This is a genomic window from Chryseosolibacter histidinae (assembly GCF_018598225.1).
Taxonomy (GTDB): domain Bacteria; phylum Bacteroidota; class Bacteroidia; order Cytophagales; family Cyclobacteriaceae; genus Chryseosolibacter; species Chryseosolibacter histidini.
This window is the reverse complement of record NZ_JAHESF010000012.1, coordinates 57,672-115,342: the sequence shown is the minus strand read 5'-3', so window position 1 is coordinate 115,342 and position 57,671 is coordinate 57,672. Positions and strand designations below refer to the sequence as shown.

The 57,671-nt window shown below is 50.0% G+C and carries 48 protein-coding genes (2 of these 48 cut by a window edge); 28 read left to right on the top strand and 20 right to left on the bottom strand.

Going from position 1 to position 57,671, the window contains the following annotated elements:
* Both KK083_RS13850 and KK083_RS13845 read left to right on the top strand, forming a co-directional pair.
* Positions 1–1,300 carry the 3' portion of an NfeD family protein gene (locus KK083_RS13850; RefSeq protein WP_254163843.1) on the top strand. 32 nt of this gene lie to the left of the window's left edge, so only the last 1,300 of its 1,332 coding nucleotides appear in the window; its start codon lies beyond the left edge, outside the window; it ends in the stop codon at positions 1,298–1,300.
* A gap of 138 nt (positions 1,301–1,438) precedes the next feature.
* The gene (locus tag KK083_RS13845) at positions 1,439–1,909 is read left to right on the top strand and encodes an FKBP-type peptidyl-prolyl cis-trans isomerase (protein WP_254163842.1); all 471 of its coding nucleotides are present in this window, start codon (positions 1,439–1,441) and stop codon (positions 1,907–1,909) included.
* A gap of 153 nt (positions 1,910–2,062) precedes the next feature.
* Here the strand turns inward: KK083_RS13845 and porU2 are convergent, their stop codons facing one another.
* Positions 2,063–6,991, bottom strand: coding sequence for a putative type IX secretion system sortase PorU2 (porU2, locus tag KK083_RS13840; protein ID WP_254163841.1), 4,929 nt, complete (start codon positions 6,989–6,991; stop codon positions 2,063–2,065).
* 222 nt (positions 6,992–7,213) lie between these two features.
* Between porU2 and KK083_RS13835 the strand changes: the two genes are divergently transcribed.
* From KK083_RS13835 to KK083_RS13795, 9 genes are all read left to right on the top strand, one after another.
* Complete coding sequence (locus KK083_RS13835) at positions 7,214–8,134, top strand: sulfotransferase family 2 domain-containing protein (RefSeq protein ID WP_254163840.1); 921 nt, start codon at positions 7,214–7,216, stop codon at positions 8,132–8,134.
* A gap of 653 nt (positions 8,135–8,787) precedes the next feature.
* Positions 8,788–9,360, top strand: coding sequence for a porin family protein (locus tag KK083_RS13830; protein ID WP_254163839.1), 573 nt, complete (start codon positions 8,788–8,790; stop codon positions 9,358–9,360).
* 54 nt (positions 9,361–9,414) lie between these two features.
* Positions 9,415–10,542, top strand: a complete 1,128-nt coding sequence (locus tag KK083_RS13825) for a hypothetical protein (RefSeq protein ID WP_254163838.1) — start codon at positions 9,415–9,417, stop codon at positions 10,540–10,542.
* A 34-nt stretch (positions 10,543–10,576) separates the two neighbouring features.
* The gene (locus tag KK083_RS13820) at positions 10,577–11,947 is read left to right on the top strand and encodes a hypothetical protein (protein ID WP_254163837.1); all 1,371 of its coding nucleotides are present in this window, start codon (positions 10,577–10,579) and stop codon (positions 11,945–11,947) included.
* A 522-nt stretch (positions 11,948–12,469) separates the two neighbouring features.
* Complete coding sequence (locus tag KK083_RS13815; protein WP_254163836.1) at positions 12,470–12,805, top strand: PadR family transcriptional regulator; 336 nt, start codon at positions 12,470–12,472, stop codon at positions 12,803–12,805.
* 18 nt (positions 12,806–12,823) lie between these two features.
* Positions 12,824–15,214 carry a PspC domain-containing protein gene (locus KK083_RS13810; protein ID WP_254163835.1) on the top strand — a complete coding sequence of 797 codons (2,391 nt, stop codon included), beginning with the start codon at positions 12,824–12,826 and terminating at the stop codon, positions 15,212–15,214.
* Between the two features lie 319 nt (positions 15,215–15,533).
* Positions 15,534–16,154 (top strand): RNA polymerase sigma factor, encoded by a 621-nt coding sequence (locus KK083_RS13805; protein ID WP_254163834.1) that lies wholly within the window; start codon positions 15,534–15,536, stop codon positions 16,152–16,154.
* Positions 16,138–16,884 (top strand): hypothetical protein, encoded by a 747-nt coding sequence (locus KK083_RS13800; protein ID WP_254163833.1) that lies wholly within the window; start codon positions 16,138–16,140, stop codon positions 16,882–16,884. The genes KK083_RS13805 and KK083_RS13800 overlap by 17 nt, the downstream gene beginning before the upstream one ends.
* 3 nt (positions 16,885–16,887) lie before the next feature.
* A complete protein-coding gene (locus KK083_RS13795; RefSeq protein WP_254163832.1) occupies positions 16,888–17,919 on the top strand; it encodes a hypothetical protein in 1,032 nt (343 codons plus the stop codon).
* Positions 17,920–18,019: 100 nt separating this feature from the next.
* Here KK083_RS13795 and KK083_RS13790 read toward each other — a convergent pair whose 3' ends face one another.
* Positions 18,020–18,448: a hypothetical protein gene (locus tag KK083_RS13790; protein ID WP_254163831.1), complete on the bottom strand. Its 429-nt coding sequence runs from the start codon at positions 18,446–18,448 to the stop codon at positions 18,020–18,022.
* A 121-nt stretch (positions 18,449–18,569) separates the two neighbouring features.
* Here KK083_RS13790 and KK083_RS13785 point away from each other — a divergent pair, with 121 nt between their 5' ends.
* Entirely contained in the window at positions 18,570–19,169 is a 600-nt protein-coding gene (locus KK083_RS13785) for a TetR/AcrR family transcriptional regulator (RefSeq protein ID WP_254163830.1), read from the top strand.
* 100 nt (positions 19,170–19,269) lie between these two features.
* A complete protein-coding gene (paaA, locus tag KK083_RS13780; protein WP_254163829.1) occupies positions 19,270–20,256 on the top strand; it encodes a 1,2-phenylacetyl-CoA epoxidase subunit PaaA in 987 nt (328 codons plus the stop codon).
* On the opposite strand, the gene KK083_RS13775 is transcribed toward paaA, so the two are convergent.
* Positions 20,253–20,492 (bottom strand): hypothetical protein, encoded by a 240-nt coding sequence (locus KK083_RS13775; protein WP_254163828.1) that lies wholly within the window; start codon positions 20,490–20,492, stop codon positions 20,253–20,255. The genes paaA and KK083_RS13775 overlap by 4 nt on opposite strands.
* A 120-nt stretch (positions 20,493–20,612) precedes the next feature.
* On the opposite strand from KK083_RS13775, the gene KK083_RS13770 reads away from it, so the two are divergent.
* The 5 genes from KK083_RS13770 (at position 20,613) to KK083_RS13750 (ending at position 23,869) form a co-directional block, all read left to right on the top strand.
* Positions 20,613–21,227 (top strand): phenylacetic acid degradation b, encoded by a 615-nt coding sequence (locus tag KK083_RS13770; RefSeq protein ID WP_254163942.1) that lies wholly within the window; start codon positions 20,613–20,615, stop codon positions 21,225–21,227.
* A 9-nt stretch (positions 21,228–21,236) separates the two neighbouring features.
* A complete protein-coding gene (gene paaC / locus KK083_RS13765) occupies positions 21,237–21,992 on the top strand; it encodes a 1,2-phenylacetyl-CoA epoxidase subunit PaaC (protein WP_254163827.1) in 756 nt (251 codons plus the stop codon).
* A 190-nt stretch (positions 21,993–22,182) separates the two neighbouring features.
* On the top strand, positions 22,183–22,650 hold the full coding sequence (locus tag KK083_RS13760; RefSeq protein ID WP_254163826.1) for a DinB family protein: 468 nt from the start codon (positions 22,183–22,185) through the stop codon (positions 22,648–22,650).
* A 6-nt stretch (positions 22,651–22,656) separates the two neighbouring features.
* Entirely contained in the window at positions 22,657–23,142 is a 486-nt protein-coding gene (gene paaD / locus KK083_RS13755; protein ID WP_254163825.1) for a 1,2-phenylacetyl-CoA epoxidase subunit PaaD, read from the top strand.
* Between the two features lie 115 nt (positions 23,143–23,257).
* Entirely contained in the window at positions 23,258–23,869 is a 612-nt protein-coding gene (locus tag KK083_RS13750) for a hypothetical protein (RefSeq protein ID WP_254163824.1), read from the top strand.
* Positions 23,870–24,041: 172 nt separating this feature from the next.
* Here the strand turns inward: KK083_RS13750 and KK083_RS13745 are convergent, their stop codons facing one another.
* The 4 genes from KK083_RS13745 to KK083_RS13730 all read right to left on the bottom strand — a co-directional run bounded on the left by KK083_RS13745 (position 24,042) and on the right by KK083_RS13730 (position 29,342).
* Positions 24,042–25,727: a DEAD/DEAH box helicase gene (locus KK083_RS13745; RefSeq protein WP_262899519.1), complete on the bottom strand. Its 1,686-nt coding sequence runs from the start codon at positions 25,725–25,727 to the stop codon at positions 24,042–24,044.
* Positions 25,728–25,966: 239 nt separating this feature from the next.
* Positions 25,967–26,716 (bottom strand): succinate dehydrogenase/fumarate reductase iron-sulfur subunit, encoded by a 750-nt coding sequence (locus KK083_RS13740; protein WP_254163822.1) that lies wholly within the window; start codon positions 26,714–26,716, stop codon positions 25,967–25,969.
* A gap of 1 nt (position 26,717) precedes the next feature.
* Positions 26,718–28,640, bottom strand: a complete 1,923-nt coding sequence (locus KK083_RS13735; RefSeq protein ID WP_254163821.1) for a fumarate reductase/succinate dehydrogenase flavoprotein subunit — start codon at positions 28,638–28,640, stop codon at positions 26,718–26,720.
* Positions 28,641–28,655: 15 nt separating this feature from the next.
* A complete protein-coding gene (locus KK083_RS13730) occupies positions 28,656–29,342 on the bottom strand; it encodes a succinate dehydrogenase cytochrome b subunit (RefSeq protein WP_254163820.1) in 687 nt (228 codons plus the stop codon).
* A 597-nt stretch (positions 29,343–29,939) separates the two neighbouring features.
* Between KK083_RS13730 and dnaE the strand changes: the two genes are divergently transcribed.
* Together dnaE and trxA are read left to right on the top strand one after the other, a co-directional pair.
* Positions 29,940–34,133 carry a DNA polymerase III subunit alpha gene (dnaE, locus tag KK083_RS13725; protein WP_254163819.1) on the top strand — a complete coding sequence of 1,398 codons (4,194 nt, stop codon included), beginning with the start codon at positions 29,940–29,942 and terminating at the stop codon, positions 34,131–34,133.
* 148 nt (positions 34,134–34,281) lie between these two features.
* Positions 34,282–34,605: a thioredoxin gene (gene trxA, locus KK083_RS13720; protein WP_254163818.1), complete on the top strand. Its 324-nt coding sequence runs from the start codon at positions 34,282–34,284 to the stop codon at positions 34,603–34,605.
* Positions 34,606–34,740: 135 nt separating this feature from the next.
* Here trxA and KK083_RS13715 read toward each other — a convergent pair whose 3' ends face one another.
* Complete coding sequence (locus tag KK083_RS13715) at positions 34,741–35,223, bottom strand: YkgJ family cysteine cluster protein (protein ID WP_254163817.1); 483 nt, start codon at positions 35,221–35,223, stop codon at positions 34,741–34,743.
* Between the two features lie 61 nt (positions 35,224–35,284).
* On the opposite strand from KK083_RS13715, the gene KK083_RS13710 reads away from it, so the two are divergent.
* Positions 35,285–36,493: an acetyltransferase domain-containing protein gene (locus KK083_RS13710; protein WP_254163816.1), complete on the top strand. Its 1,209-nt coding sequence runs from the start codon at positions 35,285–35,287 to the stop codon at positions 36,491–36,493.
* 134 nt (positions 36,494–36,627) lie between these two features.
* On the opposite strand, the gene KK083_RS13705 is transcribed toward KK083_RS13710, so the two are convergent.
* The 3 genes from KK083_RS13705 to KK083_RS13695 all read right to left on the bottom strand — a co-directional run bounded on the left by KK083_RS13705 (position 36,628) and on the right by KK083_RS13695 (position 38,988).
* On the bottom strand, positions 36,628–37,119 hold the full coding sequence (locus KK083_RS13705) for a DUF6265 family protein (protein ID WP_254163815.1): 492 nt from the start codon (positions 37,117–37,119) through the stop codon (positions 36,628–36,630).
* A 193-nt stretch (positions 37,120–37,312) separates the two neighbouring features.
* Positions 37,313–38,440: a DmpA family aminopeptidase gene (locus KK083_RS13700; protein WP_254163814.1), complete on the bottom strand. Its 1,128-nt coding sequence runs from the start codon at positions 38,438–38,440 to the stop codon at positions 37,313–37,315.
* Between the two features lie 173 nt (positions 38,441–38,613).
* Positions 38,614–38,988 carry a hypothetical protein gene (locus KK083_RS13695; RefSeq protein WP_254163813.1) on the bottom strand — a complete coding sequence of 125 codons (375 nt, stop codon included), beginning with the start codon at positions 38,986–38,988 and terminating at the stop codon, positions 38,614–38,616.
* A 144-nt stretch (positions 38,989–39,132) separates the two neighbouring features.
* Here KK083_RS13695 and KK083_RS13690 point away from each other — a divergent pair, with 144 nt between their 5' ends.
* The 3 genes from KK083_RS13690 (at position 39,133) to KK083_RS13680 (ending at position 41,615) form a co-directional block, all read left to right on the top strand.
* The gene (locus tag KK083_RS13690) at positions 39,133–40,365 is read left to right on the top strand and encodes an alkaline phosphatase family protein (RefSeq protein WP_254163812.1); all 1,233 of its coding nucleotides are present in this window, start codon (positions 39,133–39,135) and stop codon (positions 40,363–40,365) included.
* 221 nt (positions 40,366–40,586) lie between these two features.
* Entirely contained in the window at positions 40,587–41,093 is a 507-nt protein-coding gene (gene msrB, locus KK083_RS13685) for a peptide-methionine (R)-S-oxide reductase MsrB (RefSeq protein ID WP_254163811.1), read from the top strand.
* Between the two features lie 267 nt (positions 41,094–41,360).
* The gene (locus KK083_RS13680) at positions 41,361–41,615 is read left to right on the top strand and encodes a hypothetical protein (protein WP_254163810.1); all 255 of its coding nucleotides are present in this window, start codon (positions 41,361–41,363) and stop codon (positions 41,613–41,615) included.
* Positions 41,616–41,757: 142 nt separating this feature from the next.
* Here KK083_RS13680 and KK083_RS13675 read toward each other — a convergent pair whose 3' ends face one another.
* Genes KK083_RS13675 through KK083_RS13665 form a run of 3 tightly spaced genes read right to left on the bottom strand, consistent with a single transcriptional unit; the run spans position 41,758 to position 44,095 of the window.
* Positions 41,758–42,441, bottom strand: a complete 684-nt coding sequence (locus KK083_RS13675; protein ID WP_254163809.1) for a LytR/AlgR family response regulator transcription factor — start codon at positions 42,439–42,441, stop codon at positions 41,758–41,760.
* On the bottom strand, positions 42,438–43,484 hold the full coding sequence (locus KK083_RS13670) for a sensor histidine kinase (protein ID WP_254163808.1): 1,047 nt from the start codon (positions 43,482–43,484) through the stop codon (positions 42,438–42,440). The genes KK083_RS13675 and KK083_RS13670 overlap by 4 nt, the downstream gene beginning before the upstream one ends.
* The gene (locus tag KK083_RS13665; protein ID WP_254163807.1) at positions 43,484–44,095 is read right to left on the bottom strand and encodes a hypothetical protein; all 612 of its coding nucleotides are present in this window, start codon (positions 44,093–44,095) and stop codon (positions 43,484–43,486) included. Before KK083_RS13665 ends, KK083_RS13670 begins: the two co-directional genes overlap by 1 nt.
* 245 nt (positions 44,096–44,340) lie before the next feature.
* Here KK083_RS13665 and treS point away from each other — a divergent pair, with 245 nt between their 5' ends.
* Entirely contained in the window at positions 44,341–47,715 is a 3,375-nt protein-coding gene (gene treS, locus KK083_RS13660; RefSeq protein WP_254163806.1) for a maltose alpha-D-glucosyltransferase, read from the top strand.
* Between the two features lie 94 nt (positions 47,716–47,809).
* Positions 47,810–48,247, top strand: a complete 438-nt coding sequence (locus KK083_RS13655; protein ID WP_254163805.1) for an SRPBCC domain-containing protein — start codon at positions 47,810–47,812, stop codon at positions 48,245–48,247.
* A gap of 57 nt (positions 48,248–48,304) precedes the next feature.
* On the opposite strand, the gene KK083_RS13650 is transcribed toward KK083_RS13655, so the two are convergent.
* Positions 48,305–48,745: a response regulator gene (locus KK083_RS13650; protein WP_254163804.1), complete on the bottom strand. Its 441-nt coding sequence runs from the start codon at positions 48,743–48,745 to the stop codon at positions 48,305–48,307.
* A 424-nt stretch (positions 48,746–49,169) separates the two neighbouring features.
* Between KK083_RS13650 and KK083_RS13645 the strand changes: the two genes are divergently transcribed.
* Together KK083_RS13645 and KK083_RS13640 are read left to right on the top strand one after the other, a co-directional pair.
* Entirely contained in the window at positions 49,170–49,643 is a 474-nt protein-coding gene (locus KK083_RS13645) for a MauE/DoxX family redox-associated membrane protein (protein WP_254163803.1), read from the top strand.
* Positions 49,644–50,370: 727 nt separating this feature from the next.
* A complete protein-coding gene (locus tag KK083_RS13640) occupies positions 50,371–51,405 on the top strand; it encodes a helix-turn-helix transcriptional regulator (RefSeq protein ID WP_254163802.1) in 1,035 nt (344 codons plus the stop codon).
* Between the two features lie 17 nt (positions 51,406–51,422).
* Here the strand turns inward: KK083_RS13640 and KK083_RS13635 are convergent, their stop codons facing one another.
* The 5 genes from KK083_RS13635 to KK083_RS13615 all read right to left on the bottom strand — a co-directional run.
* The gene (locus tag KK083_RS13635) at positions 51,423–52,772 is read right to left on the bottom strand and encodes a TPR end-of-group domain-containing protein (RefSeq protein WP_254163801.1); all 1,350 of its coding nucleotides are present in this window, start codon (positions 52,770–52,772) and stop codon (positions 51,423–51,425) included.
* A gap of 386 nt (positions 52,773–53,158) precedes the next feature.
* On the bottom strand, positions 53,159–54,220 hold the full coding sequence (locus KK083_RS13630) for a PLP-dependent cysteine synthase family protein (RefSeq protein ID WP_254163800.1): 1,062 nt from the start codon (positions 54,218–54,220) through the stop codon (positions 53,159–53,161).
* 934 nt (positions 54,221–55,154) lie between these two features.
* Entirely contained in the window at positions 55,155–56,159 is a 1,005-nt protein-coding gene (locus KK083_RS13625) for a FecR family protein (protein ID WP_254163799.1), read from the bottom strand.
* A gap of 186 nt (positions 56,160–56,345) precedes the next feature.
* Positions 56,346–57,359 carry a FecR family protein gene (locus KK083_RS13620; protein ID WP_254163798.1) on the bottom strand — a complete coding sequence of 338 codons (1,014 nt, stop codon included), beginning with the start codon at positions 57,357–57,359 and terminating at the stop codon, positions 56,346–56,348.
* 182 nt (positions 57,360–57,541) lie between these two features.
* Positions 57,542–57,671 carry the 3' end of an RNA polymerase sigma-70 factor gene (locus tag KK083_RS13615; RefSeq protein ID WP_254163797.1) on the bottom strand. The gene runs 437 nt beyond the window's last position, so 130 of the gene's 567 nt are visible here — the last part of the coding sequence; its start codon lies beyond the right edge, outside the window — the gene reads right to left on this strand; the stop codon is at positions 57,542–57,544.

Here is a 57,671-nt window from a genome sequence, read left to right as displayed (position 1 = left end):
TCTCTGGATGACGGTGGTCATCGCGCAGCAAAAGAACGTAATGGTGTTGGACATCAAAAGCGAGATCGATCCGCGCATGACACGTTACGTGGAGCTTGCCCTGAAAGAAGCGGAGAAAACCAATGCCGATCTGGTGCTGATCGAAATGGATACGTACGGCGGTATTCTCACTGATGCCAAAGAGATCGTAGACAAGATCATGGGTTTTAAAAAACCGGTGTGGGTGTTTATCAACTCCGATGCTGCATCGGCCGGCGCCCTGATCTCCATTGCCTGTGACAGCATCTACATGGCCCCCGGTGCAAGCATCGGCGCCGCCACGGTGGTGGATGGCTCAGGTGAAAAAGCGCCTGACAAATATCAATCGTACATGCGTTCCATCATGCGCTCCACTGCCGAAACCAACGGACGCGATCCCCGCATCGCCGAAGGTATGGTAGACGAGCAGATGGAGATCGACAGCATCAAAGCCGCTGGCAGGATCATCACATTTTCCACAACAGAGGCCATACGGTATGGCTATTGTGAAGCGAAGGTTGAGTCCATTGAAGAGATCCTGAAACGCAACAACATCAGCGATTATACGCTCACCCGTTTCGAGCTCGGCGCCCCGGAAAAGATCATCAGCTTTGTGCTGAACCCTTTCATCAGTGGCCTGCTCATCCTCATCATCATTGCCGGCATCTATTTCGAGATGCAGTCGCCGGGACTCGGCTTTGCAGGCCTTGCCGCGCTGGTAGCCCTGATCCTCTACCTTGTTCCTTACTATCTCAACGGCCTCGCCGAATATTGGGAGATCATCGCGTTCTTCATCGGCATTGTGCTCATCGCCTTTGAGATCTTCGTGATCCCCGGGTTCGGTATCGCCGGTGTGTCAGGCATTGTGCTCACGGTAGGATCGCTGGTACTGATCATGCTTAATAATGACTCGTTTGATTTCGAGTTCGTCAAGATGAACGACATTCTTGTTTCGCTGGCAGCGGTCATGGGAGGAATGCTCGGCGGTGGTATACTTTTGTTCGTGCTGGGCGCCAACCTCGACAAAACACGTTTTTATAAAAAAGTGGCCCTCACCGATACACAAGACAGCGGAAAAGGATACACATCAAACCCTGTGGAAATTCCTTTGGTCGGCAAAGCGGGTGTAGCGCAGACCGTTCTCCGGCCCAGTGGCAAGGTTATTATAGATGGGAAGATCTATGATGCTTACACGCAGGGAGATTTTATTGACAAGGGCCAACGTATTGAGGTTATAAACGACCGGGGCTCAACCCTGAAGGTAAAATTGCTTGAATCCTGAGCCGGAAGCTGTAACTTTGCCTGACCTGAACCGGCAAATTCATACCTTTACCGAACATAACAGAGGGACAGCCTTTTCTGCTCAGTAACTGCTCTGCACAATCCCTGCCTCTCGAAATTTTAACGTAAACCAATTCTTATGCAAATCACGAAAAACAAAGTGGCCTCTATTCATTATACGCTGCGCGATAACGAGGGTACTGTTATCGATTCCAGCGAAGGCCGCGATCCGCTTAATTACCTTCACGGTGCAGGCAACCTGATACTGGGTATGGAAGAAGGACTGGAAGGTAAATCGAAAGGAGATAAATTCGACCTGAAAATACAACCTGAAAAAGGCTACGGCGAAAAAGACGAGAACCTGGTGCAGAAAGTGCCCCGCTCTGCTTTTGGCGATCAGGAAGTAAAAACAGGCATGCGCTTCTCCACCAACCAGGGCGGCGTTGTCACTGTAACCCATGTTGGCCTCGATGCCATCACCGTAGATGGCAACCACCCACTCGCCGGCGTTGAGCTGAACTTTGCCGTAGAAGTGATGGACGTACGCAACGCTACCAGCGAAGAGATCGCCCACGGCCACGTACACGGCCCCGGTGGACACCATCATTAAACAATAGGCAGTAGGCAAATGGCAGTAGACAACGGTTGGTGAAGTTTTACCAGCTTGTGTTTCAATCAAAGATACTCAGTCGAGTTAATCACACATCACCATTGCCTACTGCCACAATCGCGAAGCGATTGTGATTTGTCTACTACCTACTGTCTATCTCACCAGCACGATCTTCCCCTGACTACTCACTTCCTGATCGTGTACACGCAGTGTTAGCTTGAAGACATAAACACCATTGGGTAGCGGATTGCCGGCGGGGTCCAGCGCGGGCCAGGCAATGGTATTGGTACCGATGTGAAAGGTACCGGCATCCGTTTCAGAGAACTGATGAACCACCTGCCCCGTGAGAGACAATATTTGTAAGCTAAATGCAGTGGGTATATCCTGTCCTGATACGGTGAATGAAAAATTCGCTTTGTGATTGAACGGGTTGGGATATGGCGGCAGGATCGAGACGGTTGTCTCCGTCTTTACCTGGAACATGATCTCGTAAGGTGTAGCACCGCTGGGATTTCCCTTGACATCGCGTCCCTCAACACGTAAAATATAGGTGCCGTTCTGAAGATCCGCAGGGCTAAAGTCCACCATAAAATCCGATGTATCGGTTTCTGCTTTCCAGCGCACATCCGGCCGCGAGAAGTGAACAGCCTTCAGCGCACAGTCTTCGCCCTGGCACGGTGAAGATAACAAGATAGCCATGCCTGTGGTATCTTTCTTCAGCATGAAGGGATTGCTGTCGCGGAGCCTGATGCGTATGTCAGGCGATGGCGACACAAATTCATTCCTGTAAATATGCCTGCCGTCAAAGGTAACGTCCAGCACCGGTGCCTGCGTATCGCCAGTGATGTTAAAATGCTTGCGAAGCACAATGAAGTTATTGTCGTAGCTCTGCTCAGCCACCACCCTGGGGTTTACAAATACCTCGGCATTGTTCAATCCCTGCTGCCCTGCCGTGTTAAAGGTTACTGTAAATCGTGTGGTGTCGCCGGGCGCCGGAGCACCGATCTTCATCACCTGGCGCCGGGCGTTGAAACTTTCGGGGTCCACTACATTGTAATTCACCGTAAGGGAGTCACGGAACGCATAGTTGCTGATGTTGATGAAGCTGTACTGGCCATCCCATTGCTGGCCTTCAAAAAGTAACTGCTGGGCTACTGATCCGCGGTATAACAAAAGGCCTTCCGCCACGGGCTCGTAGGTCACCAGCCAATGGTCGAGCTGCGCGGCGGTGAGAAAAGTGTTGTCTTCAAGCTTGAGCGCGATCCTGATGTACGGATATTCCTGCGCGTCGATCTGTGTCAGGTCGTGGTCGTCCGTGATATCTTCCATCAGCAACACTTCGTGGCCATCCAGTTTTATTCCTGTAACATCGAACAGCACTTTATCAGACGGGCCTGCTTCCGTGTAACGGACCATGAACTGACTCCACGCTTGTGCCGGACCGATCACCGCCGTGCGCAATGTTCCGGACGAAAGCCTGCCCGTGATGGTGCCGGTATGTTTCACACGCTGCTGATTGGGCGGGTTGGTCATATCGCGGTAAACTTTCGCTGAACCAGGAGCCGTTCCCTTGCGCGCAAAGATCACCACTGGCTCACCCGGTTGCAGTGCGTCGATCTGCGCTACCGCGATGCCCAATTCACCAAGCTTGTTCTTCGCCGCGGCAGGCCAGGATGCATAACCGGCATCACCTATATTAAAGAGCACTACGGAATCGCCGACAGGAATATTATCGACATATCTTATCAGGTCTGCGTTGTTGCCCACCGCCAGCTCTGCCGGCATGAAGCTGTTGATCACATACGGCTCGCGTCCGCAGATCAGCTTCCTTCCGCCATGGCTATTCTGGATCTCGTACCACGTCAGGAAAATTCCCGGGTAGGCCTGGGTGGTTTTTTTATCGAACGCCACCAGGTTGATGGTGTTGTTACGGCAGGCAAAATTTCCGATGCCTGCCTCCTGCTGCAAATTGTATTCAGCCCCGTTGATTTTAAGACTAACGGAGTCGATGGGTTTACCTGCCGCGGCGCTGAAAGTTTTGATCGCGATATCAGAAGCTGTCTCTTCAAACTGCAGGCGTCTTAACAGTGGATCTTTCACCAGGCCCTCAGACGGGTTGGCACCGTACTGGGGAAAATGAACCTGGGCCCAGCCTTCGGGTCCATCGGCAATGTACGTGAATGAGTTAACGTCCCATTCCTTGCTTTCATTGGGCAGCTCATTGACCAGCTTCGTTCGCCAGTAATAGGCCAGCGTATCGTTCGGCAGCAGGTTGATCTTTTGTGTGGCCAGCACGGTGCCCCTGAGGGTGTACTGTTGTTTGAATCCACTGTTAAAAGCATCAGTGGTATCCACTTCCAATAAAAATTCACGTTCGCCAGAGAGCATGTCTGTGTGCTGCAGCGAAAGGTTGACCTCCCTTGAATTCACGATGGCATAGTTGGAAGGATACAGGTTCTTGGTACCGTTGAGCGGAATAAAAAAGGTTGCCGAAGCCGTGTTGTTGTCTTCACGCAGCTCATCGATGGCGTGGTCTGCATCGATCTCGATGGTAAAGGTGTTGTTGCCAAAACCGCCTTCCACATTTCCGGGAATGGTAAAGCTGATGGTATCCTGGTAATAGATCGGGCGGAAAGTTGAATCGTAGGTAACAACGTTTCCATTGCCGAGGGTGCGTGACACCGTGACGCTGAAGTCTTCATTTTTAACGTTGCCGTAATTGCTGATCATAAAATTCAACACGAAAGAACCTGAAAGCGCGGTGACAGGCTCTCCATCGAGCGAGTTGATGGAAATATTCTCTGCGCCAATCTGATAATCGGGTTCCAGGGCGCCGAACAGTTTGATGGCAGGGTCGCCCAGCAGTATCATCTGTTGCGTCTGGGTAGTCGGTTCGGGCTCCGTGCCAAACATGCTATGGAATCGACGGGCCACTTCCTTCTGAATGTCGCCCACTCCCTTGTTCATGAACTGGAGGTCTGCATAACCTACCTGGTAAAAAAGCGACGAGTAGTTACGCAGCGATGAAGCAAATCCGAACGAGCTGTGCGCGATCATGCCAATAGCTCCCTTGTTGGAGCTGTTGACCCAGTTCTCTCCGAAATTGGTGACATTCAGAAAGAACGATCCGGCAGCGCACCCATTCATCAGCAACAGCGGATATTTTCCTTTGTTGTTATATCCCATCACAGGGTCGGTAACATACCCGATATCGAAGTCAGAGGTGTTGGCGGCAGAATGACCGAAAAAGGTGATGAGGTTCAGCCCGCTGTTCACTTCGTCTGCCACGTTGATCACTTCAATATCAGTAGACTGTTTGGCAATGGCTTTTACTTTTCCTCCCAGGTACAACGCGCTGGCCACGGTTCCGAACTGCTCCAGGAACGTGCGGAACTGCTGCGGCTCGCCCGGAAAAATACCTCCGCTCAGGTGAAGCACATTCTTTCTGCGGAGATTGTCATAGGGCAAAGCCTCTGTCTCCTTGACCTTGTTAAGGTAGGCGGCAACATCTTCAGGTCCCATGGCAGACAGCCTTCCCGTGGCAACGGCGGCAGCAGCCGTACCAGCAGAAAGACCGGCCGAGTATATCATATCTGAGCCAGGAAATCCTCCGGTTGGAACAAGATCCTTGTGCGCGGTAAACGGACCGGGGTTCCTGTAATAATTTGTGTTGATGTCTAACCCCTTGCCGACCAAAAACAGGTAGTCTGGAAGCTTTCCTGTTTTTAAAAATTTAAGGAAACGGTAAATGGCCAGCGGTGTGGTTTCGCCATAGCTGAACTGATCGTAAAGCTGGTTGATATTGACGATCAGGGTATCGTACTGCCCACCCTGGGGCAAAGCCCGGTACTCGGCATAAGCTTTCACAGGATCGGTATATCCCGAGGCGGGTTTTCGCAGCAACGGGTGGGTGATGATCACAAAATCCTGCTGTGACGGATTGATGTTACGGAAGATCACACGTTTTACAGGCGGCGTAAATGTTGCGCTCGTCGCCAGGATCTTTCGCGACACTGCCGCAGAATTGATGACGGCATTCAGCGTGGTACCAGGTTGTGTGGTGAAGATCCTCCTTACGTTCTGGGGATCGGTGATGTCATACAGCCGGGTGCCCGCCGCCGGATTTTTGATCTCGATATAGGCAGTACCGCCAGCGTTGGGGGCGAGCGTAAAGATCTTGTCAGCCGCCAGGGCCATATCTGTTTGCTGGGAGTAACGCAAACGGATGTAGCCCACGCTGATCCGGTCCGGCGATCCTGTAACCTTTGCCCTGATGGTCACCTTTCCATCGCCACTGATATCGCTCCACATCAGCTGCTGTGTATGCTTATAAGACTGATAGGCCGGAAAAGTCACGGTTGTGAGCAGCCTAGCCCCTGCGTATATCTCCACGTTGTGATTCATGGGGCCTCTACCTGTCAGCAGGATCTCGACCGACGGCTCGCCCGCTGCCGGCACTGTGTTCATAATTCCTTCCAGCTGGTAACTTCCTGTTTGCCCCTGGATGATCTGACCACCCATCCAGCCTTCTCCTATATCAAATGTGGAGGCCATGATATCGCCGTAGTCCATTCCTGGCGAGTACTGATCCTTTAAAACGAGCAGCTTCTCATCAATGTGATGGGCTTGCGGAGAGAGTCCGGGGTTTGACGGCGCTGAAAACGGCATTCGTTTTCCGTTGTTGAAGTCGAACGTAAGAAAGTAAGCCGAGGCGTCAGCGTAGAGGTTGTAGAGTGTATGGGGCTGCGACGAGGGATCGTTGTAAAGCTCTGTATCGAGGGTGCCGTCGTTATGCCGGCCGTAGAATTCAATGTAGTCGCCGGCATCGAACAGGCCATCTGTTTCACCCTCAACGTGAATGGCAACCTCCACACCCCGGTGAAAAAGCCGGAAAGTACGTGGATCTACTCCGGACGGGAAGCCGGCATTCTGCAAAGTGGCGGGAGTAAGCCGGTACAGACTATCGTGGGCGACCTGGATCTTGAAGTATGGCTGGCCGAAATGGATCCATTCATTACCTACCTGGGCAAACCCGGGTAAAGCGATAAAAAATCCTAGAATGGCAAGAACCCAAACTCTCATGGATATGCGCAGCAGCCCCTTCAGTTAATCGGTAAATATACAAAAACGGAACGTCTTGTTTAATACTGGAAGAAGCAGTAAAGTAAAGGTCTCGCTGCCAAATTTAATGCAGATAACCGCTGAGGACGCAGAGGGCCGCAGAGGTTTCTTTGCGGTCTTTGCGCCTTCTTTGCGGTCTTTGCGTTTTGCATTTGTTTTATATCTTTAACCAAGTATATCTAAGTGATCTCAAACCTGCTGAAATATTTCCGTTTGCTGTATCTGATCGCTCGTCACGGCAGCTTTATGCACAGCGGCCACGATTTCAGTCGCAAACGGCACGACAGCCTCCAGGCCCTGAGAAATTTTACTCCCGGCCGAACGACAAGCCGCTCCGCATTTGGGTTAAAAATACGATCGTTCTTCTGGCGGTATGCGCTCACAAGAACCGTGATGTCTGAAGCCGCCTTTGTAAAAACGAGTCTCTTCCGGCAAGGCGGGCACCTGCACAACCCCTTCCTTAATATTTCTTACGTACGCATCCCGAAATCGGCAAGCACGTCGCTGGCCTTTGTCATGCTGCGCACCATCTATAAGGATATCAGCGAAGGCAACCTTTCAACAGCCGAGATCAATTACCTGGCGGATGTCAACTTGAGAAAAACCATTCCCCTGCAAACCTCCGAGATCTTTTTCACGTCGGTGCGGAACCCTTTCGCGAGGATCGTTTCTGTTTACCGTGATTTTTTTGAAAACGCAACCGATGAGTTCCTTTACGAAGATTATCTCTTTGGAATCCTCGCAAAAGACCTGTCGTTCAAAATATTTGTGAGGCGTCTGCAGCAGATACCGGATCTGCTCAAAGACCAGCACCTGAAGCCGCAACACCTGTTCCTGGACTATTACAAAAAAAGACAACAGCAGATCGTGATCCTCAAAATGGATAAGCCTGGCGAGATCGCTTCTTTCCTTTCTATCTACGACCTGGAGATCCCCACGCTCAATCAAAGCACCGATCCCTACGATTACCGGTCATACTACGACCTGGAAACGTTCGACACCGTGGCGCGGATCTATGAGAAAGACATCAAAATGTTCCACTACGAACAGGAGGTGCAGGCGCTGAAAGTTTTTTTGTACCAATCTTTAGTCGGCGACCGGTAACCGGTATTCGGTGATCGGTATTCGGTAATCGGTTTTTGAGAAGTTGTGCTTGTGTGTTATTGATCATCCTTTATCCGTCACAGACTATTTCTTACTCATCTCTCATCACTTATTGCTCATTCCCCATCACTTATTACTCATCCACTATCACTTGCTAAATAATTATTGGTTACGGATCACTTTTTACCGGGCACTGATCACCTGATCTCTGATCACTTATCAATCATTGTCCATCACTTATAACGCATTGCGCGTCACTTGTTGCTGATCTCTCATCACCCAATCATTTTTTTCGTTTCGCCGGTTACCAAAGTTTCACTTTGAAGTAACATCGAAGATGAAGTTCTCCATTTGTAGTTGTCGCATTTCTTTTTTTTGTGCGCTCAAACGCGTCGACTCATTCAAGGTTTGACAAAATCACAATTTTATTTTTCAGTGAGTCGTCCTCTTAAAAAAATCCAAATAAAAAGCATCGTCTTTTCTAGGTATTTGAAAAGGTTACATGAAAATAAATTTTGTGAAGCGTGCTTTGAAGCGCTGGCGCTTTTAACAAGTTTTGCATCGTCTTAAAAATGGCTATGGTTAAAAATTCTATTAATCTCTTAATTGTTACAGCAACACTTCTCTTATCGGGTTCAGCAACCGCGCAGATCATGTTAGGTGCGAAAGCCGGTGCTAATCTTTACGACAACTATCAATCCGGCAGCAAGTACTACGTGAGCAAACCTCATACGGGATTTCACGTAGGCGTCTACGGTGATTACCTTATTTCTTCTGAGATGTCGGTGCGGGCAGAAGCGCTGTTCTCCACAAGAGGATCTTACCTCAGCGAGTATGTCAATGGCGAACGTATCGATTATGAGCAACAAGCTTCTTACATCGACATTCCTGTCTCGCTGAGTTACAGGGTGATGCCTGCTGTGAGCGTTCACGCCGGCGTGCTCTCTTCCCTGTTCGTAGATGAGTTCCGGTCGATCACAAAAAATTCCGGCGGATTCGGTTTACCTGATAATGACCAGCTCAAAAGTTATGAGCGCTGGCAATTCGGCGCACTGGCCGGTGCTTCGTACAACTTCACTTTAATGGATCACGGCCTGGAAGCAGGTGCCCGTATGAGTGTGGCGCTCACCAACACGCATGAGCCGGTACGCCAGGCACGCGCAAGCCGCGATCCGAAATTCATGATGATCCAGTTATATCTCGCGTATAACATCTTCACGTTCTGATCATCTTCTTTTTTTTCGAGTAGTAACTCCATTTTTATTTATTAAACACATATGATGAAAACTAGACTATGTGCCATGTTATTGGCATCCATGGTGTTATTGTACACCAGCTGTTCAGAGAAAGAGGTTCCTCAGCCTGTTGAGGACACAGAAAGGGTTGACCAGCTCAGAAATGAATTGAGAGCATTACAGGAAAAGATCTATGGCAAGCAAGTGGCGAATGAGCTGTTGACTGTTGACAAAGAAGACCTCGAAAAATTACAGACCGAGCTGCAGGCAGAGATCACCAAGCTGCAGGAGCTTTACAGCAAGGCTGTTACCTATACCGTGATCGCGCTGGATAACCTTGGCAACCCTATCCAGGGAGCCTCTGTTACCCTGAACCAGAACGGAACGCTCGTAACCAAGACCACAGATGCTAAAGGTTCTGTTCAAATCGAGAACGTGCGGGCTGGGATCCTTGGCGCCGTGGTAAAGGCAACTGGTTATACTACCGTGAACTATTATGCTACGCTTGCCTTCGCGCAAGACGCCGGTGTTAACACAAGGATCGTGATGATCCCCAAATCAGGTGCAACCAACACGTATGCTGTAAAAGGATTTCTGTATGCCAATACCAACCTTGCCAACGACACGGCTGGTGGCGTTCATTACAACGGTCTGCCTTTCATCGGATGGAAAGGTAGGAACCCCGCCACAAACGTTAAAGGTGCGCTGGGCGACAACAGAACCTTCGAAAAAGTGAACAAAAAGATCACCGCGAAGCTCTGGGTGAACATCAACTATGTTCCTTTCTCAACATCAACAGGCAACGGCGGAAACTCCGCTGACCTGGTACAACTTGCTTATGAAGACGCATCGGTTACCGCTGTTTTTGATGCCAACAATCAGTTCACCATGAACTTCCCGGTAACTTCTATCTACTCTGATGCCTACGGCGATAACGTAGCATACTGGTGGGAGATCGCGTTTGAAGAATTCGTTGCCGACCAAACCCTGGTGGATTACGATCCTAACGGCATTCTCGATGGCGGCGCTCCCCGTACTGCATGGCCCCTGCCCAAGACGTACACTGCCAAGAGATTGTTCAAAGCCAATGATTGGGAAGGATCTGATGATACCGACAGGTACGCTGGCGAAGTGATCAATCGCGATTTCTATTATTATGCTTCAACCTACTAATCAATCAGAGTAAGAAAATTTAAAATAGCAAAAAATGAAAAAGAGTCATATATATAAGATGTTGCTTCTTGCCGGCGGTCTTACGTTCGGTCTTACGGCGTGTGAGGATGAAGTGCTTGTAGAAACAAAAGACGACACCAAGGTGAATGAGCTTCTGGCTGCCATCGCGGCCGCAGATCAGCAATACGCCACCCTGAATACCGAAAGTAACACCCTTGTTGTGGGCAACGAAGAAGCCGAAAGAAAGATCGAGGAGCTGGAAGAGCTGAGAGAAAAGCTGCTGGATCCTTACAGCCAGCCCACAGAAGTTCACTACACAGTGACCGTATTATCTTCTTCCAACGCAACGTTGAGCGGAACGGATTTTGAAGACCTCAGCCTGGGCCGCAAAAAAGGTTTTGAAGGCGCAACTGTAGTGGTAGAACAAAATGGTCTCGTGCTGGAGCCGTCTTCTGTTTCTAATGGCTTATACCTGTTCAAAGGGCTGAAGCAAGGTTATGTGTACGTTCGCGTTTCAGCGCCCAACCACACTTCAGTAGAGTACAGAGCATACCTGTATCAGTTTGACGGCTGGGATGTTGCTGCGGCAGAATCATTCAACGCTCAAAACCAGGTGATCCTTTACCCGATATCCGGCAACCTGGCAGCCAAGTTCACCGGTAAGGCTTACGCCAATACTTCGGTACTCAACGATACACTGAATCGCAGGTACGGATCTGTAGCAGCATTCGGTGCAAAAGCCAATACCTACATCACTGCTCCGGCTTACAATTTCTACGACTATACTTATTACTGGGACAATCCGAGCCCCTATAATATCTATGGTCAGTCTATCTCAGGTAACAACTACGTAGCCAACAACGAGACCGCCCTGGCCGGACATAAGATCTATGCCCGCCCGGAAGTAGACCGGTTTGCCAATAACAATTTCACAGGCGATAACTGCTACATCTACGAGATCATCTACAAAGGACTCATCACTTCTACCACAATCGCTGCTGACGGCTCTTTCACATTGCCCGTAGTTTCTGCGGCACAGTATAGCGATGATGATGAAACATCGCTTGTTGACTGGATCCAGATCTACAGTGATAACTACAAAGCCAACCATACTCGCTTCACAACCCACGGTGGCAACTACTATGGCCAGACCAATGAAGCAGGTTCCGTTGAAGTTGATATTAAATATTATAACAACGCCAACACCGCTGCTGGTATCTACACCGGAACGGGCACCAATACCGTTTCAATTCCTTCAGCAACTGCAGCTGTAGTGAAGCGCAGGGTGATCACTGAAGAGTGGTGGTACTTTATGAACACTGAGAACAATTATCAGTATGAGATTCCAGTAGCTGGCGAAACAAGGAATTTCAATATCTATTTCCATCCTCGTTACAGGGATTAACAGATAATCGCATAACGTAGTCGTTAGTTAGGTCAAAAGGCTGTCTTTCAAAAGGCAGCCTTTTTTTTGTCAATACCAAACGCAGACATAATGCTCAGACTCTATAAATTAGATGTGATATGCCAGTAAGTCAGGTATGGACTTATCCGGTTATTACCCAAGACAAGCGATCGTCATTTTCAGTAGCACACATTTGTACATGTACAAAAAGCATATCGCAAAAAACATGTACAAATTTTCAGTGCATTTTTCCGGCCCCGCGAGTTGTACATAAAACAGAAGCCCATGAAAAACACCAGTTTACACATTCAAAAACTGCTCAAAACCGTACAGTCCACCGTATAAAACCGAACAATTTTAAGCCCTCCTCTCCAATTTTCCCAAACCGTCGTAACACCTCCACCTTCGTTTTTACGCCAAAAAAGCCGATTTTTAACTTTTTTCTTCCATTTTTAACCAGTACTTGGTCATGCATAGTACTTTTGCCGTTGTTATTGGTGTATTGAGTTAATAACCGGATGTATGAATCTTGAAAACACGCAAGTACAGATGAGAAAAGGTATTTTGGAGTACTGCATCCTCCACATTATTTCACGGGGAGAAGTATATGCATCGGATATGCTGGATGAACTGACAGCTGCCAAGATGATCGTTGTTGAAGGTACATTGTACCCACTGCTCACCCGTTTGAAGAATGCAGGGCTGCTGGAGTATAAGTGGATCGAGTCGAAATCGGGCCCGCCAAGGAAATATTACAAGCTTACCGACAAAGGAAGCAAGTTCCTGGAGAAGCTTGCTGAAACCTGGGACGAGCTTGTACACTCCACCCAAATGATCACCACTAAATCAAACGCTTAATTTCACGACACGAACGTTATGAAAAAAAATATCAGCATTAATATCAGCGGCATCATCTTTCATATAGAAGAAGACGGTTACGAAACCCTGAAGAAGTACCTGGACTCGATCAATAAGTATTTTTCGACATTTGAAGACAGCAGCGAGATCCTGGCCGACATTGAAAGCCGCATCGCGGAGATCTTCCTGTCAAAGCTGAACGAAGAGAAACAGGTGATCACCGCCGAAGATGTGAACGCACTGGTAGCAACCATGGGTAGTGTCAGTGACTTCAGGGCGGCTGAAGACGACGAAACAACAACTGAGAAAACAGCACAGGCCGACCCAGCCAGCGACACCGGCAACACCACATCAGCCAGTGACGAACAAACCGCACGCCCGCCATTCACCGGTCCCAAACAACTGCTGCGCGACCAGAAACGAAAAGTGTTCGGCGGTATCTGCTCGGGATTAGGCGTATACTTTAATATAGACGCGCTGTGGATCAGGCTGCTGTTCGCACTCCTGTTCTTCGCCACCTATGGTATCGCGGGACTCGTGTATATTGCCATGTGGATCGTGATCCCGGGCTCGTATGACCTCGAGGAGCCCGCCACCGGAAAAAAGATGTTCAGAGATCCTGAGCGCAAAGTGATCGGCGGCGTTTCAGGCGGTGTGGCTGCCTTCCTTGGAATAGACATCCTCGCGGTGCGTATCCTCTTCATCATCTTCGCTTTCGCAGGTGGCATCGGCGTGCTGGTGTACATCGTGATGTGGCTGGTATTGCCCGAAGCACGTTCCCTCACCGACAAGATGCAGATGCAGGGGGAGCCCGTAACCCTCTCTAACATTGAATCAAGCATAAAAAAAAGCCAGTCTGAAAAACCGGGAGAAGAAGAAAGCACCATCACCAAGATCCTGCTCTTCCCCTTTCGCCTCATCGGAATGATCCTGACCGGCCTGGGCAAGATCCTGGTGCCCATCATCGATATCATCCGTGTAGGCATTGGTGTGATCATCTCGTTCACCGGCCTCGGGTTTGTGTTTTGCATCGTGGTGACGGCCGGCATCCTGTTCGGGATCTTTTCGGCAGCAACCTTTTCCTTCCCCTGGGTGGCAGAATTGAATGAATCAACGGTACCGGTAGATGCTTTTCTGCGCGCCTTCCCGGGCTGGATTGCCCTGGCTGCGGTGATCGGCACCATCATTCCCGGAATCTTCATCATCCTGCTCGGGGTGTCCATCATCGCCAAACGGATCGTCTTCGGCGCCACCGCTGGCTGGACCCTGTTTGTGCTGTTCTTCGTGAGCGTAGCCATGCTCGCCGTGGGCATCCCCAAGATCGTGTTCTCCTTTAAGGAAGACGGTGAGTACCGCGTGGAGACCAGCTACCAGGTGAAAGCTAAAACAGCAAAGCTGAAGATCAATGAAGTAGGCATGGACGACTACCACGTTACACATCTCACGCTGAGAGGTCACGAAGGCACCGACTTCAAGCTGGTTCAGGACTTCGAAGCCCAGGGCACCACCCGCGCCAAGGCCATCGAAAATGCCCACATGGTAGATTACAACGTTAACTTCATGGACGATTCAGTCTTTGTGTTCGACAGCAACCTCAGGTTCAGACCCGACGCTGTATTCAGGGCACAACGCCTCAACATGACCTTGTACATTCCCTATAACTTCCCGTTCACCATGGACGAAGGTGTGAGCAGGTTCATCTCCCAGTATATCGATTACGACGACATGGACAACCAGACCTGGATCATTACCGAAGACAGAGGACTGGAGTGCACTTCCTGCGCCGATGCAACGGTGGATGAAGAAGGTAACAATGCCCTGCGTGATTTCGATGAAATTGAGGTCAGCGGCAAGTTCGACATGCGGATCATCAATGGCCAGGACTACGCCGTTGAGCTGATCGGGCCGGAGCGTGAAAAGGAGAAGTACAAGATCTACCGTTCAGGCGAAACACTGGTGATCGATTACCAGGGAAGGCGAAACTTCAACTTTGAGGTCAGAGACCTGAACGTGGAGGAGATGCGTATCAACATCACCATGCCCAACCTTGAAAAACTGGAAGCCAGTGGCTATGGTACCATCCGCTTCGATAATTTTCAAACCAATGACCTCGACATCGAAGCCCGGGGACCTTTGCGCATCCGGGGTGATGTAAACTCCCAGAACCTCTCGTTGAACCTCACCGGCAAAACAGAGGCAGAGCTTTCGGGCAATGCCACACGGCTGACCGCCCGCCTGGAATTTGCTTCGAAACTGAGGGCCTACAACCTCGATGTGGTAGATGCCATGGTGGAGGTTTCAGGTGCATCAAACGCCAAGGTGAACGTAACAGGCAACCTCGAAATAGAAGAAGGCGTGGCCAGCAAGGTTGATTACCGGGGAGCGCCCAATGTAGTGAAACGTGATTAAAATACAGAGTGGTTGTAACATCTGTCATGAACGAGCGTCCTATGTAAACCCCTAACCCCCTCAAAGTCATGATCTCTTTATTGCTATTGATCCTGGTTTACCTGATCATTACGATTATTTCGATCATCTAAGCCCAGCAAAGGGCCGTTTGGCACACCCAAATGGCCCTTTTATACCCTTCCCTCAACAGGGCCATCCGCAAAACTGGCAACCGGCAACTGGCAACCAACTTGAAACCTTAAACTTCAAATTTTAAACTTTAATTTTCCCCCCAAGCAACCCCAGGCTTCGTTTACACATCTTAGCACCAGAACCTTAAATGGAATTCAAGATTTACCGGGCTAAGGAAGAAGAACTGATCAAGGGTTGCCTGAGGCGTGACAGAAACGCCCAGCAGCAACTTTTTGACCTTTATTCCGCAAAAATGTACGGCCTTTGCTACCGGTACGTACGCCATTCCATGGAGGCGGAAGATATCCTCGTTACTGCTTTCACCAAAGTTTTCGAGCGCATCGCACAATTTAAGGGCGAAGGAAGCTTTGAAGGGTGGATCCGGAGGATTATGGTAAACGAAGCCCTCACCTACCTGCGCAAAAGCCGCTCCATGTATCTTGAAACCGAGCTCGAACAGGCAGACCGCGAGCCTGATTACGACCGTCTGAGCGACCACCTCGAAGCCGAAGACCTCTTGAAGATGATCCAGGAACTGCCCGCGGGCTACCGCCTGGTATTTAATATGTATGCCATCGACGGTTATTCTCATAAAGAAATAGCCGAACAACTTGGCATCAGTGAAAATACATCCAAGTCACAGCTCAGCCGTGCGCGGGTGTACTTACAAAAAATGTTAGCAGAAAGTGATCTGCAGCCCTGGGCTAAAACGGCTTCGGCTGGCGGATCATCGAACCCTAAACTGAACAACGATGAATCAGCAACCTGACAGACTGTTCCGCGAGAAGTTGGAAAATTTTCAGAAGGCAGCTCCTGCACATGCCTGGAGCCGCGTGGAAGCAGGCCTTACAAAAAAAAATAACAGAACGCTTTGGCTGAAAGTAGCTGCGTCGTTGCTGTTGCTCGTTGCCGCCGCGTTGTTGTTGTTGTTGTGGCCTCAGAAAAATACGGCACCGATGCTCACACAAAAAAATACAGGCAACGCAGCAGTGGAAAAGATCAAGACTCCGGAAAAGAACGAAGCTGCACCTGCGCCTTCGACTGCAGCGCCTGAAAAGAAGGCAACCAGTGAAACACCGGTCACAACAAACAAACGATCTGTTAAACCACACACGAAAAAAGAACAGGCGGTCAGTCCTTCACCCGAAGTGGCCACACCCGAATTAATTGCTGAAGTTCAGGAAGAGATCACAGAGATCATTCCTGAAGAAGTTACTACGGCTGTAACAGCACCCACTGCAGAAACCTCCGCTGCAGCGGCAGATGCAGGTGTAACGCTTGTATATACGGCAGAAGAAGTAAACAAAAAATACCTCGATAAAAAATCACTTGCAGAAGCAACCCCGGCCGACAAGAAACCATCTACGTTGAGAAAGCTGCTCGACAAAGCCTATGACCTGAAACACAATCAGGATCCTTTCGGCGATCTCCGGCAGAAGAAAAATGAAATTCTCGCGCTGAATTTTAAGAGTGAAAAGCAACGTAGTCAAAACAAGTAAAGTATGATGAGAAAAATGGTTTCACTTGTGCTCGGCATCACAGCCGTGATCGCAGCACAAGGTCAGCAGAAGAGTGACACAGTGATTGTATCGTTGGGCAAAACAAGCAAGCTTATTTTCACGATGCAGGACCGCAGCGATCTTGAAATACTCCGTCACTATAATTTTCAGGATCTCTTTCAGGATATTCTTACCAAGATAGAACAAAGCGATACCACAAAGGCGCCGGCTGAAGCGGAGGCGCCCGTGGTTGCCGAAGCGCCGCAGGAAGAATCTCCCGCCGTGGAGCAGCCTGAGAACAACGACCCGGGTGAAATGAGGTCTGATGATGATAACGATGATGACGACGAAGATTGGGAAGAAATGGTTAAGCGCAAGCACTACCGCAGGATCGGACGCACCTGGCAATCGTTTAACTTCGACCTGGGCACCAACAACTACCTCCAGAATGGAAAGTTTCCCGACAGCGACGGCGCCGTGTACTCCGTTCGCCCCTGGGGCTCGTGGTACATTGCTACCTCGTCTACCCAACGTACCCGTGTAGGAAGGAATTTCTTCCTCGAATGGGGATTGGGTCTGAGCTGGTACAATTTCAAATTCCAGGATGATGATGCCATGCTCGTGAAGAATGACGACCGCGTTGAGTTTGTGACAGACACGCGTGACGTTGACCATCAGAAAAGCAAGCTCACCGTCAGCTACATCAACGCATCGTTTGTTCCCGTGATCGACTTCGGTGACCGCGGCCGCAAACCGAGAATGTGGGATAACTACGGAACCGCTTTCCGCATCGGCCTCGGCCCCTATATCGGTTACCGTGTTGGCAGCCATTCCAAGCTCGTCTATAAAGACGACGGTGATAAGGAAAAGGAAAAGAACCGGGATAGCTTTTACCTGAACAACTTCCGCTACGGCGCCAGGTTACAACTGGGCTTCTACGGCACCGACCTGTTCTTTAACTACGACCTCAACGAGCTCTTCGCAGCCGGTAAAGGTCCGAAGCTGAATGCGTTTAGCTTTGGAGTGATCTTCTAGAAGGTACGAGGGACGAAGTACGAGGTACGTGAATGCCGGAGCGCTGCCTTACGTACCTCGTACTTCGTATTTCGTACCTGATTCATGATCCTCAAGTCATTCAAAACTTGTCCTTCTTATAATAAACCATCTCCCGCTCATCACCTCTCAGCCGCAGATCATTGCTAACCCTCGAGGGTACTGGCCACACCAGACCAGTAAGCATCAGGTTGATCACGAAGAACACCGTGAACAGATCGTTGCGGGTGATGAACAATCCAGCGGCAAGCACCACACAACCCGAGGCAATGAGTGTGTAACGAACGATTGTTAAGCGAAAATATTTTTCAAGTTTTAGCCTCAGTCCTTGATGTTGTCGGATTGATTTGATTTTTTTATTGAAGGAAATCAGAATGATCAGCCAGTCGCTGACAACAACTACAGATAGCGCCAGCAAGAGCGGTAGTGAGTGTGATGAAGATCCTGCCGGCACCGGAAGCACATAAGCGATGCTGAACATCAGAACGGGCAGCAGCACGATGCATAGCACAGTGCTATAAAGTTTGTGAAAATATTGTCCGATCGAGATGAACTCCATAGCCCAGTTCCCAAAGGTAGGGAAGTTGACAGGATGATGTTCTGATATATTTTGTATATTTTTGTAGTACATTATGACAGAAGCCATTGCGAACTTATCGAGGAAGGAACAAGTGATCCGGAAAGCTGCGGAGCTTTTCAGAGAGAAGGGTTATGCGGCAGCTTCTATGAGGGACCTTGCTCAGCTGCTGGGAATCGAAGCCGCAAGTCTTTATTCCCACATCAAATCAAAAGAAGAGATCCTGCGGAGCCTTTGTTTCGACATGGCCGCGGAGTTCCGCAAATCGCTTGAAGAAGTGGAGAAGCAGAATGTGTCTTCGAGCGAAAAACTGCGGAGAGGCATCATCGGTCACATCCAGGTGATGGCCAAAGACCTTACCGCTTCCGCTGTGTTCATGAATGAGCACCGCCACCTCAGCCAGCCCTATCTGCGCGACTTCCTGTTGTTGCGCATCAACTATATCAATCGTTTCAAGACCATCATCGAAGAAGGTGTCAAAAATGGTGAATTCAAGAGCACCATCGACAAAAAGCTGGCGGTGATGACCCTGTTCTCGTCCTTGAACTGGATGCCCATGTGGTACGATCCGTCAGGCGGGATCATCGAACCCGTGGAGCTGGGTGTACAGCTGGCCGATATGCTCGTAAACGGCTTGAAACAAACTCCGAAATAGTACTGTTCCTGCTAACAAGTGTTTGGTTTTCCTTATCTTTGAAAAGATCAGGGATGACATCCTTTTGAAGGATGTCATCCCTTATAAAACCACATTGTGTATGTACGGAGGAGGAAATACATTCGAAGGTGTAAAGACCGACAGTATCGCCCTGGAAGATCCCGCCAGGTTAGCGGAATTTGAAGCCCGCATCGACCGTGGCGAAAAGATAGAACCCGCCGACTGGATGCCACAACTTTACCGCAAGCAGCTGATCCGCATGATCGAGCAGCACGCGCACAGTGAGATCATCGGCGCATTGCCCGAAGGCACCTGGATCACCCGGGCACCCGGTTTCAAACGCAAGCTTGCGCTTATGGCCAAGGTACAGGATGAAGTGGGCCACGCCCAGCTCCTCTACAGTGCTGCCGAAACCCTCGGCAAAAGCCGCGAACAGATGATCCAGGACCTGATCTCTGGCAAATCCAAGTATTCCAACATCTTCAACTACCCGGCCTTTACCTGGGCTGACTCCTGTTTCATTTCATGGTTGGTGGATGCAGGCGCCATTGTGAACCAGCTGGCCAATGCCAAGGGCAGCTATGGTCCTTACTGCCGCGCGCTCGACAGGATTTGTGCTGAAGAATCGTTTCACCTGAAGTTCGGCCACCATTGTGTGATCTATCTCGCCACCGGCACTGAAAAACAACGACAAATGTTCCAGGAAGCCATCAACCGGTGGTGGACCCCGATGATGCATTTCTTTGGACCTGCAGACAAGATCTCCACCCACACCGAAGTGCTCATGAAGTGGAAGGTAAAAATGTCCAGCAACGACGATACGCGAAACCAGTTCCTCGACATGTACGTGCCGAAAATATGGGAGCTGGGATTCACTATACCTGATCCCAAGCTGAAGAAGAATGCTGAAACAGGTCGCTGGGATTATACGGAACCCGACTGGGAAGAATTTAAACGTGTGATCAACGGCGATGGTCCGTGTAACAAGGAGAGGCTTGAAGTAAGGCGGATCGCTGAGGAACGCGGACGGTGGGTAAGAGAAGCCCTGCGTTCACCCAAGGCTGCCTATGTGACGCCGTTGGCTTAATTCGGATGAAGGTGAGGCCCGGCCATGAGCTGGATCTCCTGCCAGATGGCTTTCCAGGCTTCCGTGGGAGAGCTAAAGCAACTTTTGAGGTATGCCAGGGTGCTGCTGTCTTCCGGCAGCTCATTGTTCAGCCACTTGAACACATCTTCCGCCAGCGAGATAAGCTCGTGACTATAATACCTCGGATAATATTTGGCCAGGAGGTCAAGCGCCAGAAACAATTCTATGTATTTCATATCCTCACAAAAAACAAAACGACTGCCTGCAGGTTTTAGTTTTTATTTTACGGGAATTCAACCCGGAATTATGCTTTTCAATCGGTTGCGAACCGTATATTTAAACCGGAAAACAAAGTGATGACCGTGAATTCGCTTGATCCCAGAGTAAACAGGCTTCCTGCAATCGGTGTACCCGGGCAGATCGTGCCCAAAGCGCCCCTCGACCAATTTGGTACTTTTGAGGTGTTTGTACAACCGAAAGAGGGTAAATCATTTCAGCATGAAGGCATCGTGCATGCCCCCAACCTGGAAATGGCCTATGTGCTGGCCAAGGAAGCCTTTACGCGCAGGTTCCTGTGCACCTCCCTGTATGTGACCGACACCCGCAATGTTTACATTTCGCCTTTAACCGAAGGGAATACCGATGCTTATGACCTGATCCCGGAAGTGCCGTCGCAGCCCGGCGAGAAAGTGAGCTTCGAAATCTATCACCTGGTAAAACGCGGCAAGCAGCACACGCATGCCGGAACTGTTCTGGCCTCCACCCCGCAGGAGGCCATGCACCTGGCGCGAACTGCGATCAAAAAAGATAAGACCGTTTACAATGTGTGGGCTATCCGCACCAGCGAGATCCGCTTCACCACACCGGAAGACAGCGACCTGTGGCTTACCCTGGCTGAAAAAAAATTCAGGGATGCTTCCGACTACAAGGGCGGTGACAAACTGAAAGAATTCCTGGAACGTGCCAAATAACCGAAACGTATGAACGCATTAGCCATCAAGGAGCTTTTGTATAAGATCGCTGATGACCAGCTGATCATTGGCCACCGTAACTCCGAGTGGACAGGCTTCGGTCCCCTGCTGGAAGAAGACATTGCTTTTTCTTCCATGGCCCAGGATAAAGTGGGGCAAAGCCAGGCGCTGTACACCATCCTCCACAGCATGGGAGAACAGGACCCCGATACCATTGCCTTCACCCGCAACGCAGCACAGTTTCACAATTGCATTTTTGTGGAGCTGCCCAACGGCGAATATGATTTCAGCCTCATCCGCCACTTTTTATACGATACCGCGGTGGCCTTCCGGTTCGAGATGCTCAGCGCTTCTTCGTTTCAGCCACTGGCCGAGCTGTCGAACAAGATCAGGGGCGAGCTGAAATATCACACGCTTCATGCCAACACGTGGGTAAAACAACTGGGCTCCGCTACGGAAGAAAGCATCGCACGCCTGCAGCAATCGCTGGTGTATGCCATGCCCTATGCCCTTGGGATGTTCGAGCCCTCAGCCTTTGAGCAGGAGCTTATTGCCGACGGCGTGTTTGAAGGTGAAGCGGCTTTACGCGAGCAGTGGATCAAACGCATCGAAGCGATCATTGCCCAGACCAGTCTCCGCCTACCCGACCTGAGAACGATCACAGCGATCCAAGGTGGGCGCGTTGGAAAACACAGCGAGCATCTTCAGCCGTTACTCGATGAGATGTCGGAGGTTTTCAGGATCGATCCGACAGCGGAATGGTGAAATGGCTGCCAGTTACCGGTTACCAGTTGCCGGTTTAGGTCAGTGTAGGCTTACACGTTGTAAATTTCAAATTAAACTTATATTCGAGGGCTGTAATAAATTTAGTATTGACGTACCAACCGGCTACCCGGCAACTGGCAACCGGCAACTAAACCCAAACCGGCAATTGTAACCCCCAGCGAGTTAAACCATGAAAAACACTGTTGAAGAACTTAACGCCATTGTGAATTTGTTTTCTGCGAAGATCGGCGGTATTGCTGATCAGGAATTTTCGGCGAAGCCGTTGCCCCATAAGTGGAGCAAGAAAGAAGTGCTGGGACACCTGATCGACTCAGGGCAGAATAACCTGCGAAGGTTTATCTGTGGTCAGTATGAGAATAAACCGCAGATCACTTACCAGCAGGATTTCTGGGTAACGGCCAATGGTTATCAAAGCATGGATAAGGACGACGTGATCCGCCTGTGGGTGCTCACCAACCAGCGCATCGCGAAAGTGCTGAGCAACATGCCCGTTGAGAACTACAACCGCACCTGTAATACCGGCAAAGAGAAGGAGAACCTTCACAGCCTGCAGTGGCTGGCGGAAGATTATGTAAAACACATGAAGCACCACCTGAACCAGATCATTGCCGGTTCGTTCGACATCGTTTACAACTAAAAATCAATGACGGCGCTTTCATCATCCATGATCTACCACTGGCTTGAGGACGTCAAGGATCCGGAGATCCCTGTGCTGTCGCTGGTAGACCTTGGTGTGATCACGGAAGTGAATGTTGAAGGCAGTGACGTGAAGATCGTGATGACCCCAACGTTCGTAGGATGCCCGGCGCTGGACCTGATGAAATCCGGGATCACGGAAGTATTGAAAAGCAAGGGCGTGGAGAAGGTGGACATTGAAGTCTCTTATCGCAAGCCCTGGCATTCTGACCTCATCTCCGATAAGGGAAGACAGGCACTGAAGCAGTTCGGGCTGGCACCGCCTCCTTCCGGGGAATTGTTCACGGACCTTGATGTGCTGGAGCATGTGCCCTGCCCGCGATGCAATGGTACCGATACCGAGCTCAAAAACGCCTTTGGCCCCACGCTGTGCAGGTCGATCCATTATTGCAATACGTGCCACGAAGCTTTTGAGCAGTTTAAACCCCTGTGATACCCCCTTAAAACACTGTAAATTCGTTAAAAATGGTACATCGTCCCGGATTTGTCCCGGCCCAGTCAAAACATTTTTCACCCTGTGCCGTAAGTCACGTTAAGGAGCCCTTGTCATGAACTTTAAGCTATATTTACCGGGTATTGTATTGTCTTGCAGCATTTTCTATCTCTGCTGCAGCTGCGAAGAGCGGCAAAAGACTGATGCCCCCCACTTTACAAAGGTAGATTCGCTTACAGAGACCTATCTCAACCTCAAAGACAGCATGCTGGAGACCTGGAACACCATGATCACGGACGACAACCAGAAGATCAAGGCCATGCACAACCTGCTTCACGAGCTCAAAGTTTCAAATCCCGCCAACCGCGACGCCTTAAAAAGCTATGAAGAGCGGCTCGATCGCCTGGTACTTTCACGTTATACACAAAAATCGATGGAGAATGCGCACGTCATTGAAGAATATGACTTTGCGTCGAACTCGCTGGTGACCGAGCTCATCAGCCTGGCTGAATCACAAACGGAATTTGCTTATAACTCCACCCTGCAGAAGCTTGTTGAATCGATCCGCACCGCCGATCAGCGCGTAGATAACTACCGCGAAGAATATGACCGCATTGCCACGGAATACAACAAGTTCCTGGATGAAAATAAAATGCTGCTGAAAGAGATCGATCAGGATACCTTCCTCGAAAAAAAGCCACTGTTCCAGATGGTAGCGGAAGACTAGTAGGCAGTAGGCAAATCATGATCGCAAGCGATCATGGCAGTAGGCAAAGTACAGGCGATGAGATACAAGACTGTGCTACGCTCTCAATACATTCGAAGCTTATCTGAATTTGCTGTAACTCGTCCTTTGCCTACTGCCCCGATTTATCGGGGGTTGCCTACTGCCTACTATTTCACCAGCGTCTTCTATCCCGCCCCTTACTTTTTCCTCCGAAGCTCTTCTTCTTACTGGAAGATTCACTCTTGGAGTCAGTCACTTCTATGCGCACAATGCGGCCTTTGAATTCGAAGCCATGCAGGTTATCCTTGACGAGGTCGGCGTGACTCTTATCCACTTCTACAAATGAATAGGCGCCTTTCAGGTCGATCTTGCCGATATGGTCGCGCGAGATATTGGCGCGGTCACATACCAGTGCCAGCAGCTTGCCGGCATCCAGGCCATCCATTTTGCCGAGGTTGATGAACAGGCGGGCACCGGTAACGTAACGGCCGCTTCCACCGCCTGCCTCTCTCTCGTGGCGCTCTGCCTTATCACTCCTGTTGAGGTCAGGGGCATCGCGGTAGTAGTCGAGGAAGTGGTTGAACTCGAGTGATGTAAAACGTTTGATGATCTCTTCTTTGCTGAGGTCGTTCAGGGCTTCATAGACAGAAGGCAAAAACGAAGCGATCTCTTCTTCGGCGAGGTGAACTTCGCGCAGCCTGCGTACAATATTCAGTACCCTTTTTTCACACACCTCTATTCCGGTGGGCACCTGTTTCTTTTCGAACTTGGCCTGGATCACTTTTTCGATCTGTTTGATCTTGGCCACTTCCTTGCGGGTGATCAGGGCGATGGAGATCCCGGTCTTACCGGCACGTGCAGTACGGCCGCTGCGGTGTGTATAAAATTCTATTTCATCGGGCAGGTTCATGTGAATCACGTGTGTGATGTTGCTCACATCGATGCCACGGGCAGCCACATCAGTAGCCACCAGCAATTGCAGGGCTTTGCTTTTGAAATTGCGCATCACCCTGTCGCGCTGCTGCTGCGTAAGGTCACCGTGGAGTGCATCGGCATTGTAGCCGTCCTTGATCAGGTGCTCGGCCACACGTTGCGTATCTACCTTGGTGCGGCAGAAAATAACACCAAAAATATCGAGGTTGATGTCGACCACACGCTTCAGCGCGGCGTATCGGTCTTTCTCATCCATCACCATATACTGGTGCTCGATGTTCCGGTTGCTCTGGTTCTTCTCTCCTACCGTGAGCTCGGCAGGGTTGTTCATGTACGTGTTCGCGATGTTACGCACCTCGCGGGGCATTGTCGCGGAGAACAGCCACACATTCTTTTCATCAGGTGTATGGGAGAGGATGTGGTCGATATCTTCTTTGAAGCCCATGTTGAGCATCTCGTCGGCTTCATCGAGCACTACGAAGCGAATGTCTGCCAGGTTGATCACTTTGCGTGAAAGCAGGTCCATCAGACGTCCGGGCGTAGCCACAATGATCTGGGCTCCTTTTTTCACCCGCCTGATCTGCTCGGCGATGCTGGCGCCACCATAAACCGGAACGATGTTCAGCTGTTTTACCGATTTCGAAAAATTTCCGAAATCGTTGGTGATCTGGAGGCACAGCTCACGCGTGGGAGCCAGCACAAGCGCCTGGGTGGTGCGGTCGAAGTCGTCGATCAGGTCAATGAGCGGCAGGCCAAAAGCGGCGGTTTTTCCGGTACCTGTCTGGGCCAGGGCTACTACGTCCTGATTCCCCTCTAACAATACCGGTATAGCTTTAAGTTGGACTGGCGTGGGTTGCTCAAAGCCTAGTTTGCGGACGGCCTGAACCAATTCCCCGGATAATCCCAGGGTTTCGAAAGATTGCATGTATAGATGTTAAGGCGCAAAGGTAGACTAATTTTGCGAGAATCTGTTACGGAGCCCAGTTACCGGTTGCTAGTTACCAGATGAGTTAAGGTTTAAAGTTACAGGTTTAAAGTTTCAAGTATAACCCAAAGCCGCATCGAACCTTAAACTTTAAACTTCAAACTTTAAACTAATCGCCAGTTACGAAGCATAAAAAAGCCGCCTAACTCGGGCGGCTTTCGTAGCACTTAGTAGTTCCTTTAAGCATTCTCCGACGAAGCCTTCGCCGAGAAGTATTCGCGGTTCATGCGGGCGATGTTGGTGACGCTGATACCTTTGGGGCATTCAGCTTCGCAAGCCAGGGTGTTGGTGCAGGCGCCAAAATCTTCGGCATCCATCTGGGCCACCATATTCTCCACCCGTGTTTTACGCTCAGGCTGTCCTTGTGGTAACAGGGCAAGTTGTGAAACCTTGGCGCTCACAAACAGCATGGCTGAAGCGTTCTTGCAGGCAGCAACACAGGCGCCACAACCGATACACGCCGCAGCATCGAAGGCCTTATCTGCATCGATCTTCGGGATCGGGATCTCATTGGCATCAGGGACACCTCCCGTGTTCACGGAAATGTATCCGCCCGCCTGCTGGATGCGCTCAAACGAAGTTCTGTCTACCACCAGGTCTTTAATGATGGGGAACGCTTTGGCTCTCCAGGGCTCCACCGTGATGGTCTCGCCGTCCTTGAAGGTACGCATATGAAGCTGGCAGGTAGTTGTCTGGAGCGGCCCGTGGGGGCGGCCATTGATGTACATGCTGCACATGCCGCAGATACCTTCACGACAATCATGGTCAAACGCTACGGGGTCTTCACCCTTTCTCACCAGGTCGTTGTTCAGCACATCGAACATCTCCAGAAAGGACATGTCCTGCGACACGTGGTCGAGCGGATAGGTTTTGAATTCACCTTTCGCGTCTTTGCTTTTTTGTCTCCAGACTTTGAGCGTGATTTTCATATTACTTGTAACTTCTTTGACTCGGTTTTACATTTTCAAAAATCAGTTCTTCCTTGTGGAGAACTTCGGGCTGGTTGTCGCCTTTATATTCCCAGGCAGACACGTACGTGAATTTCTCGTCATTGCGGAGCGCTTCACCATCCGGGGTCTGTGATTCTTCGCGGAAGTGTCCGCCACAGGATTCAGAACGGTTCAACGCATCGTCTACCATCAGCTCACCCAGCTCCATGAAGTCGGCAACACGTCCGGCCTTCTCGAGCTCCTGGTTCAGCTCGTTGTTGCTCCCGAGCACGTTCACGTTTTCCCAGAACTCTGCGCGCAGTGCCTGGATCTTGGTTTTGGCTTTCTTCAGGCCTTCTTCCGTACGCGACATGCCGCAGTAGTCCCACATGGTGAGGCCCAGCTCGCGGTGCAGCTCGTCAACGGTTTTGCGTCCTTTGATGCTCAGCAGCTTCTGGATCCTGCTCTGCACATTTTCAAGCGATTCCCTGAAAGCAGGGTGGTCAGTGCTGATCTTGTCGCTCCATCCGAGGTTGGCCAAGTAATCGCCGATGGTGTACGGGATCACAAAGTATCCGTCGGCAAGGCCTTGCATCAGCGCGCTGGCGCCGAGGCGGTTGGCACCGTGATCGGAGAAGTTTGCTTCGCCCAGCGCATAGAGGCCGGGTACTGAGGTCATCAGGTTATAGTCAACCCACAGTCCGCCCATGGTATAGTGAACGGCGGGGTAGATCATCATCGGCATCTCGTAAGGATTATCGCCGGTGATCTGCTGATACATATCGAAGAGGTTGCCGTACTTGGCTTCGATCACTTTTCTGCCGTCGCGTTTGATGGCATCGGCAAAATCGAGGAACACGGCCAGGCCTGAGCCCACGCCCCTTCCTTCATCGCAGGCATATTTGGCGTTGCGTGAAGCCACGTCGCGGGGAACGAGGTTACCAAACGACGGGTATTTTCTTTCCAGGAAGTAATCTCTGTCTGCTTCGGGAATGGCTACAGCATCTTTTGCTTTCAGTCCCGGGCGCGCCACTTTAGGAACCCACACACGACCGTCGTTCCGCAGCGATTCAGACATCAGCGTAAGCTTCGACTGGTGATCGCCAGAAACAGGAATACAGGTGGGGTGGATCTGTGTGAAGCAGGGGTTGCCGAACAACGCTCCTTTTTTGTGTGCTCTCCAGGCAGCGGTCACGTTAGAACCTTTTGCATTGGTGGAGAGGAAGAATACGTTGCCGTATCCGCCGGTACACAGGAGCACGGCATGGCCGCTGTGCGCTTCTATTTTTCCGGTAATGAGGTCACGTGTGATGATGCCCCGCGCTTTGCCGTCTGACACCACCACATCCAGCATCTCCGTTCTGGTATACATCTTCACTTTGCCATTGGCGATCTGGCGGTTCAGGGCGCTGTAAGCACCGAGCAGCAGCTGCTGACCGGTCTGTCCACGGGCATAAAATGTTCTCGATACCTGCGCACCACCGAACGAGCGGTTATCCAGCAGGCCACCATATTCACGGGCAAACGGTACACCTTGCGCAACGCACTGGTCGATGATGTCTACACTGACTTCGGCCAGGCGGTATACGTTACCTTCACGCGCCCTGTAGTCTCCACCTTTGATGGTATCGTAGAAGAGGCGATAAATGCTATCGCCGTCGTTGCGATAATTTTTGGCTGCATTGATACCTCCCTGGGCTGCTATACTGTGCGCACGGCGGGGGCTGTCCTGAAAGCAGAAGGCCTTCACATTGTAGCCAAGCTCTGCCAGCGACGCAGCGGCAGAAGCACCGGCCAGTCCTGTACCAACCACAATCACTTCATACTTGCGCTTGTTGGCGGGGTTAACCAGCTTGAGATTGAATTTATGCTTAGACCATTTTTCGGCTAAAGGGCCTTCAGGGATTTTAGAATCTAATTTCATAAAGGAAGGAAATGCTTAACCTATTGTAATATCAAGAAACATCAGAATCGGGATCAGTGCAAATAGCACAGGCACAACGATAGAAAACGCCACGCCGATAAAGCGGATGGCCGGATTATATTTTACGTGATTGAGGCCCAGTGTCTGGAAAGCGCTGCCGAACCCGTGATATAAGTGGAAACCTACGATGGCCATGCTTACTACATAGAGCACCACAAACCAGAGCTGGGTATAAGCCACATCCACTACGGTGAAAAGATCTTTTACGGGTGAACCATCATAATCTACCAGCGGAATGTTTCCAAAGTGAGTCTCATACCAGAAGCTCCTCAGGTGAATGACGATGAACACCAGGATCAATGTTCCCAGTATGCCCATGTTACGGGAAGTGAGGCTTGAAGAATTATTGGTTACGGCATAACCCACCGGGCCACGCGCTGCACGGTTTCTCCTGGTCAGGATAGCAGCCCATATAATGTGAATGGCAATGAATGCGAAGTTGACAACAGAGATGGTGACAATGAGCGGGTTGTGCGTCATGAAGTGCGCATAAACATTGAACGCTCTTCCACCATCGCTTTTCAGCAACTGAAGATTACCGGCCAAATGCACAGCCAGGAAAAGAATGAGGAACAGGCCAGTCAGGGCCATCATGAGTTTTCTCCCGAGTGTGCTGGAGAAAAAATTCGTAAACCAATTCATAGTCTAGTTTTAAAACCGAGGAGTTTGAGGTCGGCGCCAAAAATACTCTCCGATGGTTTACCAAACAATGAAGTCAGTTTATTTTAAAGATTTCTAAATAAGCCTGTCCTGGGAACTAATGACCCGCTCAGAGGATCTCGAAAAGGAAAAAGATCAAACCAATTGCTACAAGCATGATCAACAAAAACCACTCTTTTTTAAAGAATAAAGTGACTTTTTCACGAAACGATTTCATATGCGGTTTTAAGAATTTGACGGGGATAAATCAATAATCAGGCCCTTTTAATAACTTATTGATTAGCAATAATTTAAGTACTTTTAGTTAGGCCAATGGTAGATAGATGCTGCTCAATTGACAACTGGAATTCTCAATATGGGACCAGGATTTAAACAGGATTTTAGGATTAACAGGATGATGAGAGACCGGGTACCTTGCGTATTTTACCAGCTTCATAGCATGGATGTTTTTAAGACAAATTGTGTTCAGAATACAGGCAGCAATTTTTTTAACGACGCCTGTTATAAAGTGGTGAGAGTTTAACTGGAAAATCTCTCAGCCGATTAACTTTACACTTTTACACCACTACAGAACACCGCATGTATTTGATCTTCGATACGGAAACCACTGGTATTCCGCACAATAAAACTGCACCCATCAGTGACCTTGACAACTGGCCCCGCGTGGTACAGCTTGCCTGGCAGCTTCACGACTCAAAAGGCAAGCTCGTTTCGCGGCAGAATTTCATCATCAAACCCAACGGCTTCGACATTCCTTACAAAGCCGAGCAGGTACACGGCATCTCCACCAAACGCGCGCTGGAAGAAGGCCACGACTTCAACAAGGTGCTGGAGATCTTCACGCAAGACCTCACCAAAACCTCGCTCCTGGTCGGTCATAACATAGAGTTCGATATCAGCATTCTGGGTGCAGAGTTCCTCCGACATCAGCTGACCATTGACGATTTTCTGAAACTGGAGAAGATCGATACAGGCATCGCATCAATCGAATTCTGCCAGCTCACTGGGGGTATTGGCGGCAGGCTGAAAATGCCAAGGCTGGTGGAGCTGCATGAAAAACTTTTCGGCAAAGATTTCGGCGATGCGCACGATGCATCGTATGACGTTGCCGCCACCGCGCGATGCTTCTTCGGGCTCATCACGCAGAAAGTAGTTAAACCTTTTGACGTCACACCGCCGGAAGAGATCGTTTACGAAGAGCCGAACCTGGAAGCAGCCAACTTCACCAAACGCGAAAAACGGAAAGAAGCCGGCTACTCTCTCACCGAAGAGAATGTACCACTCTCAGACAAACCCTTCGTTCACCTTCACGCGCACTCGCAGTTCTCAGTACTCCAGGCAACACCCGATATCAAGGCGATGGTGGCCAAAGCCAAAGAGCTGGGCATGTCGGCCATCGCTATCACGGACCTGGGCAACATGTACGGAGCCTTCAAGTTTGTGCGCGAAGCCATCAACCATGAGCTCAAGCCAATAGTGGGTTGTGAATTTTTCGTCGCCGATGAGCGCAAGAAACTGAAGTTCACAAAAGACAATCCTGACAAACGTTATCAGCAGGTATTGCTGGCCAAGAACAAGAATGGTTATCACAACCTCGCCAAGCTGAGCTCGCTGGGATTTACGGAAGGCTTGTATGGCATCTATCCACGCATCGACAAAGAGCTCATACAGCAGTACAAACAAGACCTCATCGCCACCACCGGCAACCTTCACAGCGAAGTACCGCACCTGATCCTGCACGTGGGCGAGAAGCAGGCGGAAGAAGCATTCAAGTGGTGGCACCAGACGTTTGGCGACGACTTCTATATAGAGCTGAACCGTCACGGCGTAGCGGAAGAAGACCACGTGAACGAAACGCTGCTGCGCTTTGCCGCCAAATACAATGTAAAGTACTTCGCCGCCAACGAGTGCTTCTACCTGGATAAAGAAGAAGCCCGGGCGCACGACGTTCTGCTCTGTATCAAAGAGGGCGAGTTCATGTCAACACCCATTGGCTATGGGCGCGGCCACCGGCTTGGCCTGGCCAACGACCAGTATTATTACAAGTCGCAAGACGAGATGCGATCGATCTTCCGCGATCTGCCGGAAGCCATCGAGACCATCAGCGAGATCCTGGGTAAAATAGAGAGTTATACGCTGGAGCGCAACGTGTTGCTTCCGAAGTTCGACATTCCTGCCGAGTTCAACACGGAAGACGAGTACCTGCGCTACCTCACGTACGAGGGAGCGAAAAAGAAATACCCTGAGATCACGCAGGCCATTGCAGACCGTCTTGATTTTGAGCTGGCCACCATTCAGAAAACGGGTTACCCAGGCTACTTCCTCATCGTGCAAGACTTTACGTCAAAGGCGCGTGAGATGGGCGTGAGCGTTGGGCCGGGCCGCGGATCCGCCGCGGGTTCTGCCGTAGCGTATTGCATCGGTATCACCAACGTTGACCCGATCAAGTATGACCTCCTGTTCGAGCGTTTTCTGAATCCCGACCGGGTGTCACTGCCCGATATCGATATCGACTTTGACGACGAAGGACGCGATAAGGTACTGCGCTACGTGATCGACAAATACGGCAAGAGCCAGGTGGCCCAGATCATCACGTACGGCACCATGGCCGCCAAGTCATCCATCCGCGACTGCGCCAGGGTGATGGAGCTTCCGTTGACCGAAGCCAACCTGCTGGCCAAGATGATCCCCGAGAAGCCCGGCACCACACTCGATGCCGCCTTCCAGGAAGTGAAGGAGCTCGCCGACATAAAAAAGGGAAGCGACCTCAAGGCCGAAGTGATCCAGCAGGCGGTGGTGCTCGAGGGATCGGTGCGCAACACGGGCGTGCATGCCTGCGGTGTGATCATCACCCCTGACGATCTGACCAAGTTCGTGCCTGTATCCACCGCCAAGGACTCTGACATGCTGGTGACCCAGTTCGACAACAGCGTGGTGGAGAGTGCCGGCATGCTGAAGATGGACTTTCTCGGTCTCACAACCCTCAGCATTATCAGAACAGCCTTAAAGAACATCAAGAAGAGCCGCGGCATCGACATCAACATCGACGAGGTACCGTTGAATGATGCCACTACTTACCAGCTCTTCCAACGCGGCGAAACAACAGGCACGTTCCAGTTTGAAAGTGTGGGAATGCAGAAGTACCTGCGCCAGCTGAAGCCCGACAAATTTGAAGACCTTATTGCCATGAACGCCCTGTATCGTCCGGGGCCCATGGAATATATTCCGGCATTCGTAAACCGGAAGCACGGGCGCGAGCCGATCAAGTACGATCTTCCGGAGATGGCCGAGTTCCTTTCCGAAACGTATGGTATCACGGTTTACCAGGAACAGGTAATGTTGCTGTCGCAGAAGCTTGCGGGCTTCAGCAAAGGTGACGCCGACGTGCTCCGTAAAGCGATGGGTAAGAAGCAGAAGGCCGTGCTTGACAAGATGAAGGACAAGTTCATCCAGGGATGTCAGAAGAACGGTCACGACCAGGCTATCTGTGAAAAGATCTGGACAGACTGGGAAGCCTTTGCGCAGTATGCGTTCAACAAATCGCACTCCACCTGTTATTCGCTGGTGGCTTATCACACTGCTTATCTGAAGGCGAACTATCCGGCCGAATATATGGCGGCGGTGCTCACGCACTCCCAAAGCAACCTCGAGAACGTTACCTTCTTCATCGAGGAATGCCGCAACCTGGGCATCCGGGTACTGGGACCGCACATTAACGAATCGGGTGTTTATTTCGAAGTGAACAAGAACGGCGAGATCCGCTTCGGTCTCGGAGCTATCAAAGGTGCCGGCGATGCTGCTGTAGAGGCCATCATCCAGGAACGCGAGCAGAAGGGCCACTATGCCGATATCTTCGATTTCGCGAAACGCCTGAGCCAGCGCGCTGTGAACAAAAAAACATTCGAATGTCTTGCGCTCTCGGGTGCACTCGATTGTTTCAAAGACATTCATCGCAGACAGTACGTCTATGCGCGTGAAGGTGACATCAGCCTCATCGAAAAGGCCATACGGTTTGCGGCCAAAACACAGCAGGAAGAACAAAGCGCCCAGGCCAGTCTTTTCGGCGGCGCTTCAGGAGCGGCCATGCCCAAGCCGAGGATCGAGAATGTTGAGCCCTTCAGTGAGATCGAAAAACTGAACCTGGAGAAGGAAGTGGTAGGCATTTATATTTCAGGACACCCGCTCGATAATTTCAAGTTCGAGATGGAGACCTTCTGTACAGCGGCCTGCAATCAGCTGAACGAGCTGGAGCCGCTGCTGGGCAGGGAACTGAAGCTGGGCGGTATCGTTTCCGCCGTAGAGCACCGCACCACAAAAACGGGAAAACCTTTTGGGAAATTTTCGATCGAAGACTACAGCGGAAATGCATCGTTTGTGCTCTTCGGTGAGGATTACCTGCGATTCAAAAATTTCATGACCATGGGCTGGTTCCTGTTCATCGAGGGAATGGTGGTGAAGAACAACTGGGGACAGATGAACCTTGAATTCAAGATCCGGAACATAGACCTGCTGGATGAGATCGGCCTCAAGAGAACGAAAGGAATTACCCTGAACCTGAATACGGAAGATATTACGAAGGACTTCATCGGTAAGATCGAAGATCTCGGAAAACAGCATAGCGGTAAAGTATCGCTCTACCTGAAGCTCAGATCATCGGAAGAGAATATTGTGACCGAGCCGATCCTGGTGAGAAAGATCCAGGTTTCACCGGCAACAGAGTTCATCAAAAAAATTGAAAAGGTTCTCGGTGTCGACTACGAAGTGATGCGATAACGGTGCTGGTCACCGGCGGCAATGCCCTGTGGTCACGGGTTTTGCGGCTTAAAGTAATAGCACCCAAACCTTGTTTTTGCCGCGATTTTTTTGAACTATTGCGGTTGGCTTAATGTTTGAATATTGAACCTTTAAAATTATTAAAATAATGGGCAAAGCAATTGTACTGAATGACGCCAATTTTGACGCCACCATCAATTCAGATAAACCTGTTCTTGTTGATTTCTGGGCCGAATGGTGTGGCCCTTGTAAGATGATCGGTCCTGTGGTGGAAGAGCTTGCAGGCGATTATGAAGGCAAAGCCGTGATCGGCAAACTGAATGTGGATGAGAACCCTTCGGTTACTGCACGTTATGGCATCCGCAGCATTCCAACCCTGTTGGTATTCAAAGCCGGACAAATTGTTGACAAGCAGGTAGGCGCTGTACCCAAATCAGTACTGGCTCAAAAACTCGAGGCTCAGGTAGCCTAATTGTTCATAGTTAGTTTACAGAAAGCAGATAACGTCTGTTATAAAAAGGCACTTCATGGGGAGTGCCTTTTTTTGTACGCAGCGCGAAGCCTCCTGACTCCTGGCTTTTTACTCCTGGTTCCTTGTCACCACACCTCAGAATATTTTTTTGAGTCGCTCCACCATCTCCAGCACAGCAGGGCACACTTGTGTATTCTTAAAGGTAAGGTCAGTGATCTGCACCATCTTCTTTCTGTCGGTGTGCGGATATTCGCGGCAGGCTTTGGGACGACTCTCATATACGGAGCAATAATTGTCGCCATCCAGGAAGGGGCATGGTGAAGACTTCAGCACATAGTCACGATCTTCATCGATGCGCAGATACTTTTCAATGAAGTCACCCGGCTTCATGCGCAATGCTTTTGCGACCCGCTCAATGTCGTTCTGATAGAAGATAGGACTGGTAGTCTTGCAGCAGTTGGCACAGGTGAGGCAATCGATCTCTTCGAACACTTCGTGGTGCAGTGTATGGAACTCATCATCCACTTTGCGGGAGTCCTTTTTCTTCAGGGCAGCAAGAAATTTAAGGTTCTCCTTTTCCTTATTTTTAGACAGTAACTTAAATTGTTCCAGGTTCACAACACTTGACGGTCAACTTCAAGATGCAAATAACGTAAAAAAGAGTCTTAAAAACGCCACCATGACAACCCTGACTGCCCCAGCTGATGTGCTCACCGAGAAGCCGCGCATTTCGTCTATCGACCTGATGCGGGGAATTGTAATGGTGATCATGGCGCTGGACCACGCCCGTGATTTCTTTCACCTGGGCGGCTTCGCCTACAATCCTACGGACATGAACACTACCACGCCGGTGCTGTTCTTCACCCGCTGGATCACGCATTTCTGCGCCCCCACGTTCGTGTTCCTGGCTGGAACCTCCATCTTCATCAGCGCCCAGCGTAAGCCCAAAAAAGATCTTTCCATTTTTTTACTGACGCGTGGTCTCTGGCTCATCCTGCTGGAAGTGGTGGTGATCCGCTTCAGCTTCTTTTTCAATCTCTACTATGATGTCACCATATTCCAGGTGATCTGGGTCATCGGCGCCTCGATGGTATGCATGGCTGCGCTGATCCACCTGCCTTACCGTGCTGTGCTCGCCATTGGATTGCTCATCGTTTTTGGCCACAACCTGACCGACGGTATCCAACTGAAGCCTACTGACTCCTTGTTCCCCGTATGGGTCATGCTGCGGCAGACCGGCTTTTTCAATGTAACTGCCGATAAGTCGTTCTTTGTAGTTTACCCGCTGCTCCCCTGGCTGGGCATCATGATACTGGGCTATTGTCTTGGCAGATTGTACACACCTCAGTTCCGGTCGGAAGAACGAAACAAGCTGCTGTTCAGGATCGGGCTGGCCGCTGTTGCGTTGTTTGTAGTGCTGCGTTTCATTAATGGTTATGGCGATCCCGCGCCCTGGAGCACACAGAAGAATGCAATATTCACTTTTATGAGCTTTATCAACACCACCAAATATCCCGTGTCATTGATGTATACCCTCATGACGCTCGGTCCGGTGCTGATGATCCTTTCGTGGATGGAACGCGCCCGCACCGGTGTGCTGAAACCCTTTATGGTTTTCGGCAGGGTGCCCTTGTTCTATTATGTGCTGCACTTTTACATTATCCATGCCGTTGCGCTGCTGTTGTATATGAACAAGTCAGGACATTCATGGTCAGAGCTCGATTTCCATTTCAACAAGTCGTTCGGAGGCATTACAGCGGAGGCGGGCTATTCTCTCTTCTGGGCCTATGTTGGCTGGATCTCTGTGGTGATCTTCCTGTATCCGCTCTGCAAATGGTATAACCGCTACAAGAGCACGCACAGTCACTGGTGGCTGAGCTATCTTTAGTCCATGGTCAATGGTCCATAGTCCATGGTAGAGCAGTGTGAATTCTCAACAGCCCATAATGTTATTTAAGACACTGAAAACAAAATTCAGCACAGCAGGCCATGGACCATCGACTATAGACCATGGACTATTCATTACTTCGAAGCAACGTAGTTGAACTCATCCTGCACCCACTTGCCGTCTTTGTCCTGTCGTTCGAGGATCACTTTCATTTTGTCGGGCGCCAGTCGCTGAAACGTCAGTGAAGTTTTCTGATCGGGCCGTTCGAACCTGGCTACGTTGTCATCCAGGAAGATCAGCGGATATTCATAAGGTTTGTCCTTATCTTCCCATGCAATGTTGCCGGGGCTAAAGTGACGGAGCTTCATCACGGGGCCGGCAGGCATCTGTTCGACGACTATAAATTCATAAAAGACAACTTTTCCATTTTTCACACATCGGTATGAGCACATCATGGAGTTGCCCATCGGCTCGCTCCAGTTCTCTTCCATGTCGCCCCATACACCTTGCGTTACCCACTTGCCCGCCATAAACGACAGGTCTTTGATGTTCCTGACCGGCGCCTGACCGAAAGCCGATGCAGATACCAGCAAGAACAGGAAACAACCTATTGACACATTTTTCATAACACAAAATCTTGGTTGGTTCAATATACTCATTTTCATCAAGGGATGTCTAAACGGGTATTAGCAGCTTCAGGAAAGAGAGTCCATGGTCGACGGTCCATAGTCCATGGCATAAGGGGCAACCTTCGTATGTGGAGCGCTCCGGAAAATGGCACTACCCGGCTATGGACCGTGGACTATGGTCTATGGACTCTTATCGGATTGCTCCATGTTTTTGGAGGATCTTCAGCGTCTCGTCTACCGGCAGGGCTTTAATCACGTGTCCTTCGCGGCCTTCCATGGTGCTCGCCATAAAGAGTGAATTGATGATCGCTTCTTCCGTGGCTTCGATCACGGCCATGAACAGCGGCGACATTTCATCGTTCCGCAGCAGCGACACTGTCTGTGTTTTCTCTTCAGTGTTGTGGGGTATCCTTACGCCCGTGTTAGTTGAGAATGTGATAACATAATCTCCGCTGCCGTTAGAGGCGATGCCACCTGTCTTTGCCAATCCCATAACAGCTCTTTTCGCCATCCGCTCGAGGTTGCGTGCATCTACCGGTGCATCTGTGGCCACCACCATCATGCATGAACCATCCGCGTCTTGTACCTGATTGCTGAGATAAAACTGTTTCAACGTCTCTCCTACGGGCACACCGTCGATCTGCAGCACACCGCCGAAGTTCGTTTGCACCAGCACCCCTACCGTAAAACCTCCCGAAGCTTTCGGCAATACACGCGATGAAGTTCCAATGCCGCCTTTGAATCCGAAGCACACGGTGCCGGTGCCTGCCCCCACATTACCTTCGTCCACAGCGCCGGTCTTTGCACGCTGTATCGCTTCCAGCACGTGCGCTTTCGTTACATGCCTTCCGCGGATATCGTTCAGCCACCCGTCGTTCGTTTCACCTACAACGGCGTTCACCGACTGAATATTCTCATTTCCTTTTTGCCGGAGGCTGTGCTCCACCACGCCGTCGATACCGGCCGCCACGCTGAGCGTGTTGGTAAGTATCACAGGTGTCTCAAGATTTCCCAGCTCCTTCACTTGTGTGGTGCCGGCCAGTTTGCCGAAGCCATTGCCCACATAAACAGCGGCCGGCACTTTTTCCTGGAAGATATTTCCGTTATGCGGAAGGATGGCAGTTACACCAGTCCGTACTGTTGCGCCGGAAGTAAGCGTTACATGTCCCACAAGAACGCCTTCAACGTCTGTGATGGCATTCAGCTTTCCCGGCTGAAGTACGCCGATCTTAATGCCATGGTCACGGGCTCTTTTCTGTGCATACACGGGCACACATCCCAATAAAACGATCAGCAAAACAATATTGAATCTGTTCATAATATTTCTATCTGTCTCTAAAGATAGAAAATTACGGTAATGGAGAGGTCCGATTCAGGATACAGCACCGCGACTGTTACCGTTGCCTGTGAAACCGCCCTGCGCCCGTGTTGGTGTTCTTCACCAGCACGACCAACACGCTACCATCAACGTTTCTACCGCTGTTAGCCCTTTTACGGTGTGCATTTGAAACCTTCTGCCTGGGCGATGGTGACAAGATCGCTTACCAGCGGATCGGCGTTTCCCTGTACGTAAATATTCTCGAGGATACGTTCGCCACTGCAATTGTGAACGGGGATGACATAATTGCAGCTGGCACAACAGATATTGAAAGCAAAAACGGTTTGTCCTTTATACGTTCCCTGCTGGATAAACCAGTTCTTTTGAGGCGATTGACGATAGACTTCGATCGTTTGGCGGAGCCATGGAAGATCTTCAACGGGATCCTGTACGGAGCAGGTGTTGGATAACTGGGGTTCAAATGTGTGATCGGTGCAGCCCATCACTGAAACGACCGCCAGCAAACAAACGAGATATTTTTTAAACATGCGCATATGGCTTGGGGCATTGCTCTTGTTTTTTAGACAGCATGGCTGGAAAAAAGGTTGGAACGTTATTCCATTCAAGAAACGTCATCCATTCATAACATCCGGCCTTTTGCGGCTCGCAAATATTCGCGTTATTTAGCGCACATGAAAAAGATCGTTGTACTGCTGGCAGTGATGCTGCAGGTGGTTTTAGTTTCGGGCCAATCGCCCCGCCCTTATGTTATTCTCATCTCATTCGATGGCTTTCGCGCCGATTATACAGAGCGTTTTGACCTGCCCAACTTTAAGACGTTCATAAAAGAAGGAGCCGCTTCAGAAGGATTGATCCCCTCCTTTCCGTCCAAAACATTTCCCAACCACTATACACTGGTCACCGGCCTATACCCCGGGAACCATGGCCTCGTGGATAATTCGTTCTTCGATCCGGACAGGAAAAAACCATACGGTATGAGGATCCGGGAAGCGGTGACAGACCCTTACTATTATGGAGGCGTTCCGTTATGGCGCCTGGCCAAAGAGCAGGGCGTACGCTCAGCTTCCTATTTTTGGGTGGGTTCGGAGCTGAAAACAGAAGGGCTTCATCCCGATTATTACTATGACTATGATCAATCTGTTCCCTTCGACAAAAGGGTAGACCAGGTGATCGCATGGCTCGGGCTTCCTGAAAAAGAAAGACCGCACATGATCACGCTTTATTTCTCGTCGCCGGATTATGAGGCACACCGGTATGGACCATGGGCTGAGGAAACGAAACAAAACGTGTTATCGATGGATTCGCTGCTCGGCAACCTGATGCACCGTGTTGACAGCACGAAACTTCCCGTCAACGTGGTCGTCGTATCAGATCATGGCATGAGCGAGCTAACAGAATCACCCGAAACTTATATTTTCCTGGACGAGATCGTCACCACCCGCGAAGGTTCTGTTACAGTCTCGAACGGCGGCACTCAGGCGCATCTTTATACAGCGTCGCCAGCAAAGAAAGACTCGCTCTACACGTTGCTCAAATCCAAAGAAAAAGATTTTACGGTGATCCGGCGGGAAGATTTTCCAACGCAGTGGCACTATGCGCATCCACGCGCCGGCGATCTGCTGATCGTTGCCAGGCCAGGCAAATACATTGTTACGGGCGATCCTGTGAAATTCAGGCAGGAGATGAACCTGGGCGCAAAATTCGGCGCACATGGATATGATCCCGACCAGGTAAAGGACATGCATGGGATCTTTTACGCGAAAGGTCCCAACATCAAGCCGGGAAGTAAGGTAAAGGCGATCAGGAACATCCACGTTTATCCGCTGATCGCAGAGATCCTGCAGCTCCGGATCCCGCCGGTGGATGGGCAGCTGAAAGAGCTGAAACCCATCTACAGAAAGTGATCATTTGAAAAAATCCACGGTCCACGGTGGACAGTCCACAGCCGTTGAAGCGTCAGGCAGTGACACCTTCTACGATGCCTGTCAATCGCTTGTATTGATGTAGCTCTTTTGTCTAATGCCCAATGCCTTAAATCCGATCGAAAACCAACGGCCATGGACACTTCGTATATTGATCAGGAATTAATCAGTTCATATCATTGTTAAACTAAAAAAGCGACATTATGTACCGTTATTTCGCACTCATCCCCATTATTTTTTTCGCCTGCACCAGGCCAAACGCAGCGCAGGATAAAAAAGCATCACTGGTAAAAACATCAGCTATGGATACGACACAAAAGATAAACCGCACCGAAGAAGAATGGAAAAGCATGCTCACCCCTCAGCAGTACCATGTGCTGCGTGAGAAAGGAACCGATGCCCCATTTACAGGCAAGCTCACCTACAACAAGGATAAAGGCACCTACTATTGCGCCGCCTGCGGAAACGAGCTCTTCACCTCCGATATGAAATTCGATTCTTCCTGTGGCTGGCCGAGCTTCGATAAAGAAATTGCGGGCGGAAAGATCAAAACTGCCCGCGACCTGAGTCATGGCATGGTAAGAACCGAGATCATGTGTGCCAAGTGCGGCTCACACCTTGGCCACCTGTTCGATGACGGCCCCACCTCCACCGGCTTGCGGTATTGTGTGAACTCTACGTCGCTTGAGTTTAAGAAAGAACAGAAATAGTCAAGGTACGAGGTACGAAATACGAAGTACGATGAATACAAATCGGGCTATCGTACCTCGTACCTCGTATTTCGTACCTTGTATTATCCCCTTACCACGCCGCCCATAAACCTCACGTTGGTATAATTTTTTTCCACGAAGCGGCTTTCGTTAACCTGTGTACACTCACCGATGTATGCAGCGAATCAAAGAAGATAAACGCTGAGGCCGGCTTCCTGCTTATCACTTTTTTGCTTTCACCGTTATCTATAGGAACTAATCTTCATAATGGAGTATAAAATAAACTTTATTATCGGCGATATTCCTGACGAAGAGATGGAAGCGTTGACGGAAGGGCATACGATCATCACCAAAATGATCCTTACTCCTGACGACTTCAAAGTGTTTCACTATAGCAAAGGCGGTCGCATTCAGGTTGAAACAGATCACGGCAACCGTCTCTGGTGCACCATAGATGATCTCGAGGTTGTGGAAAGCAACGACCGGGTTATCCTCATTTTTACGCTGACGCAGGAGCGTTAGTTGCCGGTTGCCAGTTACCAGTTAATGCAGTGTGACTTTCACTGTAATGTTTCAAACAAATGAGGCGAAGCCCTGAAACAAGTTAGTATTGACGCACGAAGCCGGCTACCCGGCAACTGGCAACCGGCAACCCAACTCAAAACTATTTCTGAAGAGCGCTCAGAAAATCACTCCGGTAGGTCTGCCCTATCGGGATCTGCGTTTTATTTACGATCACCATATTGCCTTCCAGGTAATCGATCCGGGACAGGGAGATCAGATAAGATTTATGAACACGGAAGAATTTTGACGCGGGGAGCTGCTCCTGGATCTTTTGAAGGGTATAGTGAATCACGAGGGTCTTATCGGCCATGTGCACTTTAACATAATCGCCCATGCCTTCAATGAAAAAGATATCATCGAAATTCACCTTGTGCATTTTTTTATCGGCCTGCAGCAATATAAACCCCGGCGATGCAAACCCACTGGCTTCAGGCGCATGCAACCGGTTCACTGCTTTCAGGAAACGGTCGAACGGAAACGGTTTCACAAGGTAATCCACGGCGTTCACCTCGAACCCCGTCACAGCATACTCCGGGTAAGCGGTGGTGAAGATCACATCCGGTGGCGCCGATAACGATTTGTAAAAATCCAGTCCGGAGATCTTCGGCATGGTGATGTCAAGGAACATCAGGTCCACAGGATCCGTTCGAAGCTTTTCATTGGCTTCGAGCGCATTGCTGCATACTGCCACCAGTTGCAACTGCGGACAGTCCGCGATGTATCGTTTCAGGATCTCCTGCGACACCGGCTCATCCTCCACGATCATACAGGTTATCTTTTTCATGCCTTCACATCCACTTTTAATTCAACCGAAAACATTTTTTCCGACTCATTCACCTCGAACGAGTGCCGGCCGGGGTACACCAGCGCAAGGCGATGTTGAATATTTTTCAGTCCTATGCCTCCCGCAGGTTTCTCCACAGACGCCATGTCGCTCTTGTTATTCCCGATGCGGAAGGTAATCACTCCATCCGCAGATTGCAAAACGATGTGGATGAAGGTGCCGGAAACATCACTTTTTACACCGTGCTTAAAGCTGTTCTCCACCAGGGGAAGGAACAGCATGGGAATGATCCGAACGTCCTCATCTTCGATCTCTGTTTTGAACTCGATCCTGGCAGAATCATCAACACGGTGCCGTTGCAGTGTGATATAATTGTTGATGAGGCTCACCTCAGACGCCAGGGGCACCATGCCCACTGACGATTCATAGATCACATACCGAAGGATGTCAGACAGCTTGATAATGGCTCCCGGTGTTTCAGGAGAACTCTTGAGCGATAATGAATATAACACGGTAAGGCTATTGAACAAAAAATGCGGATTCACCTGGTTGGTGAAAGCCTTCAGCTCCGCATCGATCTTTTCTTTTTCCAGAATGGCCATCTTATGCCGCGTTTCCTGAAGCCGAAACCACTCCCACGACAGGTGCAGCAGCGTGGTGAGCGTCACAAACGCAAAGAAGAACTTCAGCAGATCGGTGTACTCATAATAAGAGATGAAATAATAATCCGGAAGCACGTAATCGATCAGCTTGTCGAACAGCAATTGATTGAAGAACGTAAAAGCAAGGATATTGACACCATTCAGCAGCGCGAACAACGAGTATTTTTTCCGGTTGAGAAACCGGGGAACGATGAACCAGAGGTTCACCGTCACGGGCATGAGCAGCGTCACCAGGAAAATAGAGGTATAGAGATGGTCGATCTTCTTCCATTGTCCCGGGCCGGAAAAAATATTCAGCAGAACGAAATAAGCTACTGTCCAGAACAGTAGCTGTGCTAAAAGTTTACCGGCAATCCTGAAGGTAAAAGTGCGTTTTTTCATTAAACGGACTTTTTGAGCGTGAGCCATACTGAATTGTCGTTGCTGAAAGCCGTTGCATCATGGCCATACTTGAGAATAAACTTCTGAAGCTCTTCGGTTGGCGCGGTCAGCACATACCATTTATCGTCTTCGTCTTTGGGGTTTTCATCCATAATAGCCTCGTGCGCGATCCTGATCCGGTTCTGCTCGAAAAGTTTTTTCAGCCATTCTTCGTTGAACCATTTGATCTGCACTTCTTCGTTGTTCAGTTTCACCAGCTTGGCTACAGAATGGGTTGGCATCAGGTGCAGCTCGAAGATCGGAAGGTTGCTGTCCTGGTTATCCGTCAGCGGCATAAAATCGAAATACAGCTCGCCTTCCAGGTCGAACAGGTAGGCAAGGAATACAACATCCTTGTCACCGTTTTGCAGCCAATGCATCTCATAGGCATTAGGCAATAACTTGTGACGCCTGATGCTCCATTTGTTGCCGTCCTGGTCTGTCCAGTTATCCAGCAGGCCTTTTCTGAAAACGACGTTCTCGGGTTTATAGAACGGATGCAGTGATTTAACAATACAACCCTGAAACAGCACGGCCATCAGCGCGATCACGAAAATAAATTTTGGTCTCATAATGCTTTTATTTTTTAATGATGGCGAAAGATGAAGCGAAAGCCACAAACCCTGAAATTTTTTCGATCAACACCCTTTTCGAATAGGTGAACCAGCCTTTTGCCTACTGCCTTTGCCTACTGCCTACTATTTCACCTGCTGCTTCAATGATACCAAAACCGACGCAATTGACCCAATAATTACACATTTCCGCGGGTACATAATTTTATTTCTTAAGTGCGGGGATTCGAAATAACTGGCGGCGTATGGAAAATGATAAAAACGGGCTCGATGATACACTGCATTGGTATAAGGATGCGGTGATCTACGAATTGCATATCAAGGCTTTTCGCGATGGGAACGGCGATGGGATCGGCGACTTCAAGGGGCTGTTGGAGAAGCTCGATTATCTTCAGGATTTGGGTGTGACGGCAATATGGCTGCTGCCTTTTTATCCTTCACCGCTGCGCGACGATGGCTACGATATTGCCGACTATTACAACATCAATTCATCCTACGGCGACGTTGCACAGCTGCAGCAGCTGCTGAAGGAGGCCCATGACCGCGGCCTGAAAGTGATCACCGAGCTTGTCATCAACCACACGTCAGACCAGCATCCATGGTTCCAGCGCGCCCGCTACGCACCCAGGGGATCGGATGAACGCAATTTTTACGTGTGGACCGATGACCCGAAACAGTACAAGGATGTGCGCATCATTTTCCAGGATTTTGAAAAGTCGAACTGGACGTGGGACCCCGTAGCCCAGCAATATTACTGGCACCGTTTCTTCCATCACCAGCCGGACCTGAATTATGACAATCCCCTGGTACAACAGGAGGTGTTCCGCATCATTGACTACTGGTGCGCCATGGGTGTTGACGGATTTCGACTCGACGCCGTGCCTTATCTTTTTGAACGCGAAGGAACCAATGGCGAGAACCTGCCCGAAACGCACGCGTTCCTGAAAAAATTACGCGCACATGTAGATAAGAATTTTCCCGGAACCTTGCTGCTGGCAGAAGCCAATATGTGGCCTGAAGATTCTGCTTCTTACTTTGGCAACGGCGATGAATGCCATATGAACTATCACTTCCCGGTGATGCCCCGCATGTTTATGGCGCTGCAGACGGAAGACCGTTATCCTATCACCGATATTTTCGAACAAACTCCCGAGATACCATCAACCTGTCAATGGGCGATCTTCCTGCGTAACCACGATGAGCTCACCCTCGAAATGGTTACCGACGAAGAACGTGACTACATGTATAAAGTTTATGTGAAAGATCCCAAGGCGCGCATCAACCTGGGCATCCGTCACAGACTGGCCCCGCTAATGGGCAACAACCGGAAAAAGATCGAGCTGCTCAACTACCTTCTCTTTTCCCTGCCCGGCACGCCGGTGATCTATTACGGAGATGAGATCGGCATGGGCGACAATTTTTACCTGGGCGACCGCGACGGTGTACGCACCCCCATGCAATGGTCATCTGACAGGAATGCAGGTTTTTCTGACGCCAATCCCCACAAGTTATACCTCCCGGTGATCCTCGATCCTGAATATCACTATGAGGCAGTGAACGTGGAGATCCAGAGCTGGAATACATCATCGCTGCTGTGGTGGATGAAACGGCTCATCAGCAAACGCAAACAATACAAGGCTTTCGGCCGGGGCGATATGAAATTCGTGGGCGCCGATAATCCGAAGATCCTCGCTTTCACGCGTACCTACGAAGAGCAGACTATGCTGGTGGTGGTCAACCTCTCGCGCTACACGCAACCCGCCACACTCGAGCTCGGCGCTTATTCAGGGTATGTTCCCGTGGAAGTGTTCAGCAGAAACAGGTTTCCTGTTGTCAGGGAAGACAGCACTTATTTCCTGACGCTGAGCGGGCACGACTGCCAGTGGTTTGTGCTGGAGAAAGAAAGGGTATCTGCCGGTGCGGACAAGTTGTTGCCCGTGCTCAACCTCCGGCGGCTGGAAGACCTGCTGCAGAAAGACAAACGTGAAATGCTGGAGAACAGCATCCTTCCGCAATACATGACCAACCTTCGCTGGTTTGGCGGCAAGGGGCGTGTGATCGAAGGTATGAAGATCATTCATCATGCGGGCCTGAGCTTCGGAGAAAACGCTGTCATGCTCCTGCTCATCGAAGTAACTTATCAGAGCGGGTTGCCCGAGATCTATCACCTGCCAGTAGCATTTGCCAAACAACAGCTGGCGTTCAAGCTGCGGGACCTCTGTCCAAAATCTGTTATCGCGCAGCTGATCACGGAAAATGAAGAAGGTGTGATGTACGACGCGTTGTATGGCCTTCCTTTCCAGGAATTTCTGATCAGCAATATGGCCAGCAGCGCCCGCATTGACACCACCGGTGGCCAGATCGTTTTCTCGGGTAGCCCAATGCTGAAGGCGCACGTGAGCCAGCAAGAGAAGGTCAAACCCAGGGTACTCTCTGCGGAGCAAAGCAACACTTCGCTGGCGTATGACAACCGTTTCTTCATGAAGCTGTTCAGAAAAGTAGACCGTGCTATTAACCCAGACCTGGAGATCACACACTTCCTTACCGAGCAGGCGAAGTTTCCGTACATTCCTGCCTTTGTCGGCTCCGTGGAATGGCGGTACGACAAAGGAACAATCGTGCTCGGTATGATGCAGGAGATGATCGAGAGCAGCAGCGATGCATGGACCTACATGCTTGAAAGGCTCAGTGACTTCAATGAAAAAATACTCGCCAGGACTGTGCTCAACATTTCGCCTCCACCATTGCAGGGAAGCCTGTCGAATCCACTGCGGTATGAAGAGATCCCCGAAGAAGCGAAAGAGCTGATCGAGGGGCCTGTGGCAGAACTGGTGCGCGTGCTTGGCATCCGCACCGGGCAAATGCACATTGCCCTGGCTTCGGGAAAAGATCATCCAGATTTCAGGCCGGAAGAATATTCGCTGCATTATCAGCGCTCGCTTTTTGCGGGACTACAATCGCTGGTGCGGGGAACATTCGCGAATCAGAGCAAGAACCTCGACAAACTTTCCGACGAAGTTCACCAGGAGGCCATGGAAGTATTGGGAATGAAGGATGAGATCCTGAACGTCTTAAAAGGCATCTACAAAAAGAAGATCGATGTCACCAAGATCCGCATCCACGGCGACTATCACCTGGGCCAGGTGTTGTTTACCGGAAAGGATTTTGTGATCACCGATTTTGAAGGAGAACCTGCGCGGACGTACAGTGAACGAAGGCTGAAACGTTCACCCCTGCGCGACGTGGCGGGCATGATCCGTTCATTTCACTATGCTGCGCATGCGAGCCTTTTCCTGGATAACGAGATCAGGAAGGAAGACTTCGGCAAGCTGATGCCTTTTGTTGAGCGGTGGTATCACTACGTCAGCGGGTTCTTTATGAGGGCCTACCTCGATACGGTGCAGGGCCAGCCGTTCATTCCGCAGAGCCAGCAGGACCTCGATACATTGATGACCACTTTCCTGCTGGAGAAGGCTATCTACGAGCTTGGTTATGAGCTCAACAACCGGCCGGGCTGGGTGATCATTCCACTCAAAGGCATAAAATCGCTGGTACGAAAAGAACAGCCGTTCAAGTTGTCATCCGCCAGCCTGTACACCGAAAAAGCAGAAATACACTAAAAATGCACTTGCGCATGACCCACCGGTTTCCGTAGTTGTCGCCGCCTTGTGCAGTTGATCGTTTTACATTTTTTTTCCACTCAATGCAGATCTTATGTCAGCGAATTTAATAGCAAAAGCATCCGTCAACATTCATGCACCCCTTAACAAAGTATGGCAGGCACTGACCGACCCTGAAATGATCAGGCAATACTTTTATGATACCGAAGTGATCACCGACTGGAAAGTAGGCAGCCCGATCGTATGGAAAGGTGAATGGGAAGGGAAAGAATACCTGGAGAAAGGTACCATCCTGAAGTCAGAGCCGCAGCGATTGCTTCAGTACACCTATCTCAGCTCTTTCTCAGGCCTCGAAGATGTGCCCGAGAATTATGCAAACATCACTTACGAGCTCGAAGAAGATGATGGCACCATAACGCTCACCGTGAGGCAGGAAAACATCGCAGATGAAAACGCCCGCGAACAGTCTGAAAAAAATTGGGCAATGTTACTCAGCAACCTGAAGCAGCTGCTGGAAGGAGTTGAGGTTTAAAGTTACAGGTTAAAAGTTACAAGTTTGAAGTTTCAAGTTGAGACCGTTTCACCAACTTTAAACCTTAAACCTTAAACTCTCCGAGTCGTAAGGATCCGGACGGAATTTGATCTGTTCCCATTTTCCTGTGAGCACGCTTTCAATGTTGTATTTGAGTTCAACGAGCTTGCTGGGTTTGGTGAAAAAAGCATCGGCGCCCAGGTGTTTCAGCTCGCGTTCGTCGCTGCTAAGTGTTGAGGTAGTGTAAATGATGACGGGGATATTGCTCACCGAAGGCATTGTCTTGAGCTGACGCATAAACTGCCTGCCATTGATACCGGGCATATTCAGGTCCAGGAAAATAAAATCGGGTTTCTTCTTGCTCTTCAGCAAATCGAGCGCTGTTACACTTCCTTCGGCCTGGAGACACAGGATAGAATCGTCTACCTGTCTGACAGCCTCACAGAATAAGATGCGATCGTCTGCATCGTCGTCAACGATCATGATGGTTACCGGCATAAAACAGGGGTTTTTGATTCTAAACAAGATAAAGAAAAAATGCCTATGATTAAGGTTAATTTATACAACCGATCTTTTTCGCGGGTTGAGTGATGTGGTATAATTTTTTTCGCCGCTGCGCAACATTGTGCAACAAAAATAGTCCACTGTCGACGGTCCACCGTCCACCCCGAAAATTCTACCGCCATCCTGAACGATGCAAGTGCGAAGGGCTGGCGGGGAGTGAAGGATCCCGTTGTAACAGCGTACGAATGCATGACACAGAAGCCCGCATAAAGTTCGCAGTAACCATCGGGGGGATCCTTCGCTCGCTCAACGCCCCCGCCAAACCACCACTCAGGATGCCGGTTCAATGAGAGATTGTCGTGGACCATGAACCATTCAACTCTCCCACTTTTTTCGTAACTTCGACCTCCATTCATCTATGACAACAGAAAAGGACTCATCATCTCCCATGAGTAAGGGCGTCATCATCAAACTCGTTGCCGAGACCATTGCCTTCCTGTTCATCTTATTATTTATTTATGCCGCGCTGGCAAAGCTGATCGATTATGAAAAGTTCAGGGCACAGTTGGGACAGTCACCGCTGCTCACGGCTTTTGCGGGTTGGGTAGCGTGGGGTGTACCTGGTATCGAGATCGTCATTGCTGCGATGCTGGCCATACCACGGCTGCGGCTGGTGGCATTTTACGCTGCATTCAGTCTGATGGTGATGTTCACCGCCTATATCGTTGTGATCCTGAACTTCAGTGACTACGTTCCCTGCTCCTGCGGTGGCGTACTGCAGGATATGACGTGGACACAGCACCTTATTTTTAATATCTTTTTTGTTTTACTGGCAGTCACGGGCATCCTTCTCTACGCTCAGAAGTCGCACCGGGAGACCGTGATCGCCTGATGCGCACTGTCTTTTTTGAAAAAGTTTTTCTTACAGACAATCAGGCAATTATGCGCGTAGCCTGGGGGTGTTATATGTGTCCACCCACCCCGTTGTGCAAAGCAGGTTATCGTTTGTTTATTGCTTTCACCGAAAATGCCGGCTGGCGCTATACAATAAATAAAATAGGCCGCAAAACAGGAAAATGACTTTATAGAATATGATATTACTTTTGTAATGATTCATAAAAATATAGCATGAAATGATCGTGAATGATGGCGAATTTCCAGTATAAGTGCCGTTGCGTTACGATTCAGGGGCCTCAGCAGGGTAAATGAATTGTCAATGGCTTTGTTTTTTGTTCAATTTTACCAACAAAGTTACATATGCTTCTGTGGAAAGGCTATTCTTTGGAATGGTCGATTCGGTAAGGTCGTCTACTTTTTCTACATTAGTTGCTGAGCCCATCAACCTGCGTATGTTATTAACGCATGGCGCGGTTGATGTTTTTTTAGAGGGGGCAGGGTAGCTGCGTAGGTTATTTCCAAACATGCAAATACAACCCAAGATGATATCAATAATAAGTAACTGTTTTTCCGGGATGCCCAGCAGGTGGTGTACGGATGTTTTGTGGAACACGTGTGACAGCAGAAGTTCCGTGGTCATACTATCCACGGCAGGCGGACGTCTTACGTCAACAGGCTCCCGATAGCCTGCGCTGAAGTCATTCTCCACCTAACCTCACTGCATGAACCCGGCAGATTACATGCTTTACAAATTGTCGTTGCACTCCAGGGAGCATGGAAATATCGTGTGTTCTCCGTATACAGATGCACCCATCGACATACCAGGCCTTTTTGAAAACGACGAGGATGCATTATCGCTACAGGCTACCGGTCCGTTCGGGGCTATGGTTTTTAATGAGCTGAAAAACGATCATTTCACCATTCACCATAGCTACTATGCTCCGGAGCAGGACATCAATCTCATCATGTCAAACGAAGAGTCGTTCCTGGGCATCCACGTCAACCTGAGAAATAACCTACGGTACGTCTTCGACGATTTTCCCGGTGCCTTCCCGGAGATACCAATGCTGAAGTATCAATACAACATGGTGTTCACGCCCCGTGTCCATACTGCATACACACTGCACAAAGGTCATGAGTATGGCACCTTCGCGATCCATTATTCACGTGGTTATCTCGAGCGTTTCATCATGGCGATCCCGCAGCTGTCGGAGTTCCTGAAAAAAGTTGAAAGCAATCTTCCTGCCGTGATCAGCCCGGTGAACCTGTGGTCAACACTCGAGCTACGGTCGATCATTCAGAGCATCCTGTATTGCAACTTCAAGGGCATACAGAAGAAAATGTATCTGGAAACAAAAATGCACGAGCTGATCCTGCTGGCGTTCCAGAACATGCCTGATCTTGCCCTCAAACCAGGGATATCGCTGCGACAGTCAGACCTGGAAAAATTACATCAGGCAAGGGAGTACATTATTCAGCATCTCGATAATCCCGGCACCCTGCTGGAGCTGGCCCATAAGGTAGGCATCAATGATTTCAAACTCAAGCAAGGGTTCAAGCAGATCTACGGCACAACGGTGTTCGGATTGGTGCACGAAGAGCGCATGCAGAAAGCGCTTACGCTGCTGCGCGAAACAAACATGAGCATCCTTGACATCTCTATGCTGACGGGATACAAGAACGCCTCGAACTTCACGGCAGCCTTCAGGAAAAGATTCGGATATCCGCCCAGCGACCTGAAGATCTCCAATACTTAAATTGCAGGCTTCTCTCCTCAGACCTTAAAACGAACCGTCATCACTTCAAACTCTTTGGTGCTGCGAATGTTTTGAAGATCCTGTTCGGTGAGCAGATCGCCGGGGGTTTTGTAGCCTTTTTTCAAAGCTTCTTCGAGACAGAACAGCGCTTCTTTGGTTTTATAGGACAGCGAATAAAAGCAGGCAAGATTAAAATAAAGCTGTGGATCGTCAGGAGCCACGGCCACCGCGCGTTGGGTAATGCGTATAGCCTCCTGGTAGCATTCGGCAGATCGTTGTTTCAGGGTTTTCAACCTTGAATCGATGGCCAGCTGGTATAACTGACGTACCCGGTAAACAGATGCCCTGATCTCATCACAGGCTTCCTGTGCACCGGGGTTATATGCCTGATACAAGGCTACGTACCGCAGCGAGGCTTCAAAATTACAGAGACGGAAGCAGCAGAGGCTCAGCTGCATATAAATATCGACAAACAGCGTAGTACGATAAATTTGTGACTGTGTCACGATCAGCAGGCTGCGCTCCATCCATGCGGCGGCTTCGGCATAACGCTCCTGCCGCTTCAATGATGTGGCCAGGGAACAATAAAGTTTCACCAGCGCACAGAAGGCACTGTTGAGGTGAGTGCTTACCGGATGACGCAGCAACCGCAGCTCGTACTGATGAAGCAACGCCCGGGCCGCACGCATTTTCTCTGCATCGGGCAGGCTTTCGATCTCTTCTGCCTGGGCTACAAAGCTATCCGGAATAAAATCAAGACAATCCCACAACCTGTCATAAGCTTCGGCGCTGCCAAAGGTATCGGTCTCTGGGGGATGATGCAGGTATGTCGGCAGGTTGGGTTCAATATCGCTCCATGTGACACGGGGAAAAATATAAAGCTGCTGGTTGACCTGGTCCCAGGTGCCATAGAATCCGGCCACGGGAAGCCACACCAGCATTCTTTGTGAATCTTCGTCGACCACCAACGCATAGGCGGTAGTGCAGAACATACCATTCTTTTCCACATCCCTGCTTTCATGGCGGATCACTACACTGACCAGCCTGATATCTTCCAGTGGGTCCAACGCGAACATGCCGCGGCGGGTAATGATGAGCCGCTGTTTGGCGAGCACTTTTTTCACATCCTGCGGCGGTTCAAATCTTTTGATGTAGCCTTCGCACTGCTCGATATAGCCGAGCTCCATCTGCCGGGCGATCAGCAAGCCAGCCTGCTCCAGGCACTCTTCTCCCGTGTCGAAACGAGAAACAGAGGTCTGCCCCACGGTCCCTTCCCAGCCTTCTACCACTGTGAACGAGCTACCCGTTACCTCGATCTCCCAGAACCGGCAAATATCCTGATCAGCATACCAAAGACTCTTTCTCATGCAGTACAATTTTGATTCGAAAAATCTCTGACCTCCGGATCTTTCGATCAGAGATCAGAGATTTGAAATTTTCAGGAACCGGCGGCCAACATGCTAGTTTTTCTATTAACCTAAAATCATGAAGAGATCCTACGTCTTAGGATTCCGGCCACGGTCCTGAAGCCTATTTTTACCCGTTTATCTTGAATGCCTTTGCATTTTTTCCATTGATCATGTTACGTGTCTTATTACAGGCCCCCTTCCAGCGAAGCAGTGAACATTAAGGTGGGCTCCGAGCCTTTTGATGTCACTGCTTCGCAGCGCTGCTTACGGGGTCATGCCCCTGCGCATATGCCTTCCCGGGCTTCTACAAGCATACAGGAAGAGGGTATTCAACAATAGCCAACTTATAATATCGAAACATTGGCGGTCCGCGCTCCACTCACCGGCTTGCACTCAGCAAGCGCAATTTCTGCGGAGAGGTAGCCATTCCTTGCCGGTTCTTCTTTTACCAGGTCTGTGCTCAGGTATTTCTTGTTACTGTCGGGAAATACCGTGGTCACACATGCATGCGCGCCCAGCATGTTCTGCACTTTTACGGCACCGATGAAGTTGGCTCCCGATGAGATGCCCACATCCAGTCCGAGCTGTGCGGCCAACATCTGCGCTGCACGAATGGCGTCGCCATCATGTACCTGCACAATACTGTCGAGGTTGCCTAACTTCACAATACCGGGCACGAACTCGTCTGAGATACCACAAATGCGGTGCGTTCCTGTTTTGCTGCCTGTTGACAGCGCCGGCGACTCTACCGGCTCCAGCGGATGCACCATGATAGACCGGTCTTTCATCTTCAGGAACCTGCCCACGCCCATCACTGTGCCACCAGTACCAACACCTGCAACAAAAGCATCGGGTCTCAGGCCTCTTACTGCCAGCTGACCCCAGATCTCCGTTGCAGTGGTCTGCTCATGCGCCTCGGCGTTCAACGCGTTAGAGAACTGGTGGGGCAAAAAGACGTTCGGGTCTTCTGCCGCCATCTCTTCGGCCAGGCGGATGCTGCGCTGAAAGCCATGTCCGAGATCAACGGAGATCACTTCAGCGCCCAGGCTTTTGATGATATCAGTCCTTTCACGCGTAAGCGAGTCTGGTATGATCACCGTTACCGGGTGTCCGAGGCGTCTGCCAATGGCGGCCAGCGAAATGCCGGCGTTGCCCGTAGTGGTCTCAACGATCGGATCACCGGGGCGAATCTTCTCTTCGAGGTAGGCATGCTCCAGGATATAGAGCGCCATCCTGTCTTTGATGCTGCCGGTAAAATTGTGGTACTCGCACTTGGCAAAGATGGAACGTTTGCTACCGCGATAAGTGTAGATAACCTCCACCATTGGTGTGTTGCCCACAAGGTGCCACAGCGAAGAAAACTTCTCCCCTGCTATACTACCGGCACCGGACATCGGAACGATCATGCGCCAACGGTTTATACCTCAATCATAAGAGTGGAATTTGTTACACGATAACTAGAGCCGGAAGAAGTAATTTTTTCATCGCGGTGGATCTTGCGATAGACGTCAACCAATAAAGTGTAGGCCGATCGTTTGAAATGCCCTTCAGATTGATTATATTCTGTGCAATCGATGAACCGTCGTCGCTTCCAGCCGTTCCGTGGGCGCATCACATTGAACCTTCCGAGACATCACCAGGTACTGTGGAAAAAACTCCATCCCGATTCGATCGGTGATGCCTGAATTTCTCTCCGTATTGCGATGAAAAAACTCCGTTAAACGTAAGTAGGTGTGGCTGCGCTTGTCGAATTTTCAGTGTAGGGAGAAAACGGATCCCATCCTGTTTTCTCGACGGCTTTAATCAGGAACACCTGTGAGGTGCCTCTCATCTTCGGCATCCCTGCCCCGATGAGCATCCCGGATTCCCCGGGCTTAACCGGGAAGGCATCACACAGGTTTCCATTTTTTATTTGACCCAAGGTCTTATGGACTCCCGTCCCTTCGCGGAGCACGTTCAGACCGCGCCATTGAGCTATTGTCTGACTACTGTTGAAGAAAGTGCTTCTGGTTATTAACCAAGGTTAAACAAAAAGCGCTCGTCCTAAAAAAACTCCGTCCAGCATAAGTAAATACTCCGTCTCGCATAAGTGTAAATCCGAAACGAAAACGAAATTAGTATTATCAACAACGGAGCCGCTACGTGGACGGCGTAGCGCAAATTCGATCAACTAACCTTTAATGGTAACCAGGAGGGGAAGCCCTCCTGGTTGCTGTTGGGTGTGACACTTAAGTCACTTTGTTTGGGTAAGCCCCGTCATCTCAGCGCTGTTGCCCGTATCTGGCAACCCTTCGATCAACGGATATCTTTTCTGCCGTATTGCCACGGCTCGTTATCTTTTTACCGGCAGCCTTTTCCCGTCAACGTCGCGGTGCTTCCGCTGATGTTGAAATCGCCCTGCACCAGGGTGCTGATGATGCGCAGCACGTCTTCCAGGTTTTCATTGTTCATGAACGTTGAGCTCACAACACACGGCTTCATCTGTGCATCGGCAATCACTACTGTTACATTATACTTGTTACCGATCAGGATGGCGGCTTCTTCCAGGGGTACGCGATCTATGATGAGAAAACTGTTTTTCCACTCCAGGCCGGTGTCTGCGCTGACGGTGGTTTTCACAAAGCTGTGGGTGACGGTGTTCACGGCCAGCTGCTCATTGGGCTTGATCACATCGAATTTGTGCTGCTCATTGCTCACCTGCACTTTGCCGCGGGTACAGGTAACCACCACTTGTTTCTGGTGTGGCCTGGCGCTGATATTGAAGGATGTACCGAGCACGGTTGTTTTAACATTGCCAGAGCGCACCACAAAAGCTTTGGTGGTGCTGGGCTTCACGTCGAAGAAGGCTTCACCGGTGAGTGTTACTTCGCGGAATCCTTCTGCTTCCGACTCGCGGTAGCTGAGCTGGCTGCTGTCGTTGAGCAGCACGGTGCTTCCGTCGGGCAGGCGGATAAATTGTTTCCCTGAAAAGGCAAGGAATTTTTCACTACCGGGTGCCGTGTTGTTTTCCTGGCTGACCAGGCTGCGCACCACCCAGGCGGTAACGATCACGGTTATCAGCAGCACAACCGTAGCGGCGGGGATCCAATAACGTTTTTTGACGCGGCCCTGAACAGGCGCAAGCGCTACTTCCGTAATGTTCAGCTTCTGGTATAATTTTTCCAGGATGACCTTTTCGTCATCCGGTGCCATTCTCCGCATCTCATCCTCCATCATTGAAATAAGGCGGCCGTCGATCCCGTAGTCGTATTCTCCTGACAGGATCAGCCTGAAGAGCTGAATGCGTTCTTCACGGGAAGCAATGCCGTCCAGGTAGAGCTGAAGTAACTTATCAAAGCCGTCCATAGCACAAATACAAAAGCCAAAAACAATTATAAGCTACGCTAAAGTTGACCCTGAGTAAATATTCGCAGCTTATTTATTTATAAGACGACCAATAAAGTAGGGATAACTAGTGGATGGCGTAAAAAAATTAAATGAAGAAAAATGAAGATCTAAATTAAAATGGCAGGTCAAAAGATCAAAGCATCATCACAAAGACGCGTGTGCTTTTGCGCTGAACATGACTGTTTGCTCATTCAGCATAAAATCGATGTTTGCAGTAGTGCATACAACCGTGAGCACGTTCGAGATCTCCATATCCTCATCCTTCACAAAGGAGGCTTCAATAATGATCGACTTCAGCGCTTCATCGGAAAATTTCACGGCTACATTGAATCTTTCTTCAAGGCGCTGCGCGACCTCCCCGAGGGAGATCTTATCAAAAAGGATAAATTTTCCTTTCCATGCCAGCACCGTGTCGATATTCACTTCGTGTTTCAGCGGATCATGGCCGGCGCTCAGCATGATCTGCTGCCCGGGCGTAATGTAGGCACGGCGGTCGTCTGCATCTTTCACTTCAACCTTACCTTCGCTTACCGTGACGCGTTTATCTTTCTGAGGCCGTGAGTTGACATTGAACGATGTACCGAGTACCGTGGTAGTCATCTCCTCCGAGCGCACAACAAAAGGCGCGGTGGCATCGTGAGTCACTTTGAAGAAGGCCTGACCGGTAAGGGCAACTTCACGAATGCCTTTGCCGAATGTAGCTTCATTGTAAGTGAGTATGGTGTTATTGTCGAGCAGCACACTGCTTTTGTCGGGAAGCTGGAAGCGTGCCGGTCCTTTGATCTCTGTGAGCTTTTCAGATGTCTCTGTGCTGCCGATCGAGAGCCATACTACGGGTACCAGCACAATGCTGATCATGGCTGCCACGGCCAACCACCGTTTCAATACACGTTTCCGATCTACCACAACAAGCTCCACTTCAGGGCTCAGGGTGGCTTCGGCGCGTGCTTTGAGGGCGTTGCGATAGACGCGTTCCAGTGCTTCCTCGTCCTTACCCAGTATAATTTGCGGTTCTGAGACAAGCGACCCGAACAGCTCGTTTCCCCAGTACTCGTCATAGAGGCCTGAGTTCAGCAACTTGCGGAACTCGGCATCTTCTTCCGGCGTAATGGTCTGGTCGAGGAAACGCTGCAATAGTACTTTGAAGTCGTTTGTCATACAAACCTGGTTTGAAGGTCTACTGATACCAACGGTGCCTACATCGCAAATTCGGGGAGATTCTCAATAAAGAGTACCGGGACCGCGATAATAACTAGCCTTACCGTGAGAATATTATTTTTTTTCTGCGAACTACCTTTCTCAGCAGGCGGTAGGCAAACCTATTGCCCTTTGCCTACTGCCTATTGGTCAAAAAGGCGCTGAATAAACGCAAGCTGAATGATATAACGGGGTACATGCTGGCGAATGAACTTGAGGGCTGCAACCATGTGGTTATTGACGGTGCTGGGCGAAAGGTTCAGTTGCCGGGCA

Bases quoted from the DNA above. Each gene is read 5' to 3' on its own strand.
- KK083_RS13845 (WP_254163842.1), top strand. From the start codon at position 1,439: ATGCAAATCACGAAAAACAAAGTGGCCTCTATTCATTATACGCTGCGC.
- porU2 (WP_254163841.1), bottom strand. From the start codon at position 6,991: ATGAGAGTTTGGGTTCTTGCCATTCTAGGATTTTTTATCGCTTTACCC.
- KK083_RS13830 (WP_254163839.1), top strand. From the start codon at position 8,788: ATGTTAGGTGCGAAAGCCGGTGCTAATCTTTACGACAACTATCAATCC.
- KK083_RS13825 (WP_254163838.1), top strand. From the start codon at position 9,415: ATGAAAACTAGACTATGTGCCATGTTATTGGCATCCATGGTGTTATTG.
- KK083_RS13820 (WP_254163837.1), top strand. From the start codon at position 10,577: ATGAAAAAGAGTCATATATATAAGATGTTGCTTCTTGCCGGCGGTCTT.
- KK083_RS13815 (WP_254163836.1), top strand. From the start codon at position 12,470: ATGAATCTTGAAAACACGCAAGTACAGATGAGAAAAGGTATTTTGGAG.
- KK083_RS13810 (WP_254163835.1), top strand. From the start codon at position 12,824: ATGAAAAAAAATATCAGCATTAATATCAGCGGCATCATCTTTCATATA.
- KK083_RS13805 (WP_254163834.1), top strand. From the start codon at position 15,534: ATGGAATTCAAGATTTACCGGGCTAAGGAAGAAGAACTGATCAAGGGT.
- KK083_RS13800 (WP_254163833.1), top strand. From the start codon at position 16,138: ATGAATCAGCAACCTGACAGACTGTTCCGCGAGAAGTTGGAAAATTTT.
- KK083_RS13795 (WP_254163832.1), top strand. From the start codon at position 16,888: ATGATGAGAAAAATGGTTTCACTTGTGCTCGGCATCACAGCCGTGATC.
- KK083_RS13785 (WP_254163830.1), top strand. From the start codon at position 18,570: ATGACAGAAGCCATTGCGAACTTATCGAGGAAGGAACAAGTGATCCGG.
- paaA (WP_254163829.1), top strand. From the start codon at position 19,270: ATGTACGGAGGAGGAAATACATTCGAAGGTGTAAAGACCGACAGTATC.
- KK083_RS13775 (WP_254163828.1), bottom strand. From the start codon at position 20,492: ATGAAATACATAGAATTGTTTCTGGCGCTTGACCTCCTGGCCAAATAT.
- KK083_RS13770 (WP_254163942.1), top strand. From the start codon at position 20,613: ATGACCGTGAATTCGCTTGATCCCAGAGTAAACAGGCTTCCTGCAATC.
- paaC (WP_254163827.1), top strand. From the start codon at position 21,237: ATGAACGCATTAGCCATCAAGGAGCTTTTGTATAAGATCGCTGATGAC.
- KK083_RS13760 (WP_254163826.1), top strand. From the start codon at position 22,183: ATGAAAAACACTGTTGAAGAACTTAACGCCATTGTGAATTTGTTTTCT.
- paaD (WP_254163825.1), top strand. From the start codon at position 22,657: ATGACGGCGCTTTCATCATCCATGATCTACCACTGGCTTGAGGACGTC.
- KK083_RS13750 (WP_254163824.1), top strand. From the start codon at position 23,258: ATGAACTTTAAGCTATATTTACCGGGTATTGTATTGTCTTGCAGCATT.
- KK083_RS13745 (WP_262899519.1), bottom strand. From the start codon at position 25,727: ATGCAATCTTTCGAAACCCTGGGATTATCCGGGGAATTGGTTCAGGCC.
- KK083_RS13740 (WP_254163822.1), bottom strand. From the start codon at position 26,716: ATGAAAATCACGCTCAAAGTCTGGAGACAAAAAAGCAAAGACGCGAAA.
- KK083_RS13735 (WP_254163821.1), bottom strand. From the start codon at position 28,640: ATGAAATTAGATTCTAAAATCCCTGAAGGCCCTTTAGCCGAAAAATGG.
- KK083_RS13730 (WP_254163820.1), bottom strand. From the start codon at position 29,342: ATGAATTGGTTTACGAATTTTTTCTCCAGCACACTCGGGAGAAAACTC.
- dnaE (WP_254163819.1), top strand. From the start codon at position 29,940: ATGTATTTGATCTTCGATACGGAAACCACTGGTATTCCGCACAATAAA.
- trxA (WP_254163818.1), top strand. From the start codon at position 34,282: ATGGGCAAAGCAATTGTACTGAATGACGCCAATTTTGACGCCACCATC.
- KK083_RS13710 (WP_254163816.1), top strand. From the start codon at position 35,285: ATGACAACCCTGACTGCCCCAGCTGATGTGCTCACCGAGAAGCCGCGC.
- KK083_RS13705 (WP_254163815.1), bottom strand. From the start codon at position 37,119: ATGAAAAATGTGTCAATAGGTTGTTTCCTGTTCTTGCTGGTATCTGCA.
- KK083_RS13700 (WP_254163814.1), bottom strand. From the start codon at position 38,440: ATGAACAGATTCAATATTGTTTTGCTGATCGTTTTATTGGGATGTGTG.
- KK083_RS13695 (WP_254163813.1), bottom strand. From the start codon at position 38,988: ATGTTTAAAAAATATCTCGTTTGTTTGCTGGCGGTCGTTTCAGTGATG.
- KK083_RS13690 (WP_254163812.1), top strand. From the start codon at position 39,133: ATGAAAAAGATCGTTGTACTGCTGGCAGTGATGCTGCAGGTGGTTTTA.
- msrB (WP_254163811.1), top strand. From the start codon at position 40,587: ATGTACCGTTATTTCGCACTCATCCCCATTATTTTTTTCGCCTGCACC.
- KK083_RS13680 (WP_254163810.1), top strand. From the start codon at position 41,361: ATGGAGTATAAAATAAACTTTATTATCGGCGATATTCCTGACGAAGAG.
- KK083_RS13675 (WP_254163809.1), bottom strand. From the start codon at position 42,441: ATGAAAAAGATAACCTGTATGATCGTGGAGGATGAGCCGGTGTCGCAG.
- KK083_RS13670 (WP_254163808.1), bottom strand. From the start codon at position 43,484: ATGAAAAAACGCACTTTTACCTTCAGGATTGCCGGTAAACTTTTAGCA.
- KK083_RS13665 (WP_254163807.1), bottom strand. From the start codon at position 44,095: ATGAGACCAAAATTTATTTTCGTGATCGCGCTGATGGCCGTGCTGTTT.
- treS (WP_254163806.1), top strand. From the start codon at position 44,341: ATGGAAAATGATAAAAACGGGCTCGATGATACACTGCATTGGTATAAG.
- KK083_RS13655 (WP_254163805.1), top strand. From the start codon at position 47,810: ATGTCAGCGAATTTAATAGCAAAAGCATCCGTCAACATTCATGCACCC.
- KK083_RS13650 (WP_254163804.1), bottom strand. From the start codon at position 48,745: ATGCCGGTAACCATCATGATCGTTGACGACGATGCAGACGATCGCATC.
- KK083_RS13645 (WP_254163803.1), top strand. From the start codon at position 49,170: ATGACAACAGAAAAGGACTCATCATCTCCCATGAGTAAGGGCGTCATC.
- KK083_RS13640 (WP_254163802.1), top strand. From the start codon at position 50,371: ATGAACCCGGCAGATTACATGCTTTACAAATTGTCGTTGCACTCCAGG.
- KK083_RS13635 (WP_254163801.1), bottom strand. From the start codon at position 52,772: ATGAGAAAGAGTCTTTGGTATGCTGATCAGGATATTTGCCGGTTCTGG.
- KK083_RS13630 (WP_254163800.1), bottom strand. From the start codon at position 54,220: ATGATCGTTCCGATGTCCGGTGCCGGTAGTATAGCAGGGGAGAAGTTT.
- KK083_RS13625 (WP_254163799.1), bottom strand. From the start codon at position 56,159: ATGGACGGCTTTGATAAGTTACTTCAGCTCTACCTGGACGGCATTGCT.
- KK083_RS13620 (WP_254163798.1), bottom strand. From the start codon at position 57,359: ATGACAAACGACTTCAAAGTACTATTGCAGCGTTTCCTCGACCAGACC.